Origin of the sequence: Tolypothrix sp. FACHB-123 (assembly GCF_014697075.1) — a bacterium.
In the GTDB taxonomy this organism is placed as follows: Bacteria; Cyanobacteriota; Cyanobacteriia; order Cyanobacteriales; family Nostocaceae; genus Aulosira.
In genome coordinates, this window is sequence record NZ_JACJRE010000002.1 from 230687 (window position 1) to 288357 (window position 57671).

General features: G+C 41.0%; 41 protein-coding genes and 1 tRNA gene (2 of these 42 running past the window's edge). 18 read left to right on the forward strand and 24 right to left on the reverse strand.

The features are described from left to right. Positions 1-343, forward strand: the 3' end of a protein-coding gene (locus H6G41_RS02350; RefSeq protein WP_190743230.1) for an alpha/beta fold hydrolase. 626 nt of this gene lie to the left of the window's left edge; 343 of the gene's 969 nt are visible here — the last part of the coding sequence; the start codon falls outside the window, past its left edge; it ends in the stop codon at positions 341-343. A 169-nt stretch (positions 344-512) separates the two neighbouring features. On the opposite strand, the gene H6G41_RS02355 is transcribed toward H6G41_RS02350, so the two are convergent. From H6G41_RS02355 to cofH, 3 genes are all read right to left on the reverse strand, one after another. After that, positions 513-2012, reverse strand: a complete 1500-nt coding sequence (locus H6G41_RS02355; protein ID WP_190743233.1) for a family 10 glycosylhydrolase — start codon at positions 2010-2012, stop codon at positions 513-515. Between the two features lie 614 nt (positions 2013-2626). Further along, a complete protein-coding gene (gene psb27 / locus H6G41_RS02360) occupies positions 2627-3022 on the reverse strand; it encodes a photosystem II protein Psb27 (protein ID WP_190743235.1) in 396 nt (131 codons plus the stop codon). Between the two features lie 95 nt (positions 3023-3117). Next, positions 3118-4251, reverse strand: coding sequence for a 7,8-didemethyl-8-hydroxy-5-deazariboflavin synthase subunit CofH (gene cofH / locus H6G41_RS02365; protein WP_190743237.1), 1134 nt, complete (start codon positions 4249-4251; stop codon positions 3118-3120). A 1057-nt stretch (positions 4252-5308) separates the two neighbouring features. Here cofH and H6G41_RS02370 point away from each other — a divergent pair. Then, complete coding sequence (locus H6G41_RS02370; RefSeq protein WP_190743240.1) at positions 5309-6583, forward strand: glycosyltransferase; 1275 nt, start codon at positions 5309-5311, stop codon at positions 6581-6583. 50 nt (positions 6584-6633) lie between these two features. Here H6G41_RS02370 and H6G41_RS02375 read toward each other — a convergent pair whose 3' ends face one another. Next, the gene (locus tag H6G41_RS02375) at positions 6634-7239 is read right to left on the reverse strand and encodes a DUF3318 domain-containing protein (protein WP_190743242.1); all 606 of its coding nucleotides are present in this window, start codon (positions 7237-7239) and stop codon (positions 6634-6636) included. Between the two features lie 143 nt (positions 7240-7382). Here H6G41_RS02375 and H6G41_RS02380 point away from each other — a divergent pair, with 143 nt between their 5' ends. After that, complete coding sequence (locus tag H6G41_RS02380) at positions 7383-7643, forward strand: hypothetical protein (protein WP_190743244.1); 261 nt, start codon at positions 7383-7385, stop codon at positions 7641-7643. A gap of 118 nt (positions 7644-7761) precedes the next feature. On the opposite strand, the gene H6G41_RS02385 is transcribed toward H6G41_RS02380, so the two are convergent. The 5 genes from H6G41_RS02385 to H6G41_RS02405 form a co-directional block, all read right to left on the reverse strand. After that, positions 7762-9345 (reverse strand): iron uptake porin, encoded by a 1584-nt coding sequence (locus H6G41_RS02385; protein WP_190743246.1) that lies wholly within the window; start codon positions 9343-9345, stop codon positions 7762-7764. A 155-nt stretch (positions 9346-9500) separates the two neighbouring features. Beyond that, the gene (locus tag H6G41_RS02390) at positions 9501-10109 is read right to left on the reverse strand and encodes a Crp/Fnr family transcriptional regulator (protein ID WP_190743248.1); all 609 of its coding nucleotides are present in this window, start codon (positions 10107-10109) and stop codon (positions 9501-9503) included. Between the two features lie 1031 nt (positions 10110-11140). Next, entirely contained in the window at positions 11141-11809 is a 669-nt protein-coding gene (gene phoU / locus H6G41_RS02395) for a phosphate signaling complex protein PhoU (RefSeq protein ID WP_308795778.1), read from the reverse strand. Between the two features lie 30 nt (positions 11810-11839). Continuing rightward, entirely contained in the window at positions 11840-13171 is a 1332-nt protein-coding gene (locus tag H6G41_RS02400; protein ID WP_190743250.1) for a cell wall metabolism sensor histidine kinase WalK, read from the reverse strand. Between the two features lie 53 nt (positions 13172-13224). Further along, on the reverse strand, positions 13225-13977 hold the full coding sequence (locus H6G41_RS02405) for a winged helix-turn-helix domain-containing protein (RefSeq protein ID WP_190743252.1): 753 nt from the start codon (positions 13975-13977) through the stop codon (positions 13225-13227). 476 nt (positions 13978-14453) lie between these two features. Between H6G41_RS02405 and H6G41_RS02410 the strand changes: the two genes are divergently transcribed. Together H6G41_RS02410 and H6G41_RS02415 are read left to right on the forward strand one after the other, a co-directional pair. Then, on the forward strand, positions 14454-15437 hold the full coding sequence (locus H6G41_RS02410; RefSeq protein WP_190743254.1) for a hypothetical protein: 984 nt from the start codon (positions 14454-14456) through the stop codon (positions 15435-15437). Positions 15438-15479: 42 nt separating this feature from the next. Beyond that, positions 15480-16571 carry a hypothetical protein gene (locus tag H6G41_RS02415; protein ID WP_190743256.1) on the forward strand — a complete coding sequence of 364 codons (1092 nt, stop codon included), beginning with the start codon at positions 15480-15482 and terminating at the stop codon, positions 16569-16571. A gap of 1346 nt (positions 16572-17917) precedes the next feature. Here H6G41_RS02415 and hisA read toward each other — a convergent pair. Genes hisA through H6G41_RS02430 form a run of 3 tightly spaced genes read right to left on the reverse strand, consistent with a single transcriptional unit; the run spans position 17918 to position 19381 of the window. Next, positions 17918-18691, reverse strand: a complete 774-nt coding sequence (gene hisA, locus H6G41_RS02420) for a 1-(5-phosphoribosyl)-5-[(5-phosphoribosylamino)methylideneamino]imidazole-4-carboxamide isomerase (RefSeq protein WP_190743258.1) — start codon at positions 18689-18691, stop codon at positions 17918-17920. Between the two features lie 31 nt (positions 18692-18722). After that, positions 18723-19037 (reverse strand): DUF3593 domain-containing protein, encoded by a 315-nt coding sequence (locus H6G41_RS02425; protein ID WP_190539589.1) that lies wholly within the window; start codon positions 19035-19037, stop codon positions 18723-18725. Beyond that, complete coding sequence (locus H6G41_RS02430) at positions 19034-19381, reverse strand: DUF2499 domain-containing protein (protein ID WP_190539591.1); 348 nt, start codon at positions 19379-19381, stop codon at positions 19034-19036. The genes H6G41_RS02425 and H6G41_RS02430 overlap by 4 nt, the downstream gene beginning before the upstream one ends. A gap of 255 nt (positions 19382-19636) precedes the next feature. Here H6G41_RS02430 and csaB point away from each other — a divergent pair, with 255 nt between their 5' ends. Continuing rightward, positions 19637-20674 carry a polysaccharide pyruvyl transferase CsaB gene (gene csaB / locus H6G41_RS02435; protein WP_190743338.1) on the forward strand — a complete coding sequence of 346 codons (1038 nt, stop codon included), beginning with the start codon at positions 19637-19639 and terminating at the stop codon, positions 20672-20674. Between the two features lie 109 nt (positions 20675-20783). On the opposite strand, the gene H6G41_RS02440 is transcribed toward csaB, so the two are convergent. From H6G41_RS02440 to H6G41_RS02470, 7 genes are all read right to left on the reverse strand, one after another. Further along, positions 20784-20857, reverse strand: a tRNA-Met gene (locus H6G41_RS02440). Between the two features lie 287 nt (positions 20858-21144). After that, a complete protein-coding gene (locus H6G41_RS02445; protein WP_308795780.1) occupies positions 21145-23439 on the reverse strand; it encodes a peptidoglycan DD-metalloendopeptidase family protein in 2295 nt (764 codons plus the stop codon). A gap of 842 nt (positions 23440-24281) precedes the next feature. After that, positions 24282-24743, reverse strand: coding sequence for a tRNA (uridine(34)/cytosine(34)/5-carboxymethylaminomethyluridine(34)-2'-O)-methyltransferase TrmL (trmL, locus tag H6G41_RS02450; protein ID WP_190743262.1), 462 nt, complete (start codon positions 24741-24743; stop codon positions 24282-24284). A 285-nt stretch (positions 24744-25028) separates the two neighbouring features. Then, entirely contained in the window at positions 25029-26168 is a 1140-nt protein-coding gene (gene gshA / locus H6G41_RS02455; RefSeq protein ID WP_190743264.1) for a glutamate--cysteine ligase, read from the reverse strand. A gap of 580 nt (positions 26169-26748) precedes the next feature. Continuing rightward, positions 26749-28599, reverse strand: coding sequence for a hypothetical protein (locus H6G41_RS02460; RefSeq protein WP_190743266.1), 1851 nt, complete (start codon positions 28597-28599; stop codon positions 26749-26751). Continuing rightward, positions 28577-33070 (reverse strand): translation initiation factor IF-2 N-terminal domain-containing protein, encoded by a 4494-nt coding sequence (locus H6G41_RS02465; protein ID WP_190743268.1) that lies wholly within the window; start codon positions 33068-33070, stop codon positions 28577-28579. Before H6G41_RS02465 ends, H6G41_RS02460 begins: the two co-directional genes overlap by 23 nt. A gap of 85 nt (positions 33071-33155) precedes the next feature. Continuing rightward, on the reverse strand, positions 33156-34073 hold the full coding sequence (locus H6G41_RS02470; protein ID WP_190743340.1) for a histone deacetylase: 918 nt from the start codon (positions 34071-34073) through the stop codon (positions 33156-33158). Positions 34074-34105: 32 nt separating this feature from the next. Here H6G41_RS02470 and H6G41_RS02475 point away from each other — a divergent pair, with 32 nt between their 5' ends. Continuing rightward, positions 34106-34270 carry a hypothetical protein gene (locus H6G41_RS02475; protein ID WP_190743270.1) on the forward strand — a complete coding sequence of 55 codons (165 nt, stop codon included), beginning with the start codon at positions 34106-34108 and terminating at the stop codon, positions 34268-34270. A 105-nt stretch (positions 34271-34375) separates the two neighbouring features. After that, positions 34376-35401, forward strand: a complete 1026-nt coding sequence (locus H6G41_RS02480) for a mechanosensitive ion channel family protein (RefSeq protein WP_190743342.1) — start codon at positions 34376-34378, stop codon at positions 35399-35401. A 65-nt stretch (positions 35402-35466) separates the two neighbouring features. On the opposite strand, the gene H6G41_RS02485 is transcribed toward H6G41_RS02480, so the two are convergent. Then, positions 35467-37179 carry an S-layer homology domain-containing protein gene (locus tag H6G41_RS02485; RefSeq protein ID WP_190743272.1) on the reverse strand — a complete coding sequence of 571 codons (1713 nt, stop codon included), beginning with the start codon at positions 37177-37179 and terminating at the stop codon, positions 35467-35469. Between the two features lie 370 nt (positions 37180-37549). Between H6G41_RS02485 and H6G41_RS02490 the strand changes: the two genes are divergently transcribed. The 5 genes from H6G41_RS02490 to H6G41_RS02510 all read left to right on the forward strand — a co-directional run bounded on the left by H6G41_RS02490 (position 37550) and on the right by H6G41_RS02510 (position 47346). Next, positions 37550-38440 carry an alpha/beta fold hydrolase gene (locus H6G41_RS02490; protein WP_190743274.1) on the forward strand — a complete coding sequence of 297 codons (891 nt, stop codon included), beginning with the start codon at positions 37550-37552 and terminating at the stop codon, positions 38438-38440. A 326-nt stretch (positions 38441-38766) separates the two neighbouring features. Next, a complete protein-coding gene (locus H6G41_RS02495) occupies positions 38767-39828 on the forward strand; it encodes a serine/threonine-protein kinase (RefSeq protein WP_190743277.1) in 1062 nt (353 codons plus the stop codon). A gap of 643 nt (positions 39829-40471) precedes the next feature. Then, positions 40472-42127 carry an AAA-like domain-containing protein gene (locus tag H6G41_RS02500; RefSeq protein ID WP_190743279.1) on the forward strand — a complete coding sequence of 552 codons (1656 nt, stop codon included), beginning with the start codon at positions 40472-40474 and terminating at the stop codon, positions 42125-42127. 16 nt (positions 42128-42143) lie between these two features. Then, complete coding sequence (locus H6G41_RS02505) at positions 42144-42767, forward strand: type I restriction enzyme HsdR N-terminal domain-containing protein (protein WP_190743281.1); 624 nt, start codon at positions 42144-42146, stop codon at positions 42765-42767. 490 nt (positions 42768-43257) lie between these two features. Further along, on the forward strand, positions 43258-47346 hold the full coding sequence (locus H6G41_RS02510; protein WP_190743283.1) for an AAA-like domain-containing protein: 4089 nt from the start codon (positions 43258-43260) through the stop codon (positions 47344-47346). Positions 47347-47566: 220 nt separating this feature from the next. Here the strand turns inward: H6G41_RS02510 and H6G41_RS02515 are convergent, their stop codons facing one another. Both H6G41_RS02515 and H6G41_RS02520 read right to left on the reverse strand, forming a co-directional pair. Continuing rightward, entirely contained in the window at positions 47567-47806 is a 240-nt protein-coding gene (locus H6G41_RS02515; protein ID WP_190743285.1) for a hypothetical protein, read from the reverse strand. 347 nt (positions 47807-48153) lie between these two features. Then, positions 48154-49761: a hypothetical protein gene (locus H6G41_RS02520; protein ID WP_190743287.1), complete on the reverse strand. Its 1608-nt coding sequence runs from the start codon at positions 49759-49761 to the stop codon at positions 48154-48156. 530 nt (positions 49762-50291) lie between these two features. On the opposite strand from H6G41_RS02520, the gene H6G41_RS02525 reads away from it, so the two are divergent. From H6G41_RS02525 to H6G41_RS02540, 5 genes are all read left to right on the forward strand, one after another. Further along, positions 50292-52229 carry a FecR family protein gene (locus H6G41_RS02525; RefSeq protein WP_190743289.1) on the forward strand — a complete coding sequence of 646 codons (1938 nt, stop codon included), beginning with the start codon at positions 50292-50294 and terminating at the stop codon, positions 52227-52229. A 312-nt stretch (positions 52230-52541) separates the two neighbouring features. Then, on the forward strand, positions 52542-53921 hold the full coding sequence (gene gor, locus H6G41_RS02530) for a glutathione-disulfide reductase (protein ID WP_190743291.1): 1380 nt from the start codon (positions 52542-52544) through the stop codon (positions 53919-53921). A gap of 53 nt (positions 53922-53974) precedes the next feature. Beyond that, positions 53975-54628, forward strand: a complete 654-nt coding sequence (locus tag H6G41_RS02535) for a YqiA/YcfP family alpha/beta fold hydrolase (RefSeq protein WP_199315995.1) — start codon at positions 53975-53977, stop codon at positions 54626-54628. 41 nt (positions 54629-54669) lie between these two features. Continuing rightward, on the forward strand, positions 54670-54795 hold the full coding sequence (locus H6G41_RS35635; RefSeq protein WP_277878001.1) for a hypothetical protein: 126 nt from the start codon (positions 54670-54672) through the stop codon (positions 54793-54795). Positions 54796-54799: 4 nt separating this feature from the next. Then, positions 54800-55948, forward strand: coding sequence for a histidinol-phosphate transaminase (locus tag H6G41_RS02540; RefSeq protein WP_190743346.1), 1149 nt, complete (start codon positions 54800-54802; stop codon positions 55946-55948). 12 nt (positions 55949-55960) lie between these two features. Here the strand turns inward: H6G41_RS02540 and H6G41_RS02545 are convergent, their stop codons facing one another. Together H6G41_RS02545 and H6G41_RS02550 are read right to left on the reverse strand one after the other, a co-directional pair. Then, on the reverse strand, positions 55961-56515 hold the full coding sequence (locus tag H6G41_RS02545; RefSeq protein WP_190743293.1) for a hypothetical protein: 555 nt from the start codon (positions 56513-56515) through the stop codon (positions 55961-55963). A 780-nt stretch (positions 56516-57295) separates the two neighbouring features. Continuing rightward, a protein-coding gene (locus H6G41_RS02550) for a GNAT family N-acetyltransferase (RefSeq protein WP_190743296.1) crosses the window boundary here: on the reverse strand, positions 57296-57671 show its 3' portion. The gene runs 242 nt beyond the window's last position; 376 of the gene's 618 nt are visible here — the last part of the coding sequence; its start codon lies off the right edge, out of view — the gene reads right to left on this strand; it ends in the stop codon at positions 57296-57298.

Consider the following 57671-nt stretch of genomic DNA (forward strand, 5'->3'; position numbering starts at 1 on the left):
ATTAGCAACAGCAGTGTTACAAAGAGTACAGCCGGATTTACAACCTGTAGTCAAGCTTTTACAGTTAGCCAAAAATCTGAAATATCACGATGAATATGCTTGGGACTGCAATCCCATGAATTATGTTGAGCAAGTGCAGTTACCGCGTCGAGTACGCTTTTTAGTAGGTGCTAACGATCCCATTGTCAGAATTAAAGATACCCGTGCTTGTGCCCAAAAATTTCCTGATGGTGCTTGTTATGTCGTTCCGGGGATGGGACATGGAACTAGACAGTGGGGGGCTACATTTGTTGACCATGTACGCTATTTTCTGGCTACGCAATTAGGGGATTGGCGTAATTGAGAACTTGCTGTTGAACTGAGTATATCCAGCCCAACAGAGTACAAAATCTCATACCAATTGGAAAACAGAATGCGCCAGATTGTAGGGGCATTGGCACTGCCATGCCCTCTAGAATATCTTGATGTGTCGCCAAGATTATTTGAATTGGTATAAAAAGTGGTATTTTAAATCACTGAGCGCGGCATAATTTGCGATCGCTATCATGGTCAGGATATTGCCAAGAATAAGCAAAATGGCTCACCCCTTTGATGTAAGGGGCAAATTGGCGGAGTGCTTGCATTTGGGCTTCTAAGGACGGACGATTGCTAATGGAACCACCCCATTTACCAGCTAAGGCAGGAATTACCTCTGTACCAGGTTTCGCCATGTTCAAAACCCGTTGTATTTGCGGCACAATACAACTGACATCACCACAAGTTGCATAAGCCATCGGATGCCATTGTAAGGAATTAGGAAACCTATCCCAAGGCTGTAATCGGGAATCATAGCCTTGTCCGACACTTTGGTTACCTTCCGGGAAAAATACCACGCCTGCGGGAATTTTTAATTGTTGGGCTGGATGAGTTGCTAAGGCGACAAAATCTAAGATACCTTGCATGGCATGAGCAACAGCGAGTTGCCACAAATCCCATTGTAAAAGCGGTTGTCTTTGCGCTGGATTGATGAGGGCTTTTTGCGCTGAGGGTACAGTCCGACCTTGCCACAAAGGTTCTCCTTCTTGGGGATAAAGTTGATCGACTTCTGTGATATCGGCGGGGGTAATATATCCTTTACCTAAAAAGCGGCGAATTAAATCTAAGCCTTTATTATTTTGTGCCCGTCGAAATAAAGCTTCTTGAGTAGCAGCAGTAAATAGCCATAAATCAGTGACTTTGGTGGCGATAGAATCGCTTCCCGCTTGTCTGGGATAGCGTACATAGTCAAATAGAATCCCATCGGGGCGACGGCGCAGTACTTCCTGTACCATGAGGTAATAGTCACGCTTTGCCCGTTCGTTGTAGGGGTCGATAAAGACATGAGTGCCCACATCTATAACATACAAGCTAGTTTGACCTTTGCCATTACGCGCGATCGCTCCTTCTCGATCTCGACGCAACGCATAGCTATAGCCAAAATTGATCGTATACATCCACGAGTAAACTTTTAAACCCCGTTGTCGCCCTTTTTGAATTGCCGTTGCTAGCAAATCTACCTTCTCTGCACCTGGATTGCGAATCACAGAAGGCCAAGCTGTCGGGTTACTGGCGGCTGGTAATAATACCCGCCCATCATAAAAGGTTTCCACATAAACTTGGTTGTAGCCCAGATTTACAATCCGATCCATCATGTGATCGAGTAACCCCGGCTGGATATCACAAGGATACAAACGCAACCAAATAGCTTGATTTTGCGGCCAGGTGCGATTACGACAAGCCTGCATTTCCTGTGCATGTTGTTTTAATATCTGCTGGTAACGCTTTTGTGCTTCTGAATTACCTCTGAGTGCTGCCAAACGTAAGTTTTCTTTTTCTTTGACAGCTTTTGGCGATAACTGACAATATTGTTGCACTTGCGCCTGTGCTGGTTGATTTGCCAAATAGGGAGTCAATAAACTACTAGTGAAAATCGCAGCTAAGAGGCTTCGGGTAAATGACTTTGATTTCGTAAAGTTCAAGGGAAGGTTAAACATACTTCAAGGTAGCAGGAAAAGTAGACTTGCTGTAAAAGCTGGGCACAGGCTGGAATTTGACAATCTTTCTTTGATTGTTCTTGTCCAGATTTTTTGGCTAAAAGCTCTTGTACAAGCAGTCTGACCATCAATCTTCAATTACATAGCTGAGATTGATGCGTGTCAAATTGTTTATTGAGAAAATAGGGGCTTTGAAGCCTATTTTTTTCAGACTCTCAAACCCCTATTTCTGTTGCCGGATTTTTTCACTCAGTTAAGTTTTCAAGCAGACTCAGGTAATTGCCAAATTATTGATTATTTGTTTGTCGTCAACGATCGTATCCGACATAATATTTGTCATAGGGTAAATCAAAACTCAAAATTTAAAAAGTATTTACTTGAATCAACTAAACTTAACAAGGTAGCAAAGAGTCTTAATTAAATTAAGACTCTTGACTGTGCCAATTTTCAGATTTTGGATGTTGGATTTAGGATTGGTTTTTTGCAATCGCCCCAGGGGAGCGAAATCGAAAATTGCAAATCTAAAATCTCCCAGTGCAAGGTAAAACTGGGTGCAGTCAATCTCAAATCGCAAATCTAAAATCCAAAATGGTTGGACTATATTTTATTGACAGTTAAGCACCGCGTCTCAGCGCCGCCTCTACCTGATTAAACTCTTGTTCTAGACGATCTTTGAGTTTTTGTGGTACAGGACGATTGGGGTAAGAACTGTAATGTCCTGCTAAGGAATTTAAGGCTGTGCGCATGGTAGTAAAGGAGCTAAGACCAGAAACAGAGTTAGCTCTTTGATAGCGTGCTGAAAAGTCATTTATTTTTTGACGCGCTTCTGCTTGAACTGCTGCTTTATTTGGTGAATCATCTGATAACTCTAAGACGTTTCTTAAAGTTTGGACTACCGTTAGGGTGTCTTGGCGATAATCTCCTGTCAAACTATCAGGGCTAGAACAGCCCATTAAGCCGATGGTTACAACTAAAACCAGGGCAAGCAGACGCGACCAATAGCGCTTCATAAGCATTTACTGAAATAACGCATAAATCAACGTCCATAGTATCTTGGATTGGTATCCTGGGGATCATGACTAAGGATGAAGCATCAGTGCTGAATTCAATGTTTTTGATAGAGAGTGTTCCTTTGTTGGTAAGGTCTACCTAAAGAAGCGATCGCATTTTGTAAGGTTTCTGGAGGCATGTATGTACCACCAACTGCACCCGCCATTGAGGTAATATGTTCTTCCATCAATGTGCCGCCAATATCGTTACAACCCCACAATAAAGCTGTTGTCGCCCCATCTAACCCCAGCTTTACCCAACTCGGTTGATGGTTAGGAATCCAATTTCCTAAATAAATCCGCGCTACAGCCGTCAACAGTAAGCTATCACTTAGAACCGGTTGATCGCGTCCTACCCGCCGACGTAGAGGTTTGGGTGCTTCCTGCCCGACAAAAGGTAATAAAATAAACTCCGTAATTTTCGCCGGATAGCCGTTTTTCATGGCGGTTATTTGCAGCGATCGCAATTTTTCTAAATGTGCGATTTGCTGTTCTGGACTTTCTATATGTCCTGAAAGCATAGTACTTGTTGTATGCAAGCCTAATTGATGAGCTGTACTGACAATTTCTAACCAAGTTGCCGTATCAATTTTTTCCGGACATAGTACTCGCCTGACTTCATCATCTAACACCTCAGCGGCTGTTCCTGGCATTGAGTCTACACCGGCATCGCGCAAAGCTGTAATGACATCAGCATATTTAACTCCATCAACTCTGGCAATAAATTGCACTTCCTGGGGCGAGAAAGCGTGTAAGTGTAGCTGGGGAAACTCCTGCTTGATAGTTTCCACTAGTTTGAGATAATAAGGCAGCGATTTACCATTAATCTGAGCTTGTGGGTTCAATCCCCCTTGCATACAGATTTCCGTTGCACCTCGTTTTACCCCATCCGTTGCTTTTTCTAAGATTTGTGCCCAATCTAACCAATAAGCGCCGCGATCGCCGTCATCGCGACGAAATGCACAAAAACTACAGTGCTGCTCGCAAATATTAGTAAAGTTAATATTACGATTTATGACGTAGGTAACTACATCACCAACTTGACGCTGGCGGAGTGTATCGGCCGTGCTTTGAATGAGGGCGATCGCTTGTGGATCTGTTTGTTTTAACAACACCACTCCCTCAATTGGAGATATATCATATCCCAGCAAGGCACGGTCGAGAATATCATCAACAGTTTTATGCTTCACAGGAGCGAAAACCAAGTTACTCCTTTTATTTTGCCAGGAATCCTGAATAGCGATCTCAGTAACAAATTGTAAGTAATAATTATTACTAAAATAAATTTAAAATCTAATTTTCAATCTATAATTTAGGTAGATTTTACTGTATACTTCGACCTATTATTATTGTTGAGTTAGTTACTGCCCGGTGAAATTAAATTACTTACTTACTTAAATAACAGACGTTCTCAAAACTCCCTACACATAGAAACTCTACATCAGAAACGTCGGCAGGTATACCCCAGATGGCTCAAAATTATTATAGTTCTTATTTTATAAGACTAATATTTTATTCGATTTCTGAAAAAAACTCAGTACACTTTTATTCCTTCTTACCTGTTCTCTGTTAAGAGTTACCTGTTCCCTTCCTCAGCAAATGATTTCACCGAATCAAAGCGGATTCTTATATTATGTTATTGCTTGGTTATGGTCGCAGTTCTTTGGTAATTTAGTAACTGTAATTAGAAGTCTTTCTCCTGTAATCAGCTTATTGTCTTTAGTCAGTATATATTACTTATATCAAGATTTATTTAGACTGCCATTGACAAGTTCAATGGCAGTTTCATTAATGTTATTTAGGATTAATGCATATGCTCAAGTCGGAAACTGATTTTCAACTAACGCAGCAGCCTAGTAAAACTATTGTTCTTGATCAGAGAGAAAATATATTTTTGTTTAAACCATCAGTAGATTTAGAAAAAAACATTCAAAAATATTATGATGTGAATCCTGTTTACAAGAGTAAAGTCTCCAGTCTTAATTTGGTAAAATTACTGAAATCTAATAGTATTAATTAAATCCGAAATTAAGCTCATTGCTATATACTAATCCTAAAATGAGTTATAAATACCTATCTTACTTATCGTTTCTGTTCATATATCAAAAAGGATTGCTATACTTTTATGTCGGGTAATTTTAAAATTTTAATATTCCTGGAAAATTTTAAATTTAAACATATTTGAACGCCAACTTAACGCATAAAAATAATTAAAATACCCAATCAATTCAGTGGAAGTTTACACTAATGATTCAACGCCAACCTACTTCATTATTACCCGTACCAACTGGTCAATTACAAATTCCGGAATTTCCGCCTCAAATTACATCAACAAATAGGGAAGCTATTATCCTTTCTCTAGTAATTCCCACTTACAAAGAACGTGACAATATTCATCAAGTTGTCAAGATTTTGAGTCAGTTATTAGATGAATCTATTTCTGGACAGTATGAACTAATTGTGGTAGATGATGATAGTCCCGATCGCACTTGGGAAGTTGCACAATCCCTCACAGAAAAATATCCGCAATTGCAGGTAATGCGGCGACAACAGGAACGGGGGCTATCTTCAGCCGTAATTCGGGGTTGGCAAGTAGCTCGAGGGCGCATCCTGGGAGTGATTGACGGAGATTTACAGCATCCACCAGAAGTATTGACACAATTATTAACCCAAATTCAACAAGGCGCAGATTTGGCAGTAGCTAGCCGTCACGTTGAAGGCGGCGGTGTTAGCAGTTGGAGTGCGATCAGGCGTTTTCTGTCCCGTGGGGCGCAACTTCTAGGATTAATTATCTTACCAGGAGTTTTGGGGAGAGTTTCTGACCCCATGAGCGGTTATTTTATGATCCGGCGAAATGCGATCGCTGGGACAATCCTGAATCCAGTAGGATACAAAATTCTCTTAGAAGTAATTGGGCGAGGAAATGTAAGTGAAATTACTGAAGTCGGCTATGTGTTCTGCGAACGCAAAGAAGGCGAAAGCAAGGTGACATGGAAGCAATATGTAGATTATCTCCGCCACCTCCTACGCTTGCGATTAACTACAGGAGGTTGGCGGCGAGTTAGTCAAGCTACAGGACAATTAGAACAGTTGAGTCAAAACCTTGGTTTTCCCCTTGGTAGATTCCTCCGTTTTGGATTGGTAGGACTCAGTGGCGTATTTGTAGATATGGCAATACTTTATTTACTGAGTGACCCCACAACCTTAGCTTTGCCTTTAACTCGTAGTAAAATTATTGCCGGCGAAATTGCCATTTTCAATAATTTCTTATGGAACGATGCTTGGACTTTTGCTGATGTCTCCATGAAGCAGCAGGAATGGCGTCAACGCTTGAAGCGCTTTTTAAAATTTAATCTCATTTGTTTAGCAGGATTACTCTTAAATGTACTGGTTTTGAACTTAGTATTTAATTTTCTCATTCCCAACCGCTATATCGCCAACCTGATTGCGATCGCCGTTGCTACCATTTGGAATTTCTGGGTAAACTTAAAACTCAGCTGGCGAGTTACTGATGTGAAATAGTGAAGTTGGGAAAAAATTAGCAACGATTGTTGACTATTGGGAGCTTTTTCCTATTTTGTGTAATTTTCTGGTATGCCTACAGGTGATAAACCCGCGATCGCTCTTAAATTTTGGCAACGAATTAACTCGCTAAAATTTAACCCAGTACGTCCCTCAATCTTAGCTACCGCTTCAATTGCAGATAACAAACTTGATGCGGCTTCCGCTTCTGAGTAACCCCGCCGCCCAGCGATGCGAATCGCCGCAGCATCAGCATTTAATTCCATCTCTGGAGATTGATGATTACGCCAGAGGCGAAAACCAGCGATCGCACTTAATCCTACACCAATGGCTACACCAACTACATCTGATTGCGTTGATTCAACTAACCCGCCCAACAATCCCAAAAGTACTATTCCTTGATAAATATTCGGTTTGAACCACTGTACTCCTGTTAACCAGCTAACTCTTTGTAACAGTAGTAAATCTCTTTGTGATTTTGACAAACGAAACCATAAATCAAAATTAATATATATCGGTCGTTCTTGGTTCCAAGGCAAAGGGAAAGAAGTATCAATCACCTTTGGCTGTTCGGGTTTGTTGGTGATTTTTGTCAGCATCCTGGCTGAAGCAGGCATAACATCTAGTAAACGGCGAATCTCAAGACTAGGCTCCATAAAATTAATGCATATTAGCTGAAGTACTTAGTTATCTGATTATCCCCTGGGAATAAAGAGATGAGGGAGACACATACCAATGACACATGACAAAAAAATTACTTTTCATGCTAACCTTTTATATGCGATCACTTCTCAGATACATGGACGCTTTCGCTCCCACCCCACCTGAATGGACAAATAAAGCAATTCACGCTTATCAGTTTTGCTGTCCTAGCTGTAAAGCCAGTAGCCGAGAAGCTATAGATGTTTGGCTCAATCGGCGATCGCCTGTAATTACAGAAGACCGTCGCCGTAAATGGCAAGAATTCTACAATTGTCACTGTAGTTGTGCTTGGTGGGCTTGGAGTAGCGATCGCCCGCCAACCGATCTATCTAGTCAACAAAATATTAATCCTTTATAACTATTTATACACAAACAAAAACCCGCCTTGAAGCGGGTTAAATCTTGCCATTTATAGAAAGTCAAAAATAAGTCATTCAGGGCAGGATTTTCCCACCCTTGAAAACCTATTACCAACCTTAGAAACTGAAGGTAGTACGTAAAGTACCTACGTAGATACTGTTATTATTGTCGTTGTGTTCAGGATTGAAAATCACTAACAAACCAGGGGTAACCTGAATATTATCAGAAACCCTTACTTTGTATAGACCTTCTAAATGGTAGGATGTGCCAGATTCTGAAGCAATACCGCTACCACCGGTGATTTTTGGTGGTTGACCGAAGATAACACCGAGAACGTTACCTTTTGCACCTAAGTCTCTCACGCCCAGTGAAGCAGCCCAATACCAAGCATCTGCACTTCTGTTATCAGTAGCAGAATCGGCCTCAGTATAACCAGCCCAACCACTCAAAGCCAACTTAGCACTAGGTTGGAAGGTAGCTTGTATACCATAATGGTTAGCTTCAGTTCGAGTGTTACTACCAAAAGGTCTGTTAGCAAATGTACTACCTGTACCTTGGAATAAGCTAGGAACGCTTTGGTAAGTACGAGCATAGCTAAAGCCCACATTTAAAGCTTTGTTGGGCTTGAAAGCTATCTGACCAAAAAAGGTGTTACTACCACCAAATAACCCGCTACCGTCAGCCGGATTGCTAGCATTATTACCTTGGGCGATATAAGCTGCACTAAAGGTCAAAGGCCCGTTAGGATTAACGTTCACACTTATACCAGCACCGTCACCACCTTGACGATAGATCGGGCTGAAGCGTCCGTAACGAGATAAAGCACCTCTACCAGAACTAGAAAAATCAGGGTTAAAGGTATAAAAGTTCTCGTTCAACTCAGCGCCAGTCGCATCAACTTTGACCCTAATTGCATCGCCGAAGTTGAAAGCATAGTTAATTTTATCAATTTCAACACTGTTGTTAGTGCCACCATCAAAGCCCAAACGGGTCATGTTGGTACCAGTTACAGTTTGATTAGAGATAGTGTTGCGACCTTGCAAACGAATTTGCAACTGATCTTTTCCGGTAAAACTGCTATTTAAGGTTAAGCGAACGCGATCGGAAAAAACAGTATTCGATTCTAAGTTAGCACCATTGTCAGCTCTCGTATCACCAAAAGCCTGCCCAACGTTGAAAATCGCTTCCCCTTGTAACTTGGTAGTAGTAGAGAATTGATTTGCTTCTAATTCAGCAGTACGTGCTTCTAAAGAATCAACACGACCGCGCAACGTAGCTAATTCAGCAGAAAATTCTTCTTGTAAGCGCTGTAAAGTCGCTAAATCTTGCTTGGTTACTAAATCAGCAGTAGCTGTAGCAATCAGTTCGTTAACTCGATCCAAACAAGCATTCAACCCAGCAGCAAATTCATAACGAGTTAAAGCACGATTACCCCGATAAGTACCGTTGGGATAACCTGCGATACAGCCATAACGCTCAACCAAGGATTGTAAAGCTTGAAATGCCCAGTCTGTAGGCTGTACATCCGAAAATTGGGAAACGGATGTAACTTGATCCATGCTGCTAGAGTCTTGCGCCAACTGACTAACACCAGTTACCTGTTCGTTGGCTTCAGCAGCTAGGGTGCTGTTTGCTGTCAAAAACGTGGCAGCAACAACTAAAGGGCCAATCTTTACAAGCTCCCAAAATGCTTTTTTCATTACTTTTACTCTCACACACACCTAAACTAATCAAAACCTAAGTAAATTTACCCTAAAAAAATTGTTTCATTAAGGAATTTACTTACATTTAAGTCACCCATGATTTTACCAAAGTTATTTGGTACTTTTCACAAGCAAACCAAAATTATTTTATCCTATTCTTTGATAATTTTATTAGGTAAACAAATAATCATCCGTCTTTTTTGACGCAATAGCTTTCCTTCTTCTTCAAATTGCTGTAAAAGTCGGGTTATCGTTACCCTTGTAGTATTTAAAACTTCTGCTATTTCCTGATGAGTGATATTTAGATCGAGTAATTTACCCTGTTCTACTGCAATACCAAATTTTTCACTTAACCACAATAGAAAATACCACAAGCGTACTGATATAGGTTTACGATGTACTATACTTAGTAATTCTTCCGCCTGTTGAATATGAGATAATAAAGCACCGACATCTTCATACCAAAGATGTGGCGGTAAAATACTAACTTCTAGTCTGGTTAAAGATTCAATTTGATATGGTTTAACTCTAGATAAAGGATAACCAATGATATCGCCCGGGCCCCAATAACCTAGAGTAATATATGTTCCATCTTCACTCCAAGTTAAAGTACGAACTGCTCCCCGTTCAATGCGCCATAGTACTTCATTGCGTGGGGGAATTATTTCGCCACGAGCAAATATTCTTTGAGGTAACTGCCCATTTAGGATGGAATGATTCAATGTCAATGCCGATTCTGTGGTAGGACTTGTGGAATACATTCAGATACAGGTTTAAGCGACTAGAAATAATGGAATGCCGTAAAACTTTTGATCGCTACTTGGATAATTGCTCATAAATTATCGATACTTAGTGAAATTTATACAATTAATTTTCTGCTAGACAATTTTAAATATTTTTAATTAATGACAATTATTTAGATATTCAATCAAATTTGCTCCTTACTACATTGAATATAAATTTTGCAATTACTGTATTATTAATTACTATATTACATTAATACATTTAATATTCAGCGTTAAATCATTTATATAACATAATCAATGCATTTAAATATTGAATTATTAATATAGATAATGCGCAATAATACAATTCAAACCTAGAGAATTAATCAAGATAATTTATTGGATTGAGTCTGGTTATAAATAAAATTTTTTAAATGATAAAATCACTCCAAATGAGGGAAACTTAGCTAAAATTTTGATATTTGTCATATTCTGGTAAAAACTTTTTTGATTTCAGTGAATTTTAATAAGATAAAAAATACGTAACTGAGATTGTGGCTAATTCATTGCTAAAGTTAAGTAGTAGGTTGGAGAATATTTAAAATTTGCTATCAAAAACATCTGGGACGAGCCATACATTTTTTCCTAAAATTCCTAGTATAATCAATCACCTAAAATTACAGAGTGTTTTATTTGTTATTCACACTGAAGTTGGGTTAGCAAACAACCAATAGATTTATTAGTGTAAATCAAGTGTTTATTTATACAAAATATTAGTGCCAAGATTAATATAATTAATATTTCCCCTTCAGACCAAGACTTCAAAAAAGCGATACTTATTAGTCTGAGATTGCTGAAGTATCACTGTCTATCTTGACTTAACTTTAAATTTGAAAGTTTAAGAATAGGTAAGCTTTTAGTGAAATGTATGCTAGTTCACTAATTTTTCATATTTGATTTTACTCGAAACTATAAACGGTCAATAGTCTATGTGTCTATTATTGACTATGGATTGTTGACAACATTAATCTTGATTGCCCGAGTTTGCTCACTTCTACTGACTTTAATCAATAATGTTGACCAGTCACAATATAGGCTACTCTTTGCCCGATGTTAGTAGCATGATCTGCCATGCGCTCTAAATAGCGAATAGCCAAAGCTAACAGTACAATCGGTTCTACCACACCTGGAACATCCTTTTGAAAAGCTAAAGTCTGATATAGACGTTCATAGGCATTATCGACAGTATCATCCAAATGCTTAATACTTCGTCCACCAGCTTCATCCAAATCAGCTAAAGCCACTAAGCTAGTAGCTAACATCGCTTGCGCATGATGGGACATAACTGCAATCTCTGGTAAAGACGGATGAGGTGGATAAGGAAAGATTTTAATGGCAATTTCAGCAATATCTTCAGCGTAATCCCCAATTCGCTCTAAATCTCGTACTAGCTGCATAAAAGCACTCAAGCACCGCAAATCTTGCGGCGCAGGGTCTTGCATAGTCATAATCGCCGTACAGTCTGATTCTATCTGTCTATAAAAGCGATCAATTTTTTTATCTAATTGAGGAAGTGCCTCAGCTGCTGTTAAATTGCGGGAAAATAAGGCTTGATGACTGAGACGAAACGATTGTTCCACCAAAGCTCCCATGCGTAATACATCCCGCTCTAAGCGCCTCATAGCGCGTGCTAGCTGGTTTCCATCAGAATTGGAGCTATCAATGGCAGCGTTCACACTTATCTTGTTAAGATTGGAGTTATTTTTTTAACTATAGTCTTGGCTGGAGGTATTTGCCATGACTTCTGGTAGTTGGAATTGTATCCATGCACCACCAGTTTCGGGGTGATTCATGGCTTTGATCCAGCCACCGTGGGCGAGAATAATTTGTTTGACTATTGCCAACCCTAAACCACTACCTACAATTGTAGTTGTCGAATTAGTATCTTGTACTTGATTACGTGCCCGTGCTTTATCCCCCCGGTAGAAGCGTTCAAAAACATGGGGTAAATCTGTTTGGGAAAAACCAACGCCAGAGTCAATAATATCGATTTCTAAAGTGGGGGGAGTAGAATTGATACTTTGAGTATCTTCTGGTGATATTATTTTGGCTTGAATTTGAATAGTGGTGTCAGCAGGACTGTATTTAATACAGTTGTCTAGCAAGTTAAGAAAAACTTGATACATCCGCGAGCGATCTGCCTTAATTAAGACAGATTCTGTTTGTGAATAGCTCAGATTGAGATTTTGCCTTTGAGCTAGGGGTTCTAAACTTTCCCAAACAGAGGTAATGAGCGATCGCACTTCCACTGTTTCCGGATTTAATTGAATAGTTGGATCTGTTTCCATTTGAGTGAGATCTAACCAACCTTGTACCAAGTTAATCAAACGATCGACTTCTTGCATCAGGCGGTTAACCCAACGATTTAAAGGTGGTTCCAAGCGGTTTTGTAAAGTTTCCACAACCAAACGAATCGAAGTTAAGGGTGTTCTCAGTTCATGGGCTAGATCGGAAAAAGAACGCTCTCTGACTTGATTCATATCTAGCAGCGGTTGGCAATTTTCCAAAAATACCCCCACTTGTCCCTTCGGTAAAGGGAAACTAGTTGCACGTAAAGCCAGAGACTTTACTTCTAACATTGCTGCCGCATTCTCAAAAGAGGGGTGAAACACCCACTCTTTCACCCTTGGTTGTTGACAATCTCGCGTTTGCTCAATTAAGCGGTCAAGTTCATAAGACCGCACTAACTCTAGTAATAATCGCACTTGTCCTGGTTGCCAGCGCTCTAGGTACAATATTTCCTTAGCTAATTTATTGCACCACAGCAGTTGATTTTCTTCATCTACCTGCAAATATCCTAACGGTGCAACATTCAGCAGTTCTTGGTATGTTTCCAAAGTCTCCTGTAAATCCTGCCGTTTTTGCATAAGCACAGCAATTCTCTGCCGCAGACGGGGCATCAGCGGCAGTGCTATGTTGGAATAATGAGAATTTAAAGGTTTGAATATTCGCTTCAGGTAATGCTCCAGTTGTACCTGTTGCCATATCCAAAATCCAATGCCTAAGGCTAAACCCAGAGAAAATCCCAATAGAAACATTTAAGTTATTAGTTGCTCGATCACAACTAAAAACTAACAATTATCGTCCACATTTATCCAAATCGATAGCCAAAACCTCTGACAGTCACAATATATTCGGGACGACTGGGGTCTAGCTCTAATTTTTCCCGCAACCAACGGATGTGAACGTCAACGGTTTTACTGTCTCCCACAAAATCTGGCCCCCAGACTTGATCTAGCAGTTGTTCCCGCGACCACACCCGGCGCGCATAACTCATAAATAGTTCTAGAAGTCGAAACTCTTTGGGGGAGAGATTTACCTCTTGACCGCGGACTAGAACCCTACACTCTTGTGGATTCAAGCTGACATCCTTGTACTTTAAAATCGGTAGTTGTGGCACAGTGCTGAAGCGTTGGCGACGTAGTAAAGCACGACAACGCGCAACTAATTCCCGCATACTAAAAGGTTTGGTTAGATAGTCATCTGCACCCACCTCTAAACCGAGTACGCGGTCAGTTTCACTGCCTTTGGCACTAATCATTAAAATTGGTACTGGGTTGCCTTGATGACGCAGTAAGCGGCAAATATCTAATCCATTTATCTGTGGCAGCATTAAGTCAAGGATTACCAAGTCTAAGGACTCTTCCCCTGAGTTGGGTTCACAGTTTTTGAGATATTCTACAGCTGCTCGCCCATCTGTGGTAGTTACTACCTCATAGCCTTCTTCCTCCAATGCTACAACTACCATTTCTCGGATTAGTTCTTCATCTTCGACTATGAGAATACGGCTGGTTTGCCCTATATCTGCTTTGGCAGAAAACTTGGTTGATTCACTGGTATACATTAGATTAGTGTCACAAAAGGTTGGGTCTGTTCTGCGATCGATATGGCAATTGGATCAATTATCTTGCTTGGATGTAGCTGCAATTCTACATCCGCTGGCTTCATTTATAAAACTTAACATCCGTAACATTACCCAACTTATTATAAGTATCAACGCTACACCCTGCCAAGGATGTTTGCAGTAAATTTATATCTTGAAGTTTATCTATAACTACATTTGCATCTTGACAAGAATAAATTCAATCTAGTACCATATTAGTACATAAATACTATCAAGCAAATAAAAAATACTTTACCCAGCAAAAGCAAGGATTGAAGGACACTTTCAAGAAGCAGTAAGTGCCTTTTGATTCTACCTTTCAGTATTTACACTGCGCTAAAAACGCTGATTTTTAGGCTACTCTGATGTCTGCATCGAGTATGTTTTGGTATGACTTGCTACTCGCTACATTGTTCCATTTTGACAGGAGTTGAAGTATGACTACAGTTGCAGTCAAAGACAGCAAACAACAAATAGTACAAGCATTTCAACAAATTCTCGCAGAACGGAAAAAATTAGATTTAAAAATAGCTACGAAACAAGAGGAAGCAGAAAAGGCAAAAAATCAAGAAATCTTAGCTGCGGCTTCTACATATACGGTAGATAGTATTGTTAAAGGTTTAGCTGATTTACAATTAGAATTTGGTAGCATTGTCACTTCTCTGTCAGAAAAATTAGCAAAAGAAACCGCTAAATTAGATGAATTAAATCGAGCTATAGAAATTGAAACTCAGCATTTACAAGAACTGCAACAAATCAGAATTGTCGCCGATGCTTTAGATATTTTAAATCAAGAGCATCAAGAAAAGTTAAAGTTTTTAGAACAAGAAATATCTAGTAAGCGCGAAGCTTTAGAAAAAGAAATTACCATTAGGCGTAAAGAATGGCAAAAAGAACAAGCAGAATATGAAGAAGCTTTACAAGCTTACAATGAATTAATAGCGAAACAACGCAATACTGAAGCGGAAGAATATCAATATAAGTTAGAAACTACAAGAAAGCTAACTACAGATGCTTATGAAGCCAGAAAACGCAATTTAGAAAGAGAAATCCAAGAAAGCACTCAACAGAAAGAGAAAAATTGGACGGAACGAGAAAAAGTCCTGAATGTAAACCAGTCTCTATTTGCAGAAAACCAAAAGAAAATTGCGGCTTTCCCGACAGAGTTGGAAGAGGCTATTAAGAAAGCCAGAGAAGAAGCCATTAAAGAAACCAACCAAAAAGCTAAGGTTGAAGCTGATTTGTTTGAGAAAGAGTGGGAATCTAGCAAACAGAGTTACGAACTCAAAATTCAGTCTTTAGAAGAAACGATTAAAAAACAAACCGAGCAAATTGAAGGTATTACTACTCAATTGCAAACTGCATTAAAACAGGCTCAAGACTTAGCGATGAGAGCTTTTGATAGTTCTAATGCTAAATAGAAATTAATTGAAAAGTGATTTTGTAAATAATGGAGGGTTGTTGTGGTAGCGAAAAAACCAACTGATAAGAGTACTAAAGCGGAAATTCTTCAGGCTTATGAAGAGTTAGCCAAAGAAGCAGCATCTGTAAAAACGCAACTGAATCAAGTTTTGAAAGAAAACCAATCTCTAAGCCAATCTTCTAGTAAAGATAAGCCCAAAATAGAACCAAAAACTACTATGAATCAGCCATCTACTGTACAACAAAAAATGAATTATACCATTGAAAGCTTGGCTAAAATTCAATTGGGCTTTGGTAGTGCGGCAAATGAATTATCTGAACAGCTAACGACACAAGCATCGAAATTAGGAGAAATTAGAGAAAATGTAGAGAAAGAAGTTCAAGAATTAAAGCAACTACATAATTTAGAAATTACTGCTGATATTTTGGATAATCTGATTGCTAGTTATGAAGATAATTCTAAGAATTATCAAGAAGAATTTAGCCAACAGAAGGAAGTTTTATTTCAAGAGTTAGATGAACAAAGAAAAACTTGGCTTAAAGAACAAGATGAAAATCATCGATTAGTCAAAGAACGAGATGAAAATCTCAAGAAAACTCGCCAAAGAGATGAAGCAGAATATAAATATAATTTAGAACTTCAGCGCAAGTTGACGCAAGATGAATATGAACAACAGCAAAAAGGGCTAAATAAACAATTAGAAGAATTCCAGCAAGAAACAGAGAAAGCTTGGGCGGAAAAGGAAAAAACAATTGCAGAACGAGAAAAGCAATTTGAAGAGTCTAAAGCAAAAGTAGAAGCATTTCCTAAAGAGAAAGAAACCGCAATTAAAAAAGCCACGGAAGAAGGTAAGGGAATTGCTTACTATCAAGCTAAAGTTAAATCAGATTTGTACAATAAGGAAGTTGAAGGACAAAAGCGTTTTTACGAACAGAGATTACAGTCTCTAGAGCAGACTATTAGTAATCAAGATAATCGTCTGGAAAACCTTTCTAAACAACTTGAATCTGCTCTCAAACAAGTGCAAGATTTAGCAGTTAAAGCTATTGAAGGGACTGCGAATGTTAATTCTTATCAAGCGATTAAAGAAATTGCTTTAGAACAGGCGAAAAGTCAGGTAAAGAATAAATAAACTATTCTGCTCTTAAGTGACAAAATCCATCGTGAGGGCTGTTAACACTTGACAGTTAACAGCCCATATAAGTAGTTATGTAATTTAGACAAGCATTAGTACTTACAGCTATTTTCAGGTAAATAGACAACGCTGTAGGGAACATCGACAATCTTTTGCTATATACAATAATTTTACTGGTGGCGTGCCCCTACGACAGATGTGGTTCAAATAGGTGAAAACTGCTGTAACAGCATATTATGTTGGGTTTCGTTCCTAAACCCAACCTACACAGGTGAGGATTTTTGAGGCTAATTGAAATTCTAGACTTGTAGTTTTGTGAATACAATAAATGTAGAAAGCCAGTCTAGTTAATTGATTTTTCCTTCATTATTAATGATGATGAGTTAGTAGTCAGCAGTTTATTTTTGCCTAATTTGAGGTTAAATGACTGACTAGAGAATTCTATACCCATCATCATTAATGCTGATGGTTTTTCTGTAAATACTATATTGCTGCAAACTCTAGATAGACAATTGGGAATACAAATAATTTATCTACAATCAGATTTATTGATCTCTTTTAGGTGGAATTCCATTATCCATTGGTTTTTTTCTACCTGGTGTTTGACGATCTTGATTTTTTTGATTGGCTGATTGCTGGGATTTGTTTGCTTTATTGGACATGATTTTAACCCTGTGAAGAATGTGTAATTTGTCTACAGTTTTAATCTACATGATATGTCAGGTTATTTCCGCAAAATATTTTAAGGGTTTATAATTTACTCAAATAAAAATAGCTAATTCTCAATTTTCTTAGGTTGTATGATTTCAGACGATGAAAATGCTTGTAATTCAGGCTTTGCCGGGATGAGAAGCAAAGCATAGAATGAGCCATAAAATTAAGTTTGTAACATAAATTCAAAAAAAAAGAGACGCCTTATGATTGTACGTCCCTAGAACAGAGGAAACCCATTACTTATTAAAAATAAAATTGAAAATAAAATTAAAAAATTTAAAAATTAATGTTTAAAAACTCTCACAAATAGAAACTTAGTTTGTTGTATCAAGCTTTTGAGGTTGCTGTTAAACCTAATAGCGCCAGGTTCAGTTTTGCTTGGCTTACCAATTTTGGGAGGTTTGGGACGAGGACGTTTCATTGGACACAATGATTGATGCTTAACTCGCTACACATTGGACTACAAGGGTATAAATTATGAATCCGGAAAATTTAAAGTAAATGAGGTACGCGCTTCGGGGCATGGCAGCGTCGGGGCATGGCAGTGCCACTGCCCCTACAATCAACGATAATATGTACCTCAGCAACTGGCAATCTGCTGTATCTGTTTTTAGAGAGGAGAGGACATGTTAAGCAAATGAGGAGAAATCCAGATTGGGGGGAATATCTTGAATACGTCCAGGGCCGATCGCACGTAATGCTTCTTTAAGGTCAACATCGCCAGTATACAAGGCACGACCAACAATTACACCAGTTACACCTTGGGGTTCTAAAGCTAATAAGCTCAATAAGTCGGTAACAGAACTGACACCACCAGAAGCTATGACTGGAATTGAAATTGTACTAGCGAGTTCTCGCAATGCTTCTATATTGGGGCCGGAGAGTGTACCATCACGATGGATATCGGTGTAAATAATGGCTGCTGCTCCCAATTCTTGCATTTGTACGGCTAGTTGGGTAGCTAAAACTTCTGAGGTTTCTAACCAACCGCGAGTGGCTACGAGTCCGTTACGTGCGTCAATGCCAATAATAATCTGTCTGGGGAATTCTTGGCAGAGTTGCTGGACTAACTGGGGTTGTTCTACGGCGACAGTTCCGAGAATCGCCCGTTGTACGCCTGTATTAAATAGCTGCTGAACGCTGGTGCGATCGCGCAATCCCCCACCAACTTGAATGGGTACGGATACAGCTTGCGCGATCGCCTCAATTGCGGCTAAATTGACAATCTTACCGGCTTTGGCTCCATCAAGATCCACCACATGTAGCCTAGATGCACCATGATCTACCCATTGTTTAGCAACATCAGCCGGGTTCTCGCTAAAAACTTGCGAGCGATCGTAGTCCCCCTGATAAAGTCTTACACAGCGCCCTGCTAATAAATCAATTGCTGGAATTACATCCATTTACCTTGTCCTCAATCCAATCCAAAGCTAGCTATAAGTGGTTTTTCTCTGTGGCAATTTTCTGTTTTAATTGCTTTACAGCTTGCCAAAAACCTAACACGATCAGAATATTCGCCAGAGTCAAAAACACTTCTGCACCACCGTGCAACCAATCGACATTGGCTAAAGCTTTACCATAATGTACTTTGGCATAAATTCCAGCTGGGATGGTAACACCGACAAACACTAAAGTGCCGTAAAATCCATACAAAGCCAAACGTGGCATTTGTTGACTGCGGCTGATAAACCACAAGAAACCCAAGTAAGGAAATAGTGACAGGGCAAAAAGGGCGTCTTTTGAGATCATCGCTCTGATTTGATAGGTTGGGCTGCAACAGAATCTATTCCCTTATGGGCAGATTTGGCAGAACGCCAAATCCATACCGCAGCTGCCCAAAGGGTAAAATTACCAACTAAGGTCATGGTAGCTTGAAGCGTTACCAGCCATTCTAAAGATTCTGGATTGTCGAAATAATGCCAAGTGCAAGCACACATGGCACTGACTAAAGCAGGTAACATGGCAAAGGATAATCCCCACCAAGTCCGGTTACCAGTGAGTTCGCCGTAAGTCCAGATTAACCAAATGGCAGCCATCCACTCAATGACGCTAGAAACATGAATTATCCAGGTGGGAATTGAAAGGGCGTGCATAAGTAAGTCAAAAGTCAAAAGTCAAAAGTCAAGAGTCAAGAGCTAATTAGCAAGGATTAAGGGTCAAAACTTATTAGTTATTTCTCCCTTGCTCCCTGCTCCCCCTGCTTCTTCCCATCTTCCCATAAGAAAAATCGGATTTTTTGGCAAGTATGCCAGCGATCGCGCCTAACTTCTGTATAAGTAATAGATAATCAGGTGCCAAGAAAGTCAATTAGTAAAAATTAGCAAAATCTCAAATCACAAATGAAACCGATGCGGGCGTTATTATCTGGGTATTACGGAAAAGGTAATGGTGGTGACGAAGCTTTATTGGCAACGCTTTTGCAAATGTTACCGCCCCATGTGACACCTGTGGTACTTTCTGGTAATCCGCAGGAAACGCGCGATCGCTATGGTGTTGAAACTGTGAATCGCATGGCTTTGTTACCTGTCATCCAAGCTATGGGTTCTTGCGATGCTTTTATTTGGGGCGGTGGCAGTTTAATCCAAGATGTTACTAGTGCCATGAATCCTTTTTATTATGGGGGATTGATGACTTTGGCACAGCAGATGGGTTTAAAAACTATAGCTTGGGGTCAAGGAATAGGGCCGCTAAAGCGATCGCCTACTCGTTGGTTAGCGCGACAGAATTTTGCAGGTTGTACCAAGGTTAGTGTACGCGATCGCGCTAGTGCGGCTTTGTTATCTGATTGGCAAATTAAGAGTATTCTCGCACCCGATCCGGTTTGGGCGTTAGCATCCCAGCCTGTACCCGAACTTAGCGATTTACCAACCCCTAGAGTGGCGGTGACGTTGCGATCGCATTCTCAACTGACAGAAACGCGCTTGGCAAATTTAACTCGCGCTGTGGTTGATTTTCAAAAAGCTACCCAAGCTTTTATCTTACTGTTGCCGTTTCAAAAAAGTGAAGATTTAGGCATTGCGGAAGCTATTCAACCCCATCTGCAAAATGTGAGCCAAATTATCTGTCTGGAAGATCCCCAGCTTTTAAAAGGCGTTTATCGCGGTGTAGAAATGACCATTGGAATGCGCCTGCACAGCTTAATTATGGCAGCAGCCGAAGGTTGTCGTTGTTTTGCTCTTAGCTATGATCCTAAGGTAAATCGCCTCATGGAAGAACTAGAAATGCCTGGATGGGATTTAGCGAATTTACCAGATGATCCTCATGTGATTAGTCAGGCTTGGATTAAGCATTACACTAATGGTAATCCGCTTTCACCTGAGAAGATTCAGTCTTTGGTAAACCAAGCTTTGATCCACCGTGAGGTTTTAGTAGAAGTATTAGGCTGAAAAAATCCTTGGGCTTTTGCTTGCTACAGATAAATTTAAGCGATCGCACTTTAATTTTTAGAAAGTGCGATCGCTTTTGTGAGAATTTAACTAAGCCAGTTAAGTTCAATGGCTCAGGTCTGACTTGAACAGACGACCCCAGGCTTATGAGTCCCGTGCTCTAACCAACTGAGCTACTGAGCCGTATTTTTTTCACATTTCTAAATATAGCAGAAAAACTTTATGATTGCTAGTCTAGCTGACAACTAATTTTTTTGAATCAATAGTCCCGAATCCATAACATTCATGGGAAAAGAGTTATAGCTCGAATCAGCACAAATGACTCATGAAAAAGCGCAAAGTCTGAGCGGAGGTTTCTTTCGCTCAGAACTTTATAAGAATGACCAGAAAGAAAGCATAAGAGAAAGCAAAAGAGGGAGCTAAACTCCCTCAAAAAATCAAGCAATGGTTTTATTTTAGACAGTCAGAAATTAGATCCGACTTGCCAGCAAGGCAATCGGGTTAACTGCACCCTTTCCTGGGGGATGAATTTCAAAGTGAGTGTGTGGCCCTGTACTGAAACCAGTACTACCCATTGCAGCAATTGTTTCTCCTTGACGTACTTGCTGACCTACCTGCACAAAAATCTTGCTGTTATGAGCATAGCGGGTCATACTGCCGTCAGCATGGCGGATTTCTACCAGATTTCCGTAGCCACCATTATTCCAGCCTGCTTTTGCTACAACACCATCAGCTGAGGAGTAAATTGGTGTACCTGTGGAGTTAGCAACGTCAATTCCTTTGTGCATTCTTCCCCAACGCCAACCATAGCCAGAGGTCAGTACACCTTTCGCTGGCCAAATATAAGCTGCGGTTGAGGTTGATGGTGGGGGGATAGCTTCGTCAATTGGTTTGGGTAGATATCGATCTACTGCTGACAAAGCTGGTAAACCACTAGGAGAAACTGTAGTTCCCCGCATTTTGCCTAAAGAATCAGAAGCGTTGACACCTCTGGGAGGAGTGGCAATTCTCGTAACAGGGGTCTTGCGTCCAGGATTCTGGTTAGGCAAGAACTCTGGGTTTACTGGCTCAGTAGGTTGAGTTGCACGATACACAGGCCTGATGGGTTGAGCTGTGTAGTTAGTCGTGCCAATGGGTGCAGGTACGGGAATCTGTACAGAATTCCGGGGTGTAGTTGGGCTAGATACCGCAAAATTGCTGGGATTTAGAACCGGAACTGATACCGCCGCAGGATTTTTATTTTCGCTGACGACTGGTGTGACTACGCCTGCTTGTTGAGCGCGATATTTTTCCCGCAATCTCTGGATTTCTGCTTGTAAGCTTTGGAGACGCTCATTGCTTTTTGTGCTCGCCAGTTTCTGCGGTTTTTTATTCGACTGCATTTCCACAAACACTTTGGGCACCGGAGCATCACCACCCATGCCATAAGAGTTAGCAGGTTTGGAGTCGGGTTGAGAGACTACAGTGTTGGTCTGAGTCTGAGTTTCCTCAGTTACGGGTGTTGGTAGAGTAACACTGCTGTTGTTGACCACTGGTAATTGTGGTGTCGCAGCTACAGTTGGGGTAACAACAGGGGTGTTGACAGGGGATGGCGCTACTGTGGCAGTAACATCAGCCTGTTCTACAGTGGGGTTAACGGCTACAGTCGATTGGTTAGCAGTGCTGTGCTCCAATTTAGCAGCAGGAACTACCAATTTCTGACTGATTTGCAGTTGATTGGGATTGTTGAGATGATTTGCCTTGGCTAATTCTGAAACTGATGTACCGTATTTATTAGCGATCGCTGCTAGGGTATCTCCTGGCTTGACTTCGTAGGATACAGCAGATGTTGGTGCAGCAGTTTTGATTGTGGCTGGTACAGGTGTGACTACAGATGGAGTAGTAGCAGTACTAGCAGTGTCAGCAGTATTAGGAGTACTAGCTTTTGCCTGTTTTAGCCGCGATATCAGACTAGCTTTGTCGGCATTGGTATTGGTTAGTGTTTGCTCTGTTGTAATTTTGCTTGCATTGAGCTGTGGCGCTTTCTCAACAACAGATGGGATTGGAGCCAACTCAGTGTTAGCTTTGGATGAATTTTGGGTCTCCTCAGACCGCAACTCCGCCAGACTTTGTTTTAAACGGTTCGATTTTTCTTGTAAGCGATTGAGAGCAAACTCTTGCTGCGCTTTTAACTGCGCAGTCACTTCACTTTGGGCAGCTTGGTTTTCTGTTGCTAGTGGTGTCAGGGATGTAGTTGGTGAGGTAACTACACTGTTAGCAATAGAAAGTTTCTGTAGTTGTTTTATTTTGTTCGCTGCTTGCAAGCCCTCTGCTAGTTGGGGTTGCTGATAGAAAGAACTTTTATAAGTTGTGGATTTAGCAGTCGCTTCTGATGCTGGAACTGGCACAGATATTCCACTGGCTGTAACTTGCAATTTAGCTTCAAGCCCAGGCACTTGTGAAATTGCTGTAGGTTCCACGATGACGGGATTTTCCGGTACGCTCAGTAATGAGGCGGTTTGGGTCTCCAGCTTTGTGGGGGCAAATTTCATCTCAGTGTCAGGAACAGCCGGAGTGCTTGAGGCTGCCTTTTGGCTGCCTACAGGAGCCGCTGCTTGGGCTTGATCGCTTTGCCGAGTCACCAAAAGACTGGTTGCTCCCATTGATATTGCCAAGCCAATCATGGCGGCTCTTGTCCCTGCCCGGTGGTTTACCGCAGAACTAGAATTATTTGTATTCGACTGTTCTACCGGGGCACCATCACTGCTAGGGGTATTGTTCAGCACAGCCTTTTCTCTCTTTTTCAATGCTCGTTTCAAAGACGACCTCCTATGATCACTAGCGCTTAACTGACCTCAATTGTTTTTTCAGTCTGATACTAGTCAATGATTTAGATCACATCCGCAGATTGATCAAGATCACACCCACCAGAGATACTTACGCAAGATTAACCTGCTTCTCTGATTTAGACAAGTTCACACTCATTAGCAAAACTTAACTTGCTGTGCTGACTTGTCCGTTCCATTCCTCACACCCGAAGATTTGTTGCTGTTTACAGTTGTTTTTGCTGATTTTGCTGAAGTAGTTGGGACTGGACAAAAATATGCACTTTGCCATGTCCACTTTTGCTGTCAGCAATGGATTCGCTAGCACTTCTGAAAAAGCAAATCTCCCTGCTGTAGATATCTTCAAGAGATATTTAACCAATCCGTCTACCCAACACGAGACTTTACGTTGATTATTCCCTAAAAGACAACCGTATTATCTCCCAACTACTTTTGCCTTGTTGGCAAATTAAGCTTGAGTCCAAAATGACTAAATGCCCTATAAGACTAGGTTTTAGTCTTTTTGTTCCCCGGTTTAGGGATAATTGAAATTCATCAAAATCTATCATTCAATTTGCGAATTGACCTGAATTTTAGATACAAATTTCTTATATAAGCTCGCAGAGGTTTGTTAGTATTTTTTACTCAACTTCGTAAAAGCTTACAGACTCAAGTATAACCATTCACTTGAATTTGGCTGTAACAATCGCTAATATTTGCGATGTTTACCCAAATATTTAACTTGGGTAGTGGGAATTTTGAATTTTTTAAGTATTTTTACTTAATTTTTCTCTAAAAAAAATTTATTGTAAATAGCCCAGCTGACGGCGGGCTTCAAACAAGCTGACTGCTACACTCACAGACAGATTCAAGCTGCGAACGTGCGGTTCTGTCATGGGGATGTAGATAGTTCGATCGCAGGCGGATAGAACTGTTGGGGGTAAGCCTGTGGTTTCGCTACCAAACAGCAGCCAGTCATCTGCTTGAAACTGAAATTGAGCATAATTAGCAGTACCTCTAACAGAAAAACCCAGTAGTCTACCACCACGCTGCTGATGTTTGTCTTTAAAGGCTTCTATGGATTCGTGATAGGTCAGCTTGACGTAAGGCCAGTAATCTAAACCTGCTCTTTTCAAGTAGCGATCGCTAATTTCAAATCCCAAAGGCCCTACCAAATGTAACTCTGTACCTGTGGCAGCACAAGTACGTGCAATATTGCCTGTATTTGGGGGAATGAGGGGATTAACTAAAACTACTTGGGGCATTGTCAGTGGACAGAATGTATTTTAAAAAACAATGTATCAGCCTGTCACATTCTACCAAAGGAATATCAACTATCTATAGGTTTTGTTAATAATTATCAAGCTCTGCCAAATGATTAGATTTTTAAAACAAAGAAAACTAACTCTCAAAGGATTATTTGAGAGTTTTATTATCTAAATTGAAGGGAATAATAATTTTTTCCTATTACAGCTATATGCTGCTTACTATGGGGGTTTTTCATACCTCCAAAGAAATCTATCATTTGCTAGATGTTCTGGGGTGTAGTGCTACACCACTGAGGGGGAACACAATTTATCTTCTAATTCGAGTTCCCGTTCTTGGATGGCAACAATTGCTTGAGAAATCACGCGCTGGGAATCAAATCCTACACCATGTAGTTGTAACCATTGTTGAGCTTCATTTCCTTCGCGGAGAATTTTGTGCAAGGGAGAAAGGAAACAACTAAATCCTTGTTGTTTTGCGATCACCCAAACTTCTTGGTACATTTGTTCTATCCAATCTCTAGCGATAATGGTTCTGCCATCTTGCCAATGCTGAAGCGGTGCATCTAAACTAGTCGCAGCTGCGGCTGCTTCGTTGCTGGCAATTAAATCGAGCAATTCTTCATGGGAAAGTTGACTTTGAGTTAAGGGATCGATTTCTGGGTTTTCTAAGATTTGTAACAACCGTGCTTCTAACAAGGCTGTAATAGCTAGTAAAGCAATGGGATCTGTGACTAAATCGCAAATTCGCAATTCTAGCCGATTTAAGTCATGGGGACGGCGATCGCCATTGGGGCGTACTGATGCCCACAAATGTCGGACATTTTGCATTGTACCCGCCGCTAGCTGTTCTTCTACCCATTGGATATGATGGGCGTGACTTGCAAATAAAGGGACGCGGGCTGGTGTGTGGGGAAATAGTCCCCACCGGGTAGAGTGATAGCCAGTAGCTTTAGCATCTAAAAAAGGCGAGGAAGCGCTAAGGGCGAGAAATAAGGGTGCTTCTGCACGAATTACTCGACAAGCCCGCATTAATAGCTCAGGATCGCTAATACCAACATTGATATGTACGCTAGCTGTGACTACTTTTGTGCCGTAGGTGCGCTCAATATAATCGTGATAAGGATTTGTGGGATCGGAACGGAAGAAGCAATCGCTCCTACCCAAAGATAGAGTACTGCCAGGAATTAAAGTATAATCGCCTAATTGCTGAAGGTATTGGCGCAATTTTTGCCGAGGACGCACCAAGGCACACAATAGCCGCTCATAACTATGTAATGGACTAGTTATATATTCTACGTTGCGGCTATCTGGCTCGCGCACAAATCCATCTAAAGCCCCAACGATTTTGTCAGAGAGTCCGACAATTTCACCTTGAGGTGTGCCAGTGTACATCTCAATTTCAAACCCTTTTGATAAGGTCACCTTAATCTCCTCGGCTCTCCTAGCCTCTAAATTGTAGCCAATGACACGATTTTCTGCATGGATGTTGGTGTTGAGTTTTCATAGGCAATTTTTCCCAAAAACCAACCACCATCAGTATTTCAATAGTTTTGAAACCAATCAAGAATACTAAAGGCATAAATAATTTATGCCCTAAGTGTTAGTAATTCATTACAAATAGTACAAACTCCAATTCCTTGGGTAGAGGATGTTACCTGCTGCATGGAGTATGAAATATTGGTAATTCCTTCCCCATTTCCCATAACTAGCAAGGATAATTAGAGTTTTTGAACATTAACTGTTGTTAATTAAATAACCTGCATTTTCCGATAGAAAATAGCAGTATTAATTGCTGTTAATTTCCTTGAGCGATTGCTTACAAGGGGCTAAAGACCAATTTCGGATAAAGGTTAATGGTTCCCTCTCTTTTCATATTCTCATAAACTTATACCCATTCTCTATAAACTTTTACTTAACAATTTGTTGACGGTTGACTGTTGACTGTTGACAGAGAAGAATTTGTTTGTGGTTCTTTCACTTTTTACTTTGGCGATTTGTTTGCTTAAGCCTTTGTCTTTTTCTTTCTGGTGGAAGGTGCTGCGGTTTTGCGCTTTGTCTTTGGTTGTGAAGTCTGTTGGGAAATAAACTCAGTGGGTGAATCAGTCTCAGTAGCTATATGAAGCCGGAGAAACTGCACCCACACTTCATTGTTGAGTAAATTGAGAGCAGTATCGGGGTTTTGTTGCGCGATCGCACTGAGCAATTGACGGTATGCTAGGCGTAATTGCTCAATAAAAGCTGCTTCTGCTTCTACCTGACTCAGTAATAATAGCGATGATTGTAAAATTGGGGAATCATCTGCTAAATTATGGGATTTCAAATTATGAATTACCACGTTTAGATATATTGGCAGTAATTCTAACCAATTATTTTCCTGTATTTGGTTCAGTGCGGTTTCTAGCTTACCCAGCGTACCCCAAATACATAAACATTCTCTGGCTAATTGAATATCACGTTTTTCTACAGCTTGTTGCCATATTTTTCGGACATAATTTTGACAGCGAGTAGATAAAATTTCGTAGGCTTCTTGGATTATTTGGATTTTTTTTACTTGATAAACTAATTCACCTAATGGTATGTGTGATTCGTGATAATTGCGCCAGTGATAAAAACCACATTGGTAAATTTCTTGATCAATTATGATTTCTTGAATATAAACATCTTCTTCTAAGCCAACAATCTGCACTGATGGTACATCTTCGGGTGTTTTAATTGCTTGGAGTTTTTCTTTGATTTCTAATAAATTTTCTGGCTCCCATTCTAATCCATAGCTAATGATTATCGAAACGCCACGCTTCGCTAATTCTTCTAAAGCAGCGATAAATTCGGAGTTTAGATTTAAATGATGTAGCCAAGTTGCATAAATAATAATTTGCTGTTTGGCTGTACTAACAAGTTCTAAAAAGCTTTTGTTAATTTCGCGATCGCGTAATTGAATTACGTCTTTTTTCTGACTATTACCTAAAGCCTGTTGATAAATATTTTCTAATCTGGCTGCTGTTCCGGCATTTTGGTATTTTTTGGCGGCTTCACGCTCAAAATTTAAGCTTTCATTGGGTAATTTACATAATGTATCCAAGGAGATTTTACCTTCAGATAGCAGTAAGTCTAGCCATTTTGAACGGGAATCTAAAATCTGCTTTCCTTTTCGCAGTTGGATAATTAATTTTTCGTTGCTAGTATCAAAAATGAGAAATAGAGAGATTTTTCGCCAAATAGTTTGTGTAGAACCTATGGTTCTAAAAGCAGTGACAATCTTTCCTGTTTCTGGTACATGAAGCCCTAAACCGGAAGCTTGGAGATTTTTTTGGACTTGTTCTAAATTCAAAGTAGAAATTATATTGTTTGACTCATTAAGCTGTAAAATACTTGTCAAACTTGGGAGATTAATTACTACTTCATTTAATGGCTCGGCTTGAAAGGTTACTGTTTCACCTAAAGAATCTGCGATCGCATAAATTTGCACAGCATAGGGAGGCTGAGGTACTGCGCCTTTATCATAAAATAATCGCCCTTGTTCGGTAACTGTAATTGCTGATTTTGGGGCGAGTGTTTGTAGTTTTTGTAAATTTTTAATTGTACTTTGAACGAATATTTGATCTAAACCCAATAGAGATGCTAACTCTTGGGCTGTTGGTGCTGGTTCAAATTGAATTCCTGCACGAATAATAAATTCTTCGAGTACGTTAAATGGACGAGGTTCGGTAATTGTTAGTTCTATATTTGTTTGCTGCAAACTATAGCGTAATTGACGGGCGGCGACAACTGATAAATCAGGATTTTGCGTTTCAATTTCTACTACTAGATTTTGCAGGCTGTCATCAATTGGTTTAGCTGAAGATGCGAGAAACATCTATGAAACCTCCATGATGACTGACAATATTAGCAACTTCGGAATACATACTGCCAACTTTACCTGATTGTTGGGTGAATAAATCGTGACAACCGACAATTACTAGTAATTCTTGGGCGCGAGAAAAGGCGACATTCACTCGTTCTGATTTTTTTGCAAATCCGACATCGCCTTTATTATTATTGCGTACCATACTCACAATTACTACTGGGCGTTCCATACCTTGAAATCTATCTACTGTACCAGTACGAATTTGTAAGGAAGGAAAAAATTCTGATTGCAAACGTTCATCAATTTTTCGCAGTTGTGCGCCGTAAAATGTAATTACAGCTATTTCTTTTCTGGGTTCGCCACAAGCAACTTTTGCAGCCCAAGTATTTTCAAATTGCTGACAGATACGTTCAATTACATCAATTTCTTGGAGATTATATAAAGAAGTTCCTTCACGCTGTTCTTGAAATTCCGTTTCTTTGGGCATTTTTACCCAGATTAAATGATGCTGTGGTTGAATAAGTTCCCCCCCTAAATCATGGGCGCGTTTAATATCTGGTTGTAGAATTCCGCATTCTAGTTTACCTTGATAAAATTGATTGATTGCGCCCATAATATGAGGGTGCATTCGATATTGGGTAGTTAGCATTTGTTTAATGCTGGAATCTGCTTCTTCAAATTGGCTTTTAAATAGTGATTCTTCTAAAAATTGCAATTCTTCTCTGCTACTGCCAATTTCTTGCACGACTTCCTCTAAAGTATTAGTATCCATCATCGGTGGTAGTTGGCGATGATCGCCTACCATAACTAACTTTTTACCTTTTAAAGCGGGAATGAGTAATTCTGGTGGGGTACATTTACTAACTTCATCGATAATGACAACATCAAAGGATTGAAATTCTTCGGAAAAATCTCGTCCGGCTGCTTGCACACAAGTGATACCAACGACGTTACAATTGTCTAAATAGATTTGTCTTAAATCGTTGCGATCGCGTTCTGAAGGGTTACGAACTTTTGCAATCCAATCTTGGATAAATCCTTGATATTTTTGCAGATGGTTTTCATCTTGACTGAGTTGCTGTTCGCCTGACTCAAATTGATATTTGATGCTGCGTAAAAATTCTAAATCGTATAAGTTAGCTGGGGGAGATTTAGGCTTAAACTTATCTGGTAAAATTTGCCATTCTCTTTCCCACCACTGACGCTGGGATAATAGGGTATCTGGTGGCTGGGGTTGATTTCTTTCAGCTAATTCAGCTATTTTGAGTTTTAAAGTCTCAAGCTGTTGCTGAAAAATTGTAATTTCTGCTGCTACGGTTGCTAGTTGTTCTTCAAGAGAAATCTGAATATTTGCTAATACAGCAAAAGGTTCGATAGATGAAATTAAATTTTCCAGTTGACTGAGATGATTTATCCAAGTATGTACGTGCTGGGAAAATTCTTGAGGATGTTCCCAAATTTTAGCTTGATTTGTTAAGTATTTTTCAGCTAAAGTCCGCAATTGATTAGGTACGTTTGACTGTTGATTTAGTTCTTGTAAGATATTAATTGCTCTTTCGAGTTTTAGATTAGCATCTTGTCTCGCTGTTTCTATCTGGGTTTGAGTTTTTAATATTTGAGTTTGTGCAACTTCATTGTTGTGCAGTTCGTTTAGCTGTGCTTGCAAATGTTGCAGTTGTTTTTCTGCTTCAGTTTTGACTTGGAAAACGCACTGACGCGCATTTGTTAAGATAATATCTATCAGTTCTTGAGTAATTTTATTCAGAGTTGATGGGCTGTTGTTTACTTCCCAGACAGTGCTGTAAGTTTGTTGGATTTTCTGTATAAAAATACGAGTAGTTTCAACTAGAGTTTGGCGCTGATTAATTTCGAGATATTGATAGTTATTAAATTGTGTATAGATTTCTTGCCATTGAATGATATCGCTATTTTCTAATACTAGGGGAATTTGGCTAAAATTTTGCTGTAAAAAGTAGCTAAAACTATGCTGTCTCCCTTTCCTATTACTAAAATTACCTTCTATTTCATAAGCTATGGCTTTTGTTAATAACTCCCAATCTGGTAGATTAACTGTATAGTTCGCTGGCATCAAGGATATTTTTTGAGAATTAGCCAGCGTCAGTAATTCTGGTGGTAATTGCAGTAAATCTACTGTTAATGCTTGGGAAGTTTGGCGAGAATTAGCTAAGATTTCCGCTACGCGATGATTTGCTGTAGATTTCCATTCTTTAACAGCGTTGATGACTGCTTCGATTTCTTGCTTGCGAGTTTCCCAAGTTTGAATTGTTTGTTGTAAACTATGCTGTTTACTAAAGAATTTTTGATGATTCTTTTCTAATTGCTGTAAATTGTGCGAATGCTGTTTAAAAACCTCTACTGCGGCTGCTACTTCTAACATCGCTACAGTAGCACTCTGAGCGTAAATTAAGGCGGTTCTAAAGTCAGGAATTCCTGAAACTACAGTTTCTCGTAGCCATACAGCTAACCCAAAAGCACCGCATTGGGGGCGAAGTAAACCAAGTCCATCGGTTAAGCTGATGGCTTTACTGACATTAAGTAAAAAGGTTTTAACTAAATGATTATTGTCTGTATAGGGTTTGAGATGGGGGAGAAAATTAGTAACTTCTGGCGCTTCCCAATTGACAATATTTGGGGCTTTGAGGAGATTTTCTAACCCCGATATGAGAGTTTCAATTTGATTTTTTTTAGCTAATGCTTCCTGATAAAGTGCTTCTTGCTTGTTAACATTACCTTCTAATTTTGGTAGACGTTGATTTACATCCTGTTGACTCTGCTGAAATTCTGCTTCTGCTTGAAAGTAAGCATTAAACTTTGCTGTTGAGGCGAGTAATTGGCGGTAAAATTCTACATTTTCACGGCGTTTACTGAGATTAGTTTCGCAATCATGGGCAGTATTTTCTAACCAAGTACCGATTACTTGATCTTCTAAAAAAGGCTGTCCTTCTTCGCCAACTTTTTCAGCGCGTCCTTTACGTATCGCCCGAATTACGGGGTTATGAACTAAACGACTGAGGGCGTTATCTACTGCTAAATTTGCTTGAGAAGCTATCAGAGTTCGCCCACCACGTAATGCAATTTGATAGCAAATTTCAGCAATGACAGTGGTTTTACCTGTCCCTGGCGGACCTTGAATTAAAACTAAATCTTCGGCGGAAAGTACGGTTTCTACTGCTGCTTTTTGTCCGGGGTTTGCAGTAGATAATAATAATTCTTCAACTTCTAATTCTACAGTTTTTTGAACTGGTCTAGCTTGGGAAGCGTCGAATAAAAAATTACCTAAATAAGGATTTTGGGTGCGTCCATTATTTAAATCATCTAAGGCTTTTTTCTTGCGTTGAATTTGTTTAATATCACCCAAGGCTTCAAAACATAAAAAGCCGGTGGTGGGAAGTTGATAACGTCCGCTAGTTAGATAATCAGCTAACTCTCGTTCTAGGTTGAGGCTAATTGTGCCGCGTTTTTGGTCAATTTCTGCAATCGAACCTATTAACCGCCCTTCTTGCCAATTTCTCCCAGTAGGTGCAGTTTCAAATAGTTTTAAATCGTCGTTTCTAGCTTTTCTTACCCTTCCCCAAAAATTGTCTTCATCTAAAGGATTTTCGGGGGAACCGTCTAGAGTTGCTGAGGTAATATCAATTTCAAAACTGATGCGTCTTTTAAAGTTGTAGTGATATCTGGTATAAGAAATACAGAATTGGCGTGCTTGCGCAATTTTTTCTTCAATTTGTAAAAACGCTTTCCAAGCTTTGAGTTGTTCTTCTGTGGGTATATAGTCGCCACAAACTGGGGCTTCGGCTATGCGGGGAAATACTGACGAAGGAATGCCGATATGATGTTCGTGATTGGGTAACAGGCGTAAGTTAAAGGGTACGGCGTAAGCATCAGCTTGTCCCCGTGAGATGGGGAGTAAGTAGACGGAGAGTAGCTTTAAACCGGTGTCGCTATTTTGTTGAACTGCGGCTTTAAATGCTAAGGTTTTACCGAGTTTTTGCAGTCTGCTTGGTAATTTACTTTCTGGAGAGTCTGTGGCGATGATTAATTCCCAAATTTCTTCTTTTGCAGCTTTTCCCGCACCTTTACGCCGGATGTGAAATAAACAAGGTCTTTGTCCGACACATTCATACAATAATTCATGGGCGTATTCTCGGCGTTCGTTGAATTCGGGATATGCTTTGAGGGTAGATGCGTCTTCGAGATGGCGGATTAAGTTATCAACTGTCGAACCTACGAATATGTAACCCCAATCTTCGGAGGCTTTTTTTAGCCGGGAGGAATTTGATGCAACTTTGGCTGCTGGTGGTTTGGCGGCTTTGCGAACTCTTTCCGCCTCGAATTCGGAGATGGTGCTGCTGGGGCTTTTGGCGGTAATGTTGAGTTGATCGCAAATTACTAGTAGCTTTTTGCTGTCTAGTTTTAGTTCGCTTGCTAGTTCGTAGATTCTGACTTTAGTTTTGTTCATCCAGTAACTTGGGTTACTTGTGCGGAAGTTATATTTATAAAAATCTCACGCCAAGGCGCAAAGGCGCAAAGAGGTAAGGAAAGATTTAGAGTTTGTATTGTTGGTAGATTTCGCTAGCGGCGCGATGTATGAGGGAGTGTCGCCAGACGAGGGATTTTAAGTCATCGGCGTAACCACCACCGATGACGCAAGCGACGGGGTAACCGGCGCTGACGCAGGTGGTTAAAACTTGCATTTCGCGACGGAATATGCCAGTGTCTGTTAATGCTAATTTTCCCAGGCGATCGCCTATATGAGGATCTACGCCAGCATCATAAAATACTATATCTGGTTGGACTTGGGATAATAAATCTGGTAAGTAATTGGCTAAGGTTTGTAAATAAGCGTCGTCTTCCATTCCCACTGGTAGGGGTACGTCTAAATCGCTTTGCTGTTTGGTACCGGGAAAGTTGACTTCGCAATGCATTGAAAAGGTAAATACGCTGTCGTCGTCTTGGAATATAAACGCTGTACCGTCGCCTTGATGGACATCTAAATCTACGATTAAGATTTTTTGCGCTAGTCCGAGTTTTTGTAATACGCGAGATGCGATCGCTAAATCGTTGAAAATACAAAAACCAGATCCATAATCAGGAAAGGCATGATGTGTTCCACCGGCTGTATTGCAAGCTAAACCATGAGTCAGTGCTAGTTGGGCAGTGAGTATTGTACCACCAACCGCTACACAGGTACGATTTGCCAAAGCTGGACTCCAAGGTAAACCAATCCGCCTTTGTGCTTTCACATCTAAGGTTCCCTGACAGTAAGCTTGGACATAATCGCTACTGTGAACTAACTCTACTAATTCTGGCGGTGGTGGTTGAGGTGTATGAAATTGTTCGATTTGCGCTACCCCATCAGCTAACAGTAATTCGTATAGTTGGCGGAACTTTGACATCGGGAAGCGATGTCCTGGAGGTAAGGGCGCAATGTAATCTGGGTGATAAATAATTGGTAAGTACATTGTAGTGGGGCATGGAGCATGGGGCATGGGGCATGATTGAGTTGTTATTTGCACCGACTGACTTAGTAAAAATTATTTATCAAACAATTTCGCTCACTAATCCCCAGTATTTATATCATGCATCTGCTGCAAACTATATCCTTACGGTACAGGCTGCGCTACCACAGCGAGATGTAGAAGTTACTATAAATCCATAAAATATCACACAGTTAGTGAGCTAATTTACAAGCTAAAATTTATCCATTGTGAGTTACTCTAACTAAGTACCCTGATCTTAAATAGCTACTTGCAAATTGATGATGATGATGCAATGGATTCTGCCGATTGTATTTCTTCTTGCTGGCTTATTAGCGGGAGTAATTGGAGAAAGGTTTCTCTTCAAGAAATTGAGAGTATTTGTGAGCAATACCAAGATTCCTGGAAGTGAAATTATATTTTCAGCGCTGCATCGCATGACTTTTATTTGGTTTGCGCTTGCAGGCTTTTCGGCAGCAATTCTGAGTGCGCCAATTAAGCCAGATATTGCTAATTTACTGCAAAAATCTATTACTGTAATTGTACTTTATTCAGTCACGCTAGTTTTGGCGAGATTGAGTGCTGGGTTTGTCAATGTATTTACCCACAGAACTGAAGGCGTATCAGCATCACTACTTTCTAATATCGCTAAGGTTGCTGTTATTGTTCTTGGTTCATTAATTTTATTGCAAACTGTTGGGGTGGAAATTACACCGATTGTCACCACATTAGGTATTAGCGGTTTGGCAGTTGGTTTAGCACTAAAAGATACTTTGGAAAATTTATTTTCTGGGTTCTATTTAATAATTTCTAAGCAAGTGAGAACTGGGGATTATGTCAAGCTAGCAGACAACCATGAAGGGTATGTGATAGATATTTCTTGGCGCAATACAACTATCCGCGAACTTTCTAATAATGTGATAATTGTGCCTAATTCTAAATTGGCTTCGGCAATTTTTATTAATTATCATCTGCCAGTCAAGGAAATTACCTTAACCCTGAATGTTGGGGTTGATTATGAAAGTGATTTAGAACATGTTGAAAAAGTGACTGTGCAAGTTGCTAAAGAGGTAATGCAGGAGATTGCACCAGAATTAATTGCTAATGAACCTTATATTAGATTTCACAAATTTGGCGATTTTAGTATAGATTTTACTCTTTATATGCGCGTCAATGAATTTTTTGACCAGCGTATTGGCAGACATTTATTTATTAAGAAGTTACACAAACGCTATCAAGAAGAAGGAATTAAAATACCTTTTCCAGCTAGGGAATTATATATACCAGAGAATTCTGCCAAAATTGAACGTTAATTAAGCGGGATTGGCGGGATAAGGACGGGGAAACCCCGCCCCTATGGGATGGGTTCTGTTAATGATTATTTCTTACCGGGGGTGCGTCCGCCTTCATCGTTACTACCACCGTGAGGACGAGAATTACCAGGGTCGCAACCTTCTGCACCATTTCCTATGCCTTGGTTACAATTAGGGCGTGGTTTTTTATCGTCTCCCTCAATTTCGCCTTGGTTGAGGACTTGAGAACGTTGCACTCTTTCTACTGCATACTGAGAGGAGATATCGGCTACTTCACCAGTGCTGACTAATGATTTATATATCAAAGCAGTCACTTCCGCTCTGGTTGCTACTTTATCAGTATTGAGGGTTTGAACATCGGGATAGTTCACAACAATACCCCGTTGTGTGAGTGCTGCGATCGCATTTCGCACATCGCTACGAATTGAAGTAGCATCGCTATAGGCTGCTAAAATCGTTTCGCTAGAGCCAGTAAATGTATAGTTTAGTCCTTTGGCTATGGCTAGCAGCACTTCTAAGCGAGAAAGACTTTGGGCTGGATTGAATTGATTACCGGAAACGGAAATAAAGCCTGTAGAATAAGCTTCGCGAATAGCGCTATAAGCCCAGTGTTTGGTCGAAACATCACGGAAACTGACGGGATTGCGCACTGTAACTTTCTCAAAAGCCTGACTCAACATCGCTGCAAATTGGGCGCGAGTCAACTGTTCATCAGGACGGAAATTACCATCGGGAAAGCCTTGGATAATTTGTAATGCGGCTAATTCAGCAATAAATTCTCTCGCCCAGTGGCTTTGTGGGACATCGTTAAACCTAACTTGAACGCTGTTATCTATGCCAATTTCGCGATATTTCAACATCATCTGGCTGACATTGTAAACAGAATTGTTATTATTGCCAACTTCAATGAGTTCCACCAGTTCCCCAGGTGTAGATTTCAACGCAGAAGCCATAGAGGAACTGAAGATAGTACTTGATTGACGCAACACGCTGTATTCACCTTGAGTAAAGGAGGTAGGATAAACACAGTTTGCGGGAATTGTTGACCAACCTTGAACTTTAAATTGGCTAACGCTGATGTTTCGCGAACTTCTAAAGAAGGTAACGCGCTGATTGCTGACTTGGCTGAAATAGTCGTAAGTGGTGCTACCCGCATCAATTTTGCCATCGGAGTTGGCATCAGCACCATATATAGTACGCACAACTTTGTATTCGCTGGGGTTAGCAGCCAGAATTAAATTCACTGTGGTTTTGGCTGCTAAACATTCAAATTCGCTATAGCCAATAAAGCGGTTTTGAGTATCATACAACCGCACGACGACGCGATCGCCTGCTTTTAAACCCTTCACGAATTTGGCTTTTTGCTGAATTTTGTACTTGTAATCGCCTAAAAACCTTTCTTTTAAATAGCCTTTACCACGTTTACTTTTCACAGAAACACGGGTGATGACTTCGGACATCTTACCAGCAGGTTGCCAAATTTTTAGGGTGACACCTTTATTTTTCTTGTGAATGCGGTTTTTGTCGTCGTCATCGTCATCGTCGTCATCGTCGTCGTCATCGTCGTCATCATCATCGTCATCATCGTCGTCATCGTCGTCATCGCGAGAATTATCAGCTACCAATTGTTTCTCTGCATAATTGCTGATATTTGACTCACCAGAATTAGATAACCCTGATGTCGCGAAAGTTGGCGATATCGGTAAAAATGTCACTACAACAGCAGCTATAACAAATTTACTCCAGTAAGTTAAATAACTCCGATTTGTGTGTTTCATCTCAGTTCATACCAATGGCTATTAGGTTACAAAAGCCTAATTTAGGCTGTTAATGCTTATCCCTTTTTGAGGACACCATTAAGATAGCCTAAAAAAGACACACTTTATGCACAGGATTTTTACTTACTACTTAGAAGCAAAATGCATAACATTGTTCCAGTTATAGCTACAAATATTGCCAGATGATTTGATTTGAACTTAAGTGCCCATTGTCACCAGAATTTTATCTGCTCATCTGGGTTAATACAGGAATCGGCAGATGATAACAGCAGTCTTCATTTCAGCGATCGCAATGAGGACTAGAATGTTGTTTAAAATTCTCGCAGGCGGGAGATATTACTATAAAGACAATACTTTAGGAATCTTAATAATGAATTTAACGACCCAGCAGTCGCCTTCCGTGACTTTGGAAAAATACTTTTGGACTTGGCGCGGCTATAAAATTCATTACACTGTCATGGGTTCAGGACAACCTTTGGTGTTGGTTCATGGCTTTGGCGCTTCTATTGGACACTGGCGCAAAAATATTCCCGTTTTAGCAAACGCAGGTTATCAAGTCTTTGCGGTGGATTTGTTGGGTTTTGGTGGTTCGGAGAAAGCACCGATTAATTACAGCTTGGAAGTGTGGGTAGAACTTCTCAAGGATTTTTGGATAGAACACATCAAACAACCTGCCGTATTTATCGGTAATTCCATTGGTGCATTAATTAGCTTAATGGTACTGGCAGAACATCCAGAAATTGCTGCGGGTGGTGTTTTAATTAACTCGGCTGGGGGTTTGAGTCATCGTCCCCACGAATTGAACCCACCGTTACGAGTTGTGATGGCGGCTTTTAATAGAGTAGTGCGATCGCCTATCACAGGCAAATTTGTCTTTAACCGCATCCGCCAAAAATCCCAAATTCGCCGCACCCTTTACCAGGTGTACCGCAATCGCGAAGCTGTTACCGATGAATTGGTCGATTTACTTTATACCCCAGCTTGTGACCCAGGTGCGCAGCAAGTCTTTGCATCAATTCTCACAGCCCCTCCTGGGCCTACTCCTGGGGAACTTTTACCCAAAGTCGAACGTCCTTTATTAGTAATTTGGGGTGCTGACGATCCTTGGACACCAATTACGGGAGCAAAGATTTACGAAGAAGCGCGGGAGAATGGTAAAACCATCACAATTATCCCCATTCCCAACGCTGGTCATTGTCCCCATGATGAAGTTCCTGATATTGTCAATTCCCAAATTGTGGATTGGCTAGCGCAAAGGTGATGATTTCCGCGCATAGATATCTTTAAGATGTCTATGCGTCTTTGTGATATTAAGTCTTAGAGGTTGTTTGAAAAGTGATTGGCTGTGGTTGTAAGCACTTATTGATCCCCCCTACCCCCCTTAAAAAGGGGGGCAAAAACCTCTTAAAGTCCCCCTTTTTAAGGGGGATTTAGGGGGATCTAAAACGTTGTGCTACCAAAAATTAGACTTTTAAAACATCCTCTTAACTTTTGCCAATCCACATTCACCAAAAAAGTCTGAAGTCTCTCCAACAAACAATAACTTCAGTCTTTATTTGCCAAATTAAAAGAGTGTGGTAATTATCTATGGAACTTGATGTGCGTAATGGATATCAAGGGAAGATTCCCTTTAATAAATATCCAGATTTTTCTCAGCATGGCTATCAAGTTCTCCAAGAATTAGGACGCAATCGGGAAGCAGGACGCACTACTTATTTGGCTTATGTACTCAAGACTAACCAAAAAGTAGTAATTAAAGAGTTTCGTTTTCCCCATGCAATTGCTGATTTGTCTGGTGTGAAAGCTTATGAACGGGAAATTCAAATGCTGCAACAACTAAATCATTCCCGGATTCCCCGCTATCTCGATTATTTTGAGACAGCAGGGAATTTTTATATGTTGCAAGAATATAAAAACGCTTTATCTTTAGGATTACAACGGAAATTTGCACCGGAAGAAATAAAGCAAATTGCTATTTCTTTATTAGAGATTTTAATTTATCTGCAACAACGAGTTAACCCAATTATTCATCGAGATATTAAACCAGAAAATATTTTAGTTGATGAGAAGCTTAATGCTTATTTAGTAGATTTTGGTTTGGCGCAGAACCAAGGTGAAAAAATGACCCTCAGCAGTTTAGCAGCAGGGACACCAGGTTTTATGTCACCAGAAGAAATTTTTGGTTATTCTCTCACCGCCGCATCAGATTTATATAGTTTAGGAGTAACTTTAATTTGCTTACTTACTCGTACTTCTGCGGGAGATATTCATAAATTAATTGATGCTCAATATCGCTGGAAATTCCAGCAAAAATTATCGCCTCAAATCAGTCCCTACTTTAAAGCTTGGTTAATGAAGATGGTGGCACACAAACGCCAGCATCGCTATACAAATGCAGCCACCGCCTTAGCAGCATTGAAACCGATTGCAGTAATTGGTAATGGTACTGTTTTAGAAACTTTCATGGCTGCTGTGAAAAGTAGAAAAAAAGGTTTTGTTTTAGGACTCGCTACTTTAGGTACTTTGGCTGTAGCTGGGAAAAATTTAGCGATCGCACAATCAGCAGTCATCAATGAACAGGTACTAGAAGCAAGCGATAATCACAGCTTACAGTCAAACTTTCATCGCCAACAGAAAACTCAGCCTTAAAAAGCTGTCGGAAAAACCCATTTCTCCTATCAGATGAGATAAAAGCACCCCAACCCCGTTGAAGGATGAAAGTTAACAGTCAACCGTCAACAGTCAACCGTCAACCCTCAACGTGAAATTCCATCTCCGGAGGATGGGATGAGTTTAAAGCAACATCATTTCACTTCCGAACTCGGAGTTTCGCCTTCTGAACTCGGAGTTTCGCGTTCTGAACTCGGAATTTCGCGTTCTGAACTCGGAATTTCGCCTTCTGAACTTGAAGTTTTATCTTCAGAACTCGGAATTTCGCCTTCCGAACTTGGAGTTTCACCTTCAGAACTCGGAGTTTCCTGTTCTGAACTGCATTAGTGAAGAAAATTTGGCGATCGCTTGTGCTTCATGCTAGACCAATTGTGAGAAAATCTGCTCTTAAAGCCATATTTACTGTATTTTTGGGTCAAATTGGTATAATTTTTCTAACTAAAAGCTATTGATTGCGCCTTTCTTCATGGGAAGATGCAAACGCGCCTCTTTCCCTCAGGTAAAATATCCCATGCAACTCCTAGGGTAATAAAATCACGCCGATAATTCCCGGTTTTCTCAGGCTAACTCACTATATATCCAAATATTTTTTAATTTGTCAGTTGCTAATTTGAATAATGCTGTGAAAAAAATCCTGATTTTGTCAGCTAATCCTAAGAATACAGACAAACTCCGCCTGGATGAAGAAGTGAGAGAAATTCAGGCTGGTTTAGAACGTGCTAAAAGTCGAGATCAGTTTGAAATTATCACTAAATGGGCAGTGCGGACAGATGATTTACGCCGGGCGCTTTTGGATTATGAGCCGGAAATTGTTCATTTTTCGGGACATGGGGCGGGAAATCAAGGTTTGGCTTTGGAAAATAATACCGGACAAATGCAATTGGTGAGTACCGCTGCACTAGCAAGACTATTTAAATTATTTCAAAATCAGATTGAGTGTGTATTTTTAAACGCTTGTTATAGCGAAGTCCAAGCAGAAGCGATTTATCAACATATTAATTGCGTGGTTGGTATGAATCAAGCAATTGGCGATCGCGCTGCCATTGAATTTGCTGTAGGCTTTTATGATGCATTGGGCGCAAATAGAACCTATGAGGAAGCTTATGAGTTTGGTTGTGTGGCTATTGATTTAGAAAGTATTCCCGAATCGGCTACACCAGTATTCAAAAGTCGCCATAGCTCTAAAGATAATCTCAAAATCCCCACAGAAACCCAAGCAGAAAAGATTACCCCCCAATCAACACCCAAAACAGTCATATCTTTAGAAAATCCCGAAGGACAAGTACCTCTAGATTCTGCTTTTTATATTGAACGTCCCCCAATAGAAATAGATTGTAATGAAACTATTCTCAAACCAGGGGCATTAATTCGCATTAAAGCACCGCGACAGATGGGTAAAACATCTTTAATGACGCGGATTTTGCATCATGCACAGCAACATGGTTATCAAACTGCATCTTTAAACTTTCAAACCGCCGATGCTGAATTTCTTAATAGCTTAGATTTATTTTTACAGTGGTTTTGTGCCAGTATTACTAACGAATTAAACTTACCAGATAGATTAGCAGATTATTGGCAGGGGATTTTAGGTAGTAAGAATAAATGTACAAATTACTTTCAGCGCTATTTATTACCAGAAATTAAAAATCCTATTGCTTTAGGTTTAGATGAAGTCGATGAAGTCTTTAAACATCCCACAATTGCAGCGGATTTTTTTGGTTTATTGCGGGCTTGGCACGAACGTTCTAAAAATGAAGCACTCTGGAAAAATCTCCGCTTAGTAATTGCCCATTCTAAAGAAGTTTATATTCCCTTAAACATCAATCAATCGCCCTTTAATGTGGGTTTACCAATTGAATTACCCGATTTAAATCACTCACAAGTGCAAGATTTAGTCAAGCGTCACGGGATAAACTGGGCTGATTCCCAAATAGAAGAATTAAGACAGTTAGTAGACGGTCATCCTTATTTAGTTAGGGTAGCGCTTTATGAAATTGCCCGTGGTAGGATAACCCTGAACAGATTACAGCAAATTGCCGCCACAGAAGAAGGCCCTTACAGCGATCATTTGCGCCGTCATTGGTTAAATTTGCAAGTAGACACAGAATTACTCGATGCAATTAAACAAGTAGTCACAGCAAATTCTCCCGTAGATGTAGGCGCAGAAGCAGCCTTTAAACTCCGCAGTATGGGGTTAGTGAAATTTCAAGGGAATGATGTGATACCTTTGTGTGATTTATATAGGCAGTATTTTACTAACCGCCTAAAAATTAAGTAAGTGAGCGTATATATTTATGGTTCAGGTTATTCAAGGAAAAGATGTCAGCCTTAATCAACTGATTGAGCAATTTGCTTTGGAACGTATTGATGATGAAAACTTTTTCCGTGAGTGGCGGGATAATTTACCAGAACTTAATGAGTTAGAAAAGCAAAATATTGAAGAAATCAAAACCGAATATCAGCATTTATCTCGATATCCCATTTTAGAACCTGTAGTCAAAATGGTGGTACTCTCGCCTCTATTACGTCTAGCAGGTTTTTATCAACCACCTTTTTACATTGCTTCCGAAGAAGAAGTGGAAATTTCTTCTGAAGATGAAGGCACAATTATTCGAGGACGCATTGATATATTGGTATTTCATCCACCATTATGGGTGCTGGTAATTGAAGCAAAAAGAGCGCAGTATTCTTTAGAAGTAGCAATTCCCCAAGCATTAGCTTATATGCTTGCTAATCCTGAATCTGATAAACCAGTATTTGGTTTTGTCACCAATGGTCGAGAATTTCAATTTATTAAATTGAGCAAACAAGGTATACCCAAATATGGATTATCCTACACACTATCACTGAATCGTGGAGATGATTTACATACTGTTGTAAAAGTCTTAAAGCACCTAGCTGATTTAGCCAGTCAATAGTCAATAGTCGTTTCCTCGATTTCTCACAACTTTTTTTCCTGAAGTTTTCTCGTTGTTTATAAATCGTAGGGGCGGGTTAAGCCAGATATTTACGGATGATGGGAATATATTTATGAACCATTGGTGTCAACTTAATGTGAAACCCGCTTGGTGACTAGGTTATATCCTCACCCCCAGCCCCTCTCCCTCAGGGAGAGGGGAGCAAGAGATTTAATTCCCCTTCTCTTGGGGGAGAAGGGGTGAGGGGATGAGGGCGAGGGTTTTTGTACAACACGCGCTGTATATAGCTTTTAGCTTAAGTTGACACGTATGGTTCACAGATATGCTCCAATAATTCACGACTATCTCGCTTAACCCGCCCCTACTTGGGCTATTAGTAACAAAACTAAGACAGAGGCTATTTTTAACTTAAATTGACACAAATGGTTACTCAATAACCACCGTCAACAGTCATCCGTCACCCGTCACCCGTCAACCGTCAACCATCCCTATGACAAACTACCAATATCAAGTCGGGGGAAGTTTGCCCCAAGATGCACCAACTTATGTCAGACGACAAGCTGACAATGACATCTATGCAGGCTTGACGGGGGGTGAGTTTTGTTACGTCCTCAATTCCCGGCAGATGGGCAAATCTAGTTTGCGGGTGCAGGTAATGCAACGGTTACTAAATGAAGGCTTTGCCTGTGCGGTGATTGATATTACTTCTATTGGGACAGCAGATATTACCCCAGAACAGTGGTATGCGGGGGTGATTGATACCCTGGTGGGGAGTTTGGATATTTATACCAGCTTTGATTTAGAAACTTGGTGGAATGAGAACGGTTTACTTTCGCCTGTGCAGCGTTTGAGTAAGTTTATTGAAACGGTTTTACTCAAAACAATTACTGAGAAGATAGTAATTTTTATTGATGAAATAGACAGTATTCTCAGTCTGAAGTTTAACCTTGATGATTTTTTTGCCGTAATTCGCGACTGCTATAACCGTAGAGCCACCCATGCAGATTATAATCGCCTGACTTTTGCTTTGATTGGGGTGTCTACCCCCTCAGATTTAATTCAAGATAAACAACGCACTCCTTTTAATATTGGGCGGGCAATTGATTTAACTGGTTTTCAATTCCATGAAGCGGAACCTTTAGCGCGGGGTTTGGCGGTAGTGGGTAATCCCGGGGAATTGATGCGGGCGGTGTTGGCTTGGACGGGGGGACAGCCGTTTTTGACGCAGAAGGTTTGTCAGTTGGTGGTGGGGGAAGGAGGCAGGGGGCAGGCTTCTCTGCGAGAGGCTGCGCCAACGACTTCGCTCAGCCTTCAGACAGGACAAGGGGAGCAATCTAAAATCCAAAATCTAAAATCCAAAATTGAATTGTGGGTTGAAGATTTGGTGAGGCGGCGGATTATTGAGAATTGGGAAATGCAGGATGAGCCGGAGCATTTGAAGACGATTCGCGACAGAATTATGGCGAGGGGGGAAGAGAAGACTGGGAGGTTGTTGGCGTTGTGTCAGCAGATTGCCCAGCAGGGGGAAATTGCGGCTGATGATAGTGCGGAACAAACTCAGTTGCGGTTAACGGGATTGGTGGTGAAGCGGGATGGTAAGCTGCGAGTTTATAACCGGATTTATGCTGAGGTGTTTAAGCAAGAATGGAGTGAAAAGCTTTTGGCAAAGCTGCGCCCCTATTCTGATGCTTTTAATGCTTGGGTGGAGTCGCAACAACAAGATGAGTCGCGGTTATTGCGAGGAAAGACTTTGCAGGATGCTCAAGAATGGGCGACGGGTAAAAGTTTAAGCGATTTGGATTATCGGTTTTTGGCTGCTAGTCAGGAATTAGAAAAGCGCGATGTGCAAAGGCGCTTGGAAGCCGAAGAACAGGCGAAGCAAGTTTTGGCAGAAGCGAACCGCAAAGCTAATCGGCGGATTCAAGTTGGTTCTGTGGTGTTGGGTTTTGCTGTGGTGGGGGCGGTAGCATCATTTATAGTTACTCAAAAAAGTCTTGATGTATCCAAAAATGCTGTTGCGGTAGCAGAATCAGCAAAGGCAGAAACGGATAAAGCTCAAGCAGAGTTAGAGAAAGCGAGAACAGAAACCGCAGCTACCAACAAAAAGAATCAGCAGATAGCAGCAGCGAATAAAAATTTATCAGCCCAAGCAAAAAAGGCACAAGAGAATCTAAATAATGCCAATGCAAACTTGAAAGCTGCAAATACCAAGGTGAATGAGGCACGGCAAAACCTGAAAATAGCAGAAGATAAAGTAGCAGTAGCTGATGCAAAAGTAAGTGAAGCTGAAAAAAGGGCAAAGGAAGCAGTTCAACAACAAAAAACAGCACAAAAGCAGCGTGAAGAAGCTGTTGCAGGTTTAAATCGGGCTAGGGAAGAACAAAAGCAGGCGCAACAAGAATTAAATAAAGCTCAAATTGCCCTGAATGCGGCAGTAAATGCTCAGACAATTGCTTTGAAGGAACTAAGAAAAGCAGATATATTCCGAAAAATTGCTGTCGAGAAATTAAAAACAGCACAAGCCGACCGAGAAATTGCTTTAAAGGGTACGCAATTAGAACAAGCAGGAACAAATGCGTTGCGAGTGTTTGCACCTTCAAGAGAAATAGAGGGGTTGTTGGCAGTAATGCAGACTGCGGAAGAACTAAAAACTCTGGTAAAGGATAAAAAATCTTTAGCAGACTATCCTGCTTATAGCCCTTTGTTTAGTTTACAAAACGTTTTGTTAAATATTCGCGAACAAAATCGCTTGAAAGGGCATAGCGATTATGTCAACAGCGTCGTCTTCAGCCCCGACGGCAAAACCTTAGCTTCCGCCAGTGATGACAAGACGATCAAATTGTGGAGTCGGGACACAGGCAAAAAAATTTCCACCCTGACTGGGCATAGCGAATCGGTCAACAGCGTTGTCTTCAGCTCAGATGGTAAAACTTTAGCTTCCGCCAGTTATGACAACACTATCAAATTGTGGAATCGAGACACAGGCAAAGAAATTTCCACCCTGACTGGGCATAACGAAGCGGTCAACAGTGTCGTCTTCAGCCCCGATGGCAAAACTTTAGCTTCCGCCAGTTATGACAACACTATCAAATTGTGGAATCGGGAGACGGGCAAAGAAATTTCCACCCTGACTGGGCATAACGAAGCGGTCAACAGTGTCGTCTTCAGCCCCGATGGTAAAACTTTAGCTTTCGCAAGTTATGACAAGACAATCAAATTGTGGAATCGAGACACAGGCAAAGAAATTTCCATCCTGACTGGGCATAGCGAAGCGGTCAACAGTGTCGTCTTCAGCCCCGATGGCAAAACTTTAGCTTCTGCAAGTTATGACAAGACGATCAAATTGTGGAATCGAGACACAGGCAAAGAAATTTCCACCCTGACTGGGCATAGCAGTTGGGTCAGCAGCGTCGTCTTCAGCCCCGATGGTAAAACTTTAGCTTCCGCCAGTCATGACAAGACGATCAAATTGTGGAATCGAGACATAGGCAAAGACATTTCCACCCTGACTGGGCATAGCAGTTGGGTCAGCAGCGTCGTCTTCAGCCCCGATGGCAAAACTTTAGCTTCCGCCAGTGCTGACAAGACGATCAAATTGTGGAATCGAGACATAGGCAAAGAAATTTCCACCCTGACTGGGCATAGCGAAGCGGTCAGCAGCGTCGTCTTCAGCCCCGATGGCAAAACTTTAGCTTCTGCTAGTCTTGACAAGACGATCAAATTGTGGATTCGGGAGACGGGGAAAGAAATTTCCACTCTGACTGGGCATAGCGCACAGGTCAACAGCGTCGTCTTTAGCCCCGATGGCAAAACTTTAGCTTCCGCCAGTTATGACAAGACGATCAAATTGTGGAGTCGGGACACAGGCAAAGAAATTTCTACGCTGAATGGGCATAGCGCAGCAGTCTACAGCGTCGTCTTCAGCCCCGATGGCAAAACTTTAGCTTCCGCCAGTCATGACAAGACGATCAAATTGTGGAATCGGGAGACGGGCAAAGAAATTTCCACCCTGAATGGGCATAGCGAAGCGGTCAGCAGGGTCGTCTTCAGCCCCGATGGCAAAACTTTAGCTTCCGCCAGTCTTGACAACACCATCAAATTGTGGAGTCGGGACACAGGCAAAGAAATTTCCACCCTGAATGGGCATAGCGCAGCAGTCAACAGCGTCGTCTTCAGCCCCGATGGTAAAACTTTAGCTTTCGCCAGTCGTGACAACACCATCAAATTGTGGAGTCGGGAGACGGGCAAAGTTTCTATGCTGACTGGGCATAGCGCATGGGTCATCAGCGTCGTCTTCAGCCCCGATGGCAAAACTTTAGCTTCCGCCAGTGATGACAACACCATCAAATTGTGGAATCGGGAGACGGGGAAAGAAATTTCCACCCTGAATGGGCATAGTGAAGCGGTCTACAGCGTCGTCTTCAACGCCGATGGTAAAACTTTAGCTTCTGCCAGTTTTGACAACACCATAAAATTGTGGAATCTGAGTCTTGATGATTTATTAGCGCAGGGTTGCAGTTGGCTGAAGGGTTATTTGATTAGCCATCCTGATGAGGCGAAGGTGTGTGAGGGGAGGTAGGGGGAAGAGGGGGACAAGGGGGACACACTTCGGCTGCGCTCAGTGACCGGGTACAAGGAGGACAGGGGGGCAAAGCACGGATGCAATAGGTCGTAGGGGCACGGCACCGATAAAATTATGTGATGCACCGAAAGATTATGGATGCCGTGCCCCTACAATTGGTCGGAACGCCAAGGGTATTTGAAGATAAATGTAGAGTGAAAGGCGATCGATTAGTAATTTAACAAGGCAATTTCTGTTCTGAACTCGGAGTTTCTTGTTTGGAACGAGAATGTTCCTGTTTGGAAGGAGAATGTTTCTGTTCTAAACAAGAATGTTCATGTTCCGAACTCGGCGTTTCATGTTCCGAACTCGGCGTTTCATGTTCCGAACTCGGCGTTTCATGTTCCGAACTCGGCGTTTCATGTTCCGAACTCGGCGTTTCATGTTCTGAACTCAAAGTTTCGTGTTCTGAACTCAAAGTTTTCTGTTCCGAAGCTATTTGATGAGGCTTTTTATGTGAGAAAGTGCGTAGACTTGTCTTGTCGTAGACATCGCGCTTCTTTCCCCCAGCTTACAGCAATATTTCAGGTAAGTCAGGTACGCGCTTCGGGGCATGGCAGTGCCAGTGCCCCTACAATCAACGATAATCTGTACCTCACCCACTGGCAATCTGCTGTTAATATCTGGTTCAACTCCCAAAACTTTTAATTGGGCGGCTAATTTTCCTAACCCATGAGTAAAAATGCCCAATGCCCACTCGCCCTGAGCGAAGTCGTTCGCGTAGCGTCTCGAAGAGAAGGGATGCCCCATGCCCCATGCCCATCTTCAAAACTGACCCAATTGCAATCTATAATTCAAACTAAAGAACCAAGCATCAAAGTTAATATTTTGTGACGTAGAATCGCCAAAGCTCACGCCGCCCTGGAGATTCAAACTACTATCCTTCGACACGCGATAATTTAAATGCCCAAATAACCGATGAAATTGGTCTTCTCGCGCATCTGGGCGATTGGTAAAATCAGAAAAGTTGAACTGGTAGTTAACTCCGACTTGTAGCGGTTGTTGCAAGTAGTAGCTTAAAGATAACCATAAGGAGTTAACGATCCGACTGCGGTTGTCGGGATCTGAAAAATTGACGCTCAATTCATAGAAGCTATCGAGGAATAATTTAGAACTGAGGGGATCTCGTCGTCCTAAAGACAGCCTGACTGCATTTTCATTCAAAAAGCGATCGCCTGCCTTAAAATTACTACCATTGTTGGCGTAGAACAAATGTTGATTACTCCAACTGAGTTCGCCATACATCCGCCGTGATAGTTGCTGATACAAACTGACGTTGAATCGCAACTGATTGTAATCATAAACAGATTGATCTAAGTAATGAATCTTGTTACCATCAATCGATCCGCTGATAAAAGTCTTAGAACCCAAAGGTAAATAGGTAGAGGCTAAAGTCAGCCCGTAAAAAATTAAGCTATCCTCAATTGGGTCAACACTAGAAGAAAAAATATTACTCGAATAAAAGTAACCCACACGAGCTTGTAAAGAACCTATCGGTTTAAACCGAACCACAGGCTTTTCTTGTGGTAGCGGTGGCTGTTGCTCTAAAGGTGGTGGATCTGGTAATTGTCTTGGTTTTACCCGCAATCCCAATTCCAAACTCCCAGGAATAGGTAAAGACTGTGTTTGTTTTTGTAATACCTCTATTAGGTTCTGTCGCCTTTGAGCATAATCACCCTCAGGAGGTTCTAAAAGTTGCTCTATTTGATCTGGGGAAGGAGTAGGAATTCCTGGTGGCGATTCTAAAGGTGGCGGATCGCTTTGCTTTTGCAAATCACCAGTATTATCTTCGGTTGGAGGACTTGCTTGAGAACTATCCGTTTCTTGATTAGCTTGATCCGGGGATGCTTGTGACTGTATTACATCACTAACTCTTTGAGAAAGTAAACGCCTCACACCAATTGATTGTTGACATATATAGTCTTGACAGTCAGTACTGGCTGGTAAAGCTTGCAATTCCGTACTAGCAGCTATCAGCAAAGACTGATTGGACTGAGATAATTTTTTAGTTTCCCCATGATCTTGGTCAATACAGCTTTCATATTGGCTAAAGCTTTCAATCTTAATCTGCTCTGGAACAGAGATATTGTGCTCCAGCTTGACAGATAAGTCACTATTATCTGTCTTGGCTAACTTCGGCAGATCTAATTTTGATACTGGAAGACTTTGTACATCTTGCTTTAGTTGCTGACATCGCCGTTCAGGCTGTTTTTGGCTTGCTCCCAAAGCAACCTTCTGAGGTGGCTCAAATACACTCTGCGAGTCCACACCAGAATTTTTAGCCCATGCTGTATTTTTGGTGTCTACTTGTATGACACCATTAGTCGTGAAAAAAATTGCGAATAAAAAACTTTTCCAGCCCTTGGGTTGCATCTTTGATGGCGTTGATCGCGTTTGGCAAACGTAGATTCACAAGCGGACTCGGAAATTCCCAATAGTAATTTCAAATTCCCGACCAACTCATCCCCTGATAATTGCTTCTAGTACAGCACAATTTAAGTAAGCTCACCATTTAGCACTTGATAAAAGCCAATCATCAAAGTTTTTAACTTTTGAGTGATGACTTTTGATTGCGGCATTTGCCGTTAGGCGTTACCGTAGACTTGCGGTACTAGTTTCTAAAACTTGATTAGAATATTCAAGATTACTATATATTATCTTTATACTTATTTAACCGAAAATTTAAAGATATTAATTTTTTATATATTTTTAGATATTTATATACTAAGCTTAAAACTAACATGATAGTATATCTACCCATTTTATTAAAATTTGCTGATTAAACTTAGTATTACAACTGGCATAAAGTTTAAGCAAAGTATAAAAAATAACTAAATTATCAATTAAATCGGAAAATAAGTCTTTAACTGAGTTGATAACAAAAAAATTTTGAGTTCACAATTATGTTTCAGAAATTTTTCCCACTTTTAGCGATCGGTGTATGGGGAGTTGTAGTCTTGCCTTTGTCAAAACCAGCACAGGCAGCTACTCCTTTAACCAGAGGAGAAATTCAGGATTTACGGAACTTAGTACAGCTAATTCCCAGAAATAGCCCAAAGCGGCGTCCAGCACGCAAATTAGATCCCATGATTCCTGGGGATGGGCTATCTACAGGTAGAGCATCCCTGGCAGATTTACGCTTTAATGACGGCTCCTTAGCAAGAGTTGGCGAACAGGCTGTATTTCAGTTTTTACCGAAAACTCGTAACTTTAGACTATCAAATGGAACAGTATTACTACTGATTCCTCCTGGAAGGGGACAAACACGTATTCACACACCGAATGCCGCAGCCGCCATTCGGGGTTCAGCATTATTTGTGCGCTATGACCAACAAACGGATACCACAATTGTGGGCGCACTGACAAATAGTGGGATAGAAGTATCTAATAAACAAGCTACTCAAAGTCGGGTACTGGAAGCCGGACAACTGATGGTGATTGTCAAAGGTAAAATCCAGGGCTTGTACGATTTTGATTTAAGAACTTTTTATGAAACTAGCGATCTAGTTCGTGGACTGGATTTGACTAGACAGAATCTTGCACCGACACCCGATCCCGCGATCGCTAGCGTTCAAGCTGAAACTTCAGCCGCAGTAGCTACACAAACCCCAATAACTAAGGGTGAGGGAGTACTAGAAAATCCATCATTCTTACAGCTAACAGCTACTTCTTCATCAGAGTCGGAGTCACAGTCCCAGTCTGCAAGCAGCACCGAAGAAAACACTAACAGCAGCAATAATCAAGAGGAAGCTAGTGTCAATCCGAGCCAAGAGGATCTTTCAGTAGACTCCTTTGTTAACACAGGGGAAGTTCAATCTAGCGAGCAATTAAATAATAACAATAACAATGTTGATACTAGTCAATCTGTAAAACAACCGCTCATTCCTTCCCGTCCACCAGAAACAACTCCCAATCCCGGTGGCAGTAATCCCAACCCCGGTGGCGGTAATCCCAACCCCGGCGGTGGTAATCCTAACCCCGGTGGTGGCACAGGTACAGATGGCGGCAATCCTAATCCCGGTGGCGGCAATCCCAACCCCGGTGGCGGTAATCCCAACCCCGGTGGCGGTAATCCCAATCCCGGTGGCGGTAATCCTAATCCCGGTGGCGGTAATCCCAATCCCAGTGGCGGTAATCCCAATCCCGGTGGCGGTAATCCCAATCCCGGTGGTGGTAATCCCAATCCCGGTGGCGGTAATCCCAATCCCGGTGGTGGCACAGGTACAGATGGCGGCAATCCCAACCCCGGTGGCGGTGATACAGGCGGTGGTAATCCCAATCCCGGCGGTGGCGATACAGATGGCGGCAATCCCAACCCCGGTGGCGGTGATACAGGCGGTGGTAATCCCAATCCCGGCGGTGGCGATACAGGCGGCGGTAATCCCAATCCCGGCGGTGGCGATACAGGCGGCGGTAATCCCAATCCCGGCGGTGGCGATACAGGCGGCGGTAATCCCAACCCCGGTGGTGGCACAGGTACAGATGGCGGCAATCCCAACCCCGGTGGCGGCGATACAGGCGGCGGTAATCCCAATCCCGGTGGCGGCACAGGCACAGATGGTGGCAATCCCAATCCCGGTGGCGGTGATACAGGCGGTGGTAATCCCAATCCCGGCGGTGGTGATACAGGCGGTGGTAATCCCAATCCCGGTGGCGGTGATACAGGCGGCGGTAATCCCAATCCTGGTGGCGGCGATACAGGCGGCGGTAATCCCAACCCCGGTGGTGGCACAGGTACAGATGGCGGCAATCCCAACCCCGGTGGTGGCACAGGTACAGATGGCGGCAATCCCAACCCCGGTGGTGGCGGTACGGGCGGGGGAGGTAGACCAACATCCTAAAAATCAGATGTTATTGATATAACAATGCAATCTCAGTTACTTAACTGAGTAAAATCTAGGGGAGCCGACTAATAAAGCCGACTCCCCTTAAAATTATTTATAATAATTAATTCAAATGTATATTTAAATACTTCAATTGCAGAAAGTAGTTATAAATATTGGCGATTACTGTCAAAAACTAGGTATTGTTGCTATTAATGTTAGAGCATCTGCTAACGCTAGATTAAATCAAGAATAGGACTTCAATGGCAGATTAGGCTGTGTAAGTTTTGGACAGCTAAATGCATAGTTGTGTAAGAGATACATAAATTTATGGCTTTTGATTACGATCTATTTGTAATTGGTGCGGGTTCTGGCGGTTTAGCAGCTTCTAAGCGTGCTGCTAGCTATGGGGCAAAAGTGGCGATCGCAGAAAACGATCTAGTTGGTGGAACTTGTGTGATTCGCGGCTGTGTTCCCAAAAAACTTATGGTGTACGGTTCCCATTTTCCTGCACTGTTCGATCATGCCGCAGGCTATGGTTGGCAAGTGGGTGAGACAAAATTAAATTGGGAACATTTTATTACATCCATAGATAAGGAAGTGCGGCGGCTATCCCAACTACATGTCAGTTTATTAGAAAAAGCCGGAGTTACATTGATTCCTGGTCGTGCTAGTTTATTAGATTCCCACACTGTAGAAATTGGCGATCGCCAAATTACAGCCGATAAAATCTTAATTGCTGTTGGCGGGCGACCTTTAAAACCAAATTTACCAGGGATGGAATATGCTATTACCTCTAACGAAATTTTTCATCTCAAAGAACAACCAAAACACATAGCCATTATTGGTGCTGGTTATATTGGCACAGAATTTGCATCCATCATGCGTGGTTTAGGTTCCCAAGTCACACAAATTATTCGCAAAGACCTAATTCTAAAGGGTTTTGATGAAGATATCCGCACAGGAATTCAAGAAGGAATGGCTAATCACGGTATTCGCATCATCCAAAATAACGTGGTGACAGCAGTTGAGAAAGTACCAGAAGGTGTGAAGTTGTCCTTATCTGGGGAAAATACAGAACCGGTGATTGCTGATGTGTTTTTAGTCGCCACTGGTCGAGTTCCCAATATCGATGGATTAGGTTTAGAAAATGCTGGAGTGAAAGTTGTCGCCACTGCTATCGAAGGCCCGGGATACTGTACTGAAAATGGAATAGCTGTCAATGAATATAGCCAAACTACTCAACCCAATATTTTTGCAGTTGGTGATGTCACCGATCGCTTAAATTTAACGCCAGTCGCCATTGGTGAAGGACGCGCCTTTGCTGATAGCGAATTTGGCAACAACCGCCGCGAATTTAGTCACGAAACCGTACCCACAGCTATTTTTTCCAACCCAGAAGCAGCTACTGTCGGTTGGACAGAAGCCGAAGCTAAAGCCAAACTAGGTGATGATGCAGTCACAATCTTCCGCACCCGCTTCCGTCCGATGTACTACAGCTTAACTGGTGCCCAAGAAAGAACCATGATGAAGTTAGTAGTAGATACTAACACTGATAAAGTTCTCGGTGCGCACATGGTAGGAGACAGCGCCGCCGAGATTATTCAAGGAATAGCGATCGCAGTGAAAATGGGCGCAACCAAAAAAGACTTTGATGCTACTGTGGGTATCCATCCCTCAGCCGCCGAAGAATTTGTCACAATGCGGTAAATTTTGTACAGACGCGATCGCGTCTGTATAGAAAATACTGGCTGATAAAAATTTTGAATTACTTTATCTACTTACACGGCTTTGCTTCTAGCCCTAATTCTGCCAAAGCACGAGATATACGCGATCGCTTTGCCAGAATTAACATAAAACTCAAAATTCCCGATCTCAACGCTGGCGATTTCTCCCACCTAACTATTACTCGTCAGCTAACTCAAGTTTTGACAGAATTTCCTAATGATTCTCAACCAGTAACCTTAATCGGCTCAAGTTTAGGTGGTTTAACCGCAGCCCACCTAGGGCAAAAATCCTTACAAGTACAGCGTTTAGTCTTATTAGCACCAGCCTTTGAATTTTTATCCCATTGGTTAGCAAAACTCGGAGAAGAAAAAATCCAACGTTGGCAACAAGAGAAATATCTCCCGGTGTATCACTATAAAGAAGGACGAGAACTGCCATTACACTACGATTTTGTGATAGATGCTGCCCAATATCAAGAAAATGTATTAAAACGCCCAATTCCTACCCTAATTTTGCATGGAACCGAAGATGAAGTCATTCCCATATCAGCTAGTCGCGAATATGCGCGATCGCGTCCTTGGGTAAAGTTAGTTCAACTCGACAGCGATCACAGCTTGGGAAATGTCACAGAACAAATATGGCAAGCAATCCACGGCTTTTGCCAGTTACCTGAAAGCTGTAAAATTTGAAAAATTAGTCAGTTGTCATTTGTCATTTGTGGCAATGCCCAATGACGCCACTTGCTTTAAGCCTACGGCACTTCCTTCAAGTCGGCAAAGCCTCCCAACGGAGTGCCTTGGAAACCCGTCCAACGCAGTGGCTCCCCAATGCCCCATGCCCCATGCCCATCAACTAAAATTATGCTTCCCTTCATTCGGTCAGATTTAGCTCAATTCACAGCTTACAAACCCCATCCTAGCAGCGATACAGCCGATGCAGTCACTACACAATTCGATCGACTAGATACCAATGAAAGCCCCTACGATCTCCCAGCAGAGTTAAAAGAAAAGTTGGCTTGGACTTATCAGCAAGTAATTGAAACAAATCGTTACCCTGATGGCGGACATGAAACACTTAAAGGAGCGATCGCAGATTATGTGAATGAGTCAGCAGCCCTCTCATCATCTGGTGTAACGGCTGCTAATATTTCTGTGGGCAATGGTTCAGATGAATTGATTCGTTCTTTATTAATCGCTACCTGTTTAGGGGGAGAAGGTAGTATTTTAGTTGCCAATCCGACTTTTTCGATGTATGGGATTTTGGCAAAAACCTTGGGGATTCCGGTAATAGAAGTCGGTAGAAATGCAACCAATTTTGAAATTGATTTACCATCTGCCCAAAAAGCGATCGCTCAAACTCAAAATCCCCCGATCCGCGTGGTATTTGTAGTTCATCCTAATTCTCCCACTGCTAATTGCTTAACAGCAGCAGAATTAGACTGGTTAAGAAGTCTGAGTCCAGAAATTTTGGTAGTAATTGATGAAGCTTACTTTGAATTTAGTCAAACTACCTTAGTTGCAGAATTATTACAACGGCCAAATTGGATTATATTACGTACCTTTTCTAAAGCTTTCCGGTTAGCAGCTTTGCGTGTTGGCTATTGTGTAGCTCATCCAGAAGCGATCGCCATTTTAGAAAAAGTCCGTTTACCTTATAATCTTCCCAGCTTCTCTATCGCTGCTGCCTTAATAGCTTTGCAAAACCGCCAGCTATTACTCGCATCAATTTCCCAAACTCTTACTGAACGTGACAAACTAATCCACGCTTTGTCACAATACTCAGCATTAAAAATTACACCTAGCGCCGCTAACTTTATCTACTTGCGTGTCGCACCCAATAGCAGTATTCCCGAACAAGCAGCTTTACAAAATCTTCATCAAAAATTGAGACAATCTGGTACGCTTGTTCGCCTTCTTCCCCAAGGATTACGAATTACAATCGGCACTCCAGATGAAAATGCCCGTACCCTCAATCGGTTACAGGCTGCTGTGACAAATCTGGCATTTTAACTATCAACTCACTTAGTAATTAAATCTACTTTCTCCATCACTGCCCAAACGGCGTACCATACTCACCGTTTGTGGCAATACACCTACTAACAAAGCAAAAGCAACATCTGGTAAATTAGCTACAGTTTCCAAGGGGAAATATTGTTCAAATTGATCGAGAATCTTTTGTACTCGTTGTTGAGGAACTTGGTTTTCTGTAATTTGTTTAATCAAGCGAATCCATTGTCGCCTAATTAAATAAGCTTTCTGACGCTCATCATAAGATTCAGGAGTTAATAAAGACAAATTACCTATAGGTAATGCGCCTTGGCAATCACAATCATATTCCCCACCAACAGCAGCCCCAGGCCCAGCAAACTCCGCATGGTAACGTTTAAAAAGAATTAAACCATTCCGTTTGCGACTATTGACAATAAAGACTTTACCACTATGTAGTAGTGTGAGGATATCCGAGCCTTGCGGTTGCTCAGTTCCATCTGGCATTACAATATAGTCAAAGAAAGTGGTTTCAGGATAATAAGTTGATACCATAGGAATCTGATAGCGCTGGCATTGTTCGCTATCCATGTTTTCTTAGATTGGCAAATAATTGAGTAGTAGTATGCACTAAAAACTGTAACTTACTGTTCAATCAAATGAAATTTTGATTTTTCTTATTATTAGGAAGCCTACGGTCAATTTCAGTAAATTATGAATAAATAAATTAGATTGAACAATTGAGTGATTATATTCTATGAAATTTAACTTGATTTGTCTCCTATTTACAAGGAAAATTTTTTAAAGTTTTTATAAAGTTCAATATATTAAATACAAAGTTATCATGAGGAATTAATAGCTTATGTCAATATATTTAATCTTTATACACTTTATTTATCTTAATGTAACTAATATGTAGCATTGCTGTGAATAAATAAATTATCCCTTAGGAATACTTGAAACCCTTACTCTTAGATACTTATCCATTCTACCTAGTGTAGTAGATTTTTTTAAAAAAATTGGTTTTCAGGATTTTAGTCAACACAATTTAAAATCCTTGCTAAATTAGCATAACCTATCAAAAAATTCATTTTTTTAACTTTTTCTCCCAGGCTGTTGATCCTACAACCCTAGAGAGCAAAATCTTTATTCTAAACTCTCTCATCGCTAATGCAAACGCTCTTATTATTAAGTTAAATTCCCACAAGAATTAGCTTCCTACCTTTGCGCCTACAACAATTCCTGGAAAATCCTGGAAAATCAATACATATAGCTGATTGTTAGCTACCTTCCCCAGGCTATAGCTCACAATTAGTACTTATTCTCTATGACTGATTTTCCAGATAGTCAGAAAAATCGCGATCGCAAATCTCAGGTGCTGAGATCGTTACTCAAATGTTTGTGCAATAATATTTGGTTTGAAGATTTTGGCAAAAATAGATTCCAATTAGATTCGACTTTATGCACCCTGTATCCTAACTTGCAATACAACTGTCGCGCTTGGTAGTTATTTTCCAAAACATGTAAATATAAATCTTGAAATCCCCATTCCTGGGAAACTTTTTCGCAATTTTTGAGTAATCCGGAGGCTAAGCCATGTCTACGGTATTGTGGTCGCACTGCTAAATTAGACAGATAAGGAAAACTTCTGCCAGTCTGTATCCAAGAATGACTAAAACGTATACCTAATTCTACAGTTCCCACCAAGTTATTAGCTGCATCTTTAGTAGTATCAGCCGCTACCAAG

Bases quoted from the DNA above. Each gene is read 5' to 3' on its own strand.
- H6G41_RS02425 (WP_190539589.1), bottom strand. From the start codon at position 19,037: ATGATCTCAAAAGACGCCCTTTTTGCCCTGTCACTATTTCCTTACTTG.
- H6G41_RS02465 (WP_190743268.1), bottom strand. From the start codon at position 33,070: ATGAACAAAACTAAAGTCAGAATCTACGAACTAGCAAGCGAACTAAAA.
- H6G41_RS02390 (WP_190743248.1), bottom strand. From the start codon at position 10,109: ATGTATTCCACAAGTCCTACCACAGAATCGGCATTGACATTGAATCAT.
- hisA (WP_190743258.1), bottom strand. From the start codon at position 18,691: ATGGATGTAATTCCAGCAATTGATTTATTAGCAGGGCGCTGTGTAAGA.
- H6G41_RS02370 (WP_190743240.1), top strand. From the start codon at position 5,309: ATGATTCAACGCCAACCTACTTCATTATTACCCGTACCAACTGGTCAA.
- gor (WP_190743291.1), top strand. From the start codon at position 52,542: ATGGCTTTTGATTACGATCTATTTGTAATTGGTGCGGGTTCTGGCGGT.
- csaB (WP_190743338.1), top strand. From the start codon at position 19,637: ATGCGGGCGTTATTATCTGGGTATTACGGAAAAGGTAATGGTGGTGAC.
- H6G41_RS35635 (WP_277878001.1), top strand. From the start codon at position 54,670: ATGACGCCACTTGCTTTAAGCCTACGGCACTTCCTTCAAGTCGGCAAA.
- psb27 (WP_190743235.1), bottom strand. From the start codon at position 3,022: ATGAAGCGCTATTGGTCGCGTCTGCTTGCCCTGGTTTTAGTTGTAACC.
- H6G41_RS02400 (WP_190743250.1), bottom strand. From the start codon at position 13,171: ATGTTTCTATTGGGATTTTCTCTGGGTTTAGCCTTAGGCATTGGATTT.
- H6G41_RS02540 (WP_190743346.1), top strand. From the start codon at position 54,800: ATGCTTCCCTTCATTCGGTCAGATTTAGCTCAATTCACAGCTTACAAA.
- H6G41_RS02430 (WP_190539591.1), bottom strand. From the start codon at position 19,381: ATGCACGCCCTTTCAATTCCCACCTGGATAATTCATGTTTCTAGCGTC.
- H6G41_RS02490 (WP_190743274.1), top strand. From the start codon at position 37,550: ATGAATTTAACGACCCAGCAGTCGCCTTCCGTGACTTTGGAAAAATAC.
- H6G41_RS02510 (WP_190743283.1), top strand. From the start codon at position 43,258: ATGACAAACTACCAATATCAAGTCGGGGGAAGTTTGCCCCAAGATGCA.
- H6G41_RS02505 (WP_190743281.1), top strand. From the start codon at position 42,144: ATGGTTCAGGTTATTCAAGGAAAAGATGTCAGCCTTAATCAACTGATT.
- H6G41_RS02480 (WP_190743342.1), top strand. From the start codon at position 34,376: ATGATGCAATGGATTCTGCCGATTGTATTTCTTCTTGCTGGCTTATTA.
- H6G41_RS02375 (WP_190743242.1), bottom strand. From the start codon at position 7,239: ATGGAGCCTAGTCTTGAGATTCGCCGTTTACTAGATGTTATGCCTGCT.
- H6G41_RS02545 (WP_190743293.1), bottom strand. From the start codon at position 56,515: ATGGATAGCGAACAATGCCAGCGCTATCAGATTCCTATGGTATCAACT.
- H6G41_RS02380 (WP_190743244.1), top strand. From the start codon at position 7,383: ATGGACGCTTTCGCTCCCACCCCACCTGAATGGACAAATAAAGCAATT.
- H6G41_RS02385 (WP_190743246.1), bottom strand. From the start codon at position 9,345: ATGAAAAAAGCATTTTGGGAGCTTGTAAAGATTGGCCCTTTAGTTGTT.
- H6G41_RS02470 (WP_190743340.1), bottom strand. From the start codon at position 34,073: ATGTACTTACCAATTATTTATCACCCAGATTACATTGCGCCCTTACCT.
- H6G41_RS02520 (WP_190743287.1), bottom strand. From the start codon at position 49,761: ATGCAACCCAAGGGCTGGAAAAGTTTTTTATTCGCAATTTTTTTCACG.
- H6G41_RS02475 (WP_190743270.1), top strand. From the start codon at position 34,106: ATGATTGAGTTGTTATTTGCACCGACTGACTTAGTAAAAATTATTTAT.
- H6G41_RS02460 (WP_190743266.1), bottom strand. From the start codon at position 28,599: ATGTTTCTCGCATCTTCAGCTAAACCAATTGATGACAGCCTGCAAAAT.
- H6G41_RS02495 (WP_190743277.1), top strand. From the start codon at position 38,767: ATGGAACTTGATGTGCGTAATGGATATCAAGGGAAGATTCCCTTTAAT.
- H6G41_RS02485 (WP_190743272.1), bottom strand. From the start codon at position 37,179: ATGAAACACACAAATCGGAGTTATTTAACTTACTGGAGTAAATTTGTT.
- H6G41_RS02525 (WP_190743289.1), top strand. From the start codon at position 50,292: ATGTTTCAGAAATTTTTCCCACTTTTAGCGATCGGTGTATGGGGAGTT.
- H6G41_RS02355 (WP_190743233.1), bottom strand. From the start codon at position 2,012: ATGTTTAACCTTCCCTTGAACTTTACGAAATCAAAGTCATTTACCCGA.
- H6G41_RS02405 (WP_190743252.1), bottom strand. From the start codon at position 13,977: ATGTATACCAGTGAATCAACCAAGTTTTCTGCCAAAGCAGATATAGGG.
- H6G41_RS02410 (WP_190743254.1), top strand. From the start codon at position 14,454: ATGACTACAGTTGCAGTCAAAGACAGCAAACAACAAATAGTACAAGCA.
- trmL (WP_190743262.1), bottom strand. From the start codon at position 24,743: ATGCCCCAAGTAGTTTTAGTTAATCCCCTCATTCCCCCAAATACAGGC.